This is a genomic window from Streptomyces roseicoloratus (assembly GCF_004117935.1).
GTDB lineage: Bacteria > Actinomycetota > Actinomycetes > Streptomycetales > Streptomycetaceae > Streptomyces > Streptomyces roseicoloratus.
Genome location: NZ_SDOY01000118.1, coordinates 113371 through 170067, shown reverse-complemented (window position 1 = coordinate 170067; position 56697 = coordinate 113371). Strand labels below are relative to the sequence as shown.

Genomic DNA, 56697 nt, shown 5'->3' with positions numbered 1-56697 from the left:
TGCTCGCCGACGTCGGCTGAACCGTTCCCGCGCATCCGCCCTCCGCGCGGCGCCGTACGCGCGACAGGGCCGGGCCGCCGTGGGACAGACGGCTGCCCGGCCCTCCGGAGGAGACCTCCACGGAACCCCCTGCCCGTGACGGCTGCTCCTCGCCCCCGCTACGGGGCGTCCGGGACCTCGGGACTCCCCTACGGGTTGCTCACAGGCCCTACGGGTTGCTCAGGCCCTACGGGTTGCTCAGGCCCAGCGTGTAGGCGCCCGAGCCGCTGTAGGCGTGGACCACGTAGCGGTAGTAGCCCGCGGTGCCGTTGTAGGTGAGGTCCTCGTCGGCGCTCGCCGTGCCGCCGACCGCCACGTCCGTCCAGCCGTAGCCGTTCCACTTCTGCAGGTAGAGGTCGAAGTCGGTGCCGGCCGGGCCGCGGAGGCAGCCCACGTGGGTGCCGGGGGCCGCCGAGTAGTAGTACGAGCCGTCCGGCTGGACCGCGGTCCGGCCGCTGGCCAGCGAACCCCGGTACGTGTGCTCGCTGTTGTCGCAGCCGGTGGGCGGCGGGGTGTCCTTGCCGACCGTCAGCTGGTAGGTGACCGTGTGCGTGGCGGAGCCGGTGCCGGTGACGGTGATCGGGTAGGTGCCGGTCGCCGCTCCGGTTCCGACCTGGACGGTCATGGTCGAGGAGCCGCCGGAGGTCACCGAGGACGGGCTGAAGGAGACGGTGACGCCGCTCGGCGCGCCGCTCGCGGAGAGCTGCACGGTCTGCGCGCTGCCGCCGGTGGTGGACGTGTTCACCGTGGAGGTGACCGAGGCGCCCGGCTGGACGGAGCCCGAGGCCGGGTTCAGGGCCAGCGAGAAGTCGGGCGTGGTGGTGCCGCCGCAGTCGGTCTCGCCGGACTGGGCGGGGACGCCGATCGCGTTCCAGGCGGCCTTCACCGCGTTGCACTCGGCGCTGCCGTAGGTGTTCTTGGCGGTGGCCAGGGTGGCCTTGCGGGCGGCGAGGTGGTTCCAGGAGGAGGTCTTCATCAGCAGCGCGCCCATGAAGATCTTGCCGGCCTTCTGCACGCCGATGCCGGTCACGGAGGACGGACCGCCGGAACATATGGGGCTCGACGGCTTGCCGCCGCCCGGGTTGGAGCCCTCGGCGAGCAGGTAGAACCAGTGGTTCTGCGGGCCGGCCGCGGCGTGCACCTCGGTGCCGGAGTTCAGCTGCGGGTAGCAGTTGGGGTCGCCGGCGAGCGAGGGGTTGTACATGTAGCGGATCGGCTTGTTGTCGCCGAGGAAGTTCAGCTTCTCGCCGACCGTGTAGTCCGGGGTGTCGTGGGGGTTGTTCGCGAAGTGTTCGGTGAGCGCGCCGAAGATGTCGCCGGTGGACTCGTTCATCCCGCCGTTCTCGTTGGACGAGCCGGCGCTGCCCGGGGTGCGGTCGAAGATCTCGTGCCCGTACTCGTGGGCGACGACGTCGATGCCGGTGAGCTGGTTGGTGCCGTTCTGGTTGCGGCCGAACGTGGTCTTGGTGCCGTCGTAGTAGGCGTTGACCTGGCTGAGTCCCGCGCGGGCCGGGACCATGCCGCCCTGGCCGTTGATGCCGTTGTAGCCGAACCACTGCTTCAGCATGTCGGACTCGCGCTGGGCGGCGTACATGATGTCGACGCAGGCGGTCACGAGGTCGTTGGCGGTGCCGTTGCCCCAGGGCGGCGTGCCGGTGTAGGCGCTGCCGTTCTGGCCGCCGCACCGGAAGCCGGAGCGGTTGGGGTCGGTCATCGCGTTCGCGGCGGTGTCGATGGTGACGTTGCCGTTGTGGTAGCCGCGGCCCTCGGCGTGCCGGACCTTCTCGGTGGCCTGGGTGACCTTGCCGGTGCGGGCGTCGACGTAGGTGTCGAGGGAGCTCGGCAGGCCCTTGGCGGTGCTGCCGACGACCAGGGTGTGCCAGGCGAGGACGGGCTTGTTCCCCTTGAGCAGCACGGTCAGTTCGGGCGTGCTCGCGCTCTCGACGTGTCCGAGCTGGGCGCGGGCGGTGGCGAGGGCGGCGGCCCCGCCGACGGCGGCCCGGGTGGACAGGCTCAGGGCCGGCGCGGGGGCGGCGGCGACGTGGCGGACCGTGCCGGCGCTGTCGGAGAGGACGACGGCGTCGCCGCCGCCGGCGACCGGGAGGCCCTTGTAGGTGCGCTGGTAGGCGGCGTAGTAGAGGCCGCCGGCCCACGGGGTGACGGCGGTGCGGACGAGTTCCTCGTCGGTGCCGTGGCGCAGCCCGTCGAGTCCGCTGTCGGCGGCCCGGTCGGCGGCGGCGAGCGCGAGGGACCTGCCGTGCCCGGGCGGTACGGGCTGCGACGGTCCTCCGGCGGCCGCGGTGGCCGCGGTGGCGGAGCCCGCGAGGGTGCCCGCGAGGCCTGCCGTCAGCGCGAGCGCCGCGAGGGCCGCGGTGAGTCTGGTGGGGTGCACGTCTGCTCCGTTCGGGTGGGGGGAGACGGTGGGACGCGCCGAGTATGTGCGTGGACATGGCAAGACGGGGACATCCCACCCGGCATAAGACCCGCGTTATGCCCAACGCGGCCCGCCGGCCCGAACCGCTGCTTACCCTGCTGCAATGCAGCTGGAGTTGAGACATCTCGAAGCCGTCTGCCGGATAGCGGAGGCGGGCAGCCTGGGCCGTGCGGCGGCCCGGCTCGGCGTGTCCCAGCCGGCCCTGTCCGCGCAGTTGCGACGGATCGAACGGGTCGCGGGCGGCGAGCTGTTCGTCCGCGGCAGGCACGGCGTCGAACCGACGCCGCTGGGCGAGTTCGTGCTGTCGAAGGCGCGCCGCGTGCTCGGCGAGATGGACGCCCTGGCGGCCGGCACCCGCGCCGCCGCGCCCCATCCGACGCTACGGCTCGGCTGCATCCTGCTGGTCCTGATGGACCGGCTGATCGACCGGCTCGAGGACGAACTCGCGGGCCTGGAGCTGGAGATCGGCATCGAGCACTCGGTGACCACGCTCAGCCGGATGCTCGGCGCCGGACAGTACGACGCGATCGTGTACGGGGAGGTCGGCGACCACGAGGTGTCGCTGCCCGAGGGCGTGGCGGCCCGCACCCTCGTCCCGAAGGAACCGTTCTGCGTCCGCATGTCGGCGGCGCATCCGCTGGCCGGGCGCCAGCGGATCGACCTCGCGGAGCTCGCGGGCGAGACCTGGATGACCATGGTGGAGGACGACGACGGCGGCCCGGAGGCGCTGGTCGGCGCCTGCCGCAAGGCCGGGTTCACGCCGACGCTGCGCTACCGGATCGCCGACCGGAAGATGCACTACGACCTGATCGCGGCGGGCCGGGCGATCTCGGTGAGCCAGCCGACGGCGCCGCCCGCCGAGGGCACCGTGCTGCGCCCGCTGGCGGGCGACCCGCTGACCGGCCGCATCCGGCTCGCGTGGAACCGGGCCGCGGTCTCCGGGCGCCGGGCCGGGCAGCTGTACCGGGCGGCGGCGCTGGCGTACCTGGACAACGTGCCGAACAACGCCTTCCACCACACGTGGTGGGAGGCCCGCCCGGAGCTGCATCCGGTGCTGGACTGACGGCGGAGGGCGGGGCGGGTCAGCCCTGGGGCCAGGCCTGGGGCTGCGCCTGGACGGGAGTGTGGCCGACGACGGGGCCGTAGGCCTGGACGGGGCCGTGGCCCTGGACGGGGCCGTGGCCCTGAGCGGGCGTGTGGCCCTGCACGGGCGCGTGGCCCTGGGCGGGGGCGTGGCCCTGGGCGGGGGCGTGGCCCTGGGCGGGGGCCCGGTGGTCCTGCTCGTTCGCCTCGTCGTCCCGGTCGGCGGTCTCGCCGTTGAGTTCGCGGGCCATCAGCGTGGCGCCGGCGACCGCGCCCGGCATCAGCAGGACGGCGACGAAGGGGATGAGGAAGACGAGGGTGAGCGGGACGCCGAAGCCGAGGGCGGCCATGCGGCGGCCGCGCAGCAGGGCGAGCCGCTGCTTGAACTCGACGCCGCGGCGCTGGAGCGCCACCGCCGTGAGCTCCTCGGCGAGGAAGAAGCCGGAGACGCCGAAGCCGATGGCGGGGACGACGGTCTGGCCGACGACGGGGATGAAGCCGGCCGCGAAGAGCAGGATGCCGTAGAACGCGACCCGCAGCAGGACCCGGAGGCTGTCACGGGCGGAGATCCACAGCTCGCGCCAGAGCGGCAGCCCGGACTCGGGCGCCTCGCCGCTCTCGCTGCGGTCGACCGCCTCGGACAGCGACTCGTAGAAGGGCTGCCCGACGAGGAGCGTGACGGCGGTGAAGGTGATCACGGCGAGGAACAGTCCGAGCGCGAAGACCAGGAAGGTCAGCGTGCCGCGGAGCAGGCCCTGCCAGGGCGAACCCCAGTCGTCGGCGAACGGCGTCGCCCATGAGGTCAGGTCATCGGCGCCGTAGAAGAGACCGACGAGCGCACCCATGTAGAGGACGAAGGTGACGAGACCGGGCAGCAGTCCGAAACCGAACCAGCGCCCGTGGCCGGCGACCCACTTCTGGCCGCGCAGCAGATAACCGAAGCCCACCCCGAAATCACGCATGGCGCTCACCCTAGTGGGGACGGGAGGGAGGGCCGCACCCTGGTCGGTCAGGGTGCGGTCCTCGGTCCCAGTCTGCGTCCGGGAGGCTCAGACGGCCAGCTCGACCGTGATGTTGCCCCGGGTCGCCTTGGAGTACGGGCAGACCTGGTGGGCCTTCTCGATGAGGCCCTTGGCGGTCTCGGCGTCCACGTTCGGGATGGTCGCCGAGATCTTCACGATGATGCCGAAGCCCTCGTCGTTCTTGCCGATGCCGACCTCGGCGGTGACCGTCGAGCCGGAGATGTCGGCGTTCTCGTTGCGGGCCACGACGCCGAGCGCGCCCTGGAAGCAGGCGCTGTAGCCGGCGGCGAAGAGCTGCTCGGGGTTGGTGCCGGAGCCGGAGCCGCCCATGGCCTTGGGCGGGTTCACGACGACGTCCAGCTGGCCGTCGTCGGTGGCGACCCGGCCGTCGCGACCGTTCTGGGCGGTGGCGACGGCGGTGTACAGGACGTCGGACTGCGTGATCGACATGCTGTTGTCTTCCTTCTGCGGTTCGCCGCGACTCGCGCCCACGATCGCGACGGCTGAGGGAAGACTAGCGGGTCGCGGAAACGATCATCTTCCCGGTGTTGTCACCGCGGAGCAGACCGAGGAAGGCGTCCACGCCGTTCTCTATGCCCTCGACGTGGGTCTCGCCGTACTTCAGCTCGCCGGAGCGCAGCCAGCCGCCGACCTCCTGGACGAACTGCTGCTGCAGCCCGTAGTGGTCGCCGACGAGGATGCCCTGGAGGCGCAGCCGCTTGCCGATGATCATGGCCATGTTGCGCGGGCCGGGCACCGGCTCCGTGTCGTTGTACTGGGCGATCATGCCGCAGATGGTGGCGCGGCCGTGCACGTTGAGCGAGGAGATGGCGGCTTCGAGGTGGTCGCCGCCGACGTTGTCGAAGTAGACGTCGATGCCGTCCGGGGCGGCCTCCCGCAGCTGCTCCTTGACCGGGCCGTTCTTGTAGTTGAAGGCGGCGTCGAAGCCGAGCTCCTCGACGAGCCACTTCACCTTCTCGTCGGAGCCGGCGGAGCCGATGACCCGGGAGGCGCCCTTGAGCCGGGCCATCTGGCCCACCTGGCTGCCGACGGCACCGGCCGCGCCGGAGACGAACACGGCGTCGCCCTCCTTGAAGGAGGCGACCTCGAAGAGGCCGGCGTAGGCGGTGAGGCCGGGCATGCCGAGCACGCCGAGGTAGGTGGAGAGCGGGGCGAGCTCCGGGTCGACCTTGGTGGCGTGCTGGGCGGGCACGTCCGCGTACTCGCGCCAGCCGAGGCCGTGCAGCACGTGGTCGCCGACGGCGAAGCCCTCGGCGTTCGAGGCGACGACCTCGCCGACCGCGCCGCCGTCCATGGGGTGGTCCAGCTGGAAGGGCGGGATGTAGGACTTGACGTCGTTCATCCGGCCGCGCATGTACGGGTCGACCGAGAAGTGCAGGTTGCGCACGAGGATGCGGCCCTCGGCGGGCTCGGTGACGGGCTTCTCGCGGAGCGCGAAGTCCGCGGGGACGGGCCAGCCGTGCGGGCGGGTTACGAGGTGCCACTCACGGCTGGTCGCGGGGAGTACGGACATCGGGTTCCTCCTGAGAATGTTTCACCAACTGAAACAACCATGCGCCTACATATTTCATGTTGTCAAGCATCGGGGTACGATGGTTCCCATGCCCACCTCACGCACGGACCCCCTGACCCGCGAGGTCGTGGAACTCATCGGCTCGGTCGTGGCCCGCTACCACGAGGAGTACGAGGAGGCCGCGGCCGCGCACGCCCTCACCGGGGCGCAGGCCCGCGTCCTCGGGCTGCTCGCCCTGGAGCCCACGCCCATGCGGAAGATCGCCGAACAGCTCAAGTGCGAGCCGTCGAACGTGACCGGGATCATCGACCGCCTGGAGACCCGCGGCCTGGTCGAGCGCCGCCCCGACCCGGCCGACCGCCGCGTCAAGGTGGCCGCGCCCACCGACGAGGGCCGCGAGACGGCCCGCCGCCTGCGCGACTCCCTGCATTTCGCCCGGGAGCCGCTGGGCGAGCTCACCGAGGTCGAGCGCACCCTGCTGCGCGACCTGCTCAAGCGCATGCTGGGCGTGCCGGCGGAACCGACGGGCGCGTAGGAGCCGGGACGCAGGGGGCGGGCGCACGGGCCCGGGCCTGCGGCCCTCGCCGGCCGCCCTCGGCCGGGCCCCGTCAGGGGCACGCCCCTACACGCACCACCAGAGGAACCAGTTGCACGTCGGTTCCGGGCTCGGGGTGACGCTCGGCGTCGGCGTGCCGGAGGACGGGCCGGGCGTCGGGTCGCTCGCCGTGGGCGTGGCGGTGCCACTGGGCGTACGGGTGGGAGCCGTAAGGCCGCCGGTCGTCGCCCTCGGCGAGGGCCCCGATCCGTCGCCCGGCCCGTTCCCGGAGCCCGGGCCCGTACCCGTATCCGAGCCCGTTCCCGTGCCCGTACCGGAGCCCTTCCCCGTACCCGTGCCGTCGCCCGCGCCGTCCTCGCGGCCGGAGCCGCCGGACGGGTGCGCCGTGCTCGTCGGGCGCGCCGTGCCGGACTCCACCGGTCCCGGGCCGTCGGGGCGGCCGCTGTCGGACGGCGCCGGCTGCTCCGGGTCGAGGGTCTCCTCGACGGCGTCCTCCTGCTCGACGGCCGTGGCGGGGCCGCCGTCGCCCGGCGGTTCGAGGGCCAGCTTGGCCATGCTCAGCGAACCGGCCGCGAGCACGAGACCAAGCGTGGTGAACAGGACCGTACGGCCACGCCGCGAGCGGGCCCGGCGCCCGTTCCGGCCCGCGCCCCGGGCACCGGCGGCACCGCCCTTGGCGCGGCGGCGCGCGGCGGCGCGCCCCTCGGCCGGGCGGGGCGGTTCGAGCGGGTCCAGTTCGTAACGGAACTCCGGACCGAGGTCCGGACCGAGGTCCGGACCGGGCTCCGGCGTGAAGGACGACGGGGCGACCGCCGGTTCCGGTGCCGGTGCCGTCGCCGCCGCGGGCGGTGGGAAGGACGTGGGGGGAGCGAAGTACCGCAGCTCTTCGGCGGAGGTCCCGCAGCCCGCACAGGCCAGGGCGCCGTTGAGATGCCGTCGGCACTGGTGGCAGTAGTCCATGGCGCCCGCAGGCTATGCGGCCCGGCGACGTCGCTGATAGCCGCGAACGTGAGGATCCTGTGAGGAAACCGCAGGTCGTCGGCGCGCCGCCACGATTCTCCCCCTTCGGGCAGGATGGGCGCATGACCCCTGCCGCCCGTATTTCCACCCCCTTCGGGCCGTACGAGTTCCAGCTCGTCCTGCTCCGCCGGATGGCGGACCATCAGGCCGGGCTCGTCGACGAGGCGCTGCACCAACTCGGTGCCGGGCACACCGAGATGCGCGCGGCCAACAAGCGCTGGCAGGCGTGGGCGCACGCGCGGCGCGGGGCCGGTGAGCTCGACCGCTACCGGCAGGTCCTCGGCGAGCCGGAGGCCCGGCACGCGGTGCGCGGCGGCCCCGCGGACGGCGGGAGCGAGGCGTGGCTGTGGCCGGTGCCACTCTGGCCGGAGCTGCGGTTCACCGCACTGGTCGGCCCGGGCCGGGCCGTCTGGACCCGCACCCTGACCCGCGCACCCGGCGCACCCGCGCCGCGACTGCGCACCGCCGGGGACCTGCGCCCCTGGCAGTGCACGATCGACGAGGTCTGGCGCGCGTTCCGCGACGTCGCACCGCGCGAAGGCGTGGGGCCGGCGCTCGCGCGGCTCGACTTCACCCTGCCCGACGGCGAGCGCACGGCGGCGGAGTTCGCCTGGGGCCTCCTCCAGCGCACCGCTCCCCCGTTGCCCACGCGGGGTGACGGGGGCGCGCCGCGGACGCCTTGACCGGATGCCGCCGGTCGGCTTGCCGACTGCCCGCGCCGGACCAGCCACTCACCGCCCGCCCGCCCCGCCCGGCCCCGGATCCCCGGCCCCCGGCCCCCGGCCCCCGGCCCCCGGCCCGACGGAACAGCCGGACAGCGGCCCGGCAGGCCCCGCGGAACCGCCCCGTACCCGCCCGTCCGGGCTCAACCCCGCGCCCCCCGTAGCCGCCCGTCCGGGCTCAACCCCGCGCCCCCGTACCCGCCCGTCCCGGGCTCGCCACGCACCCCCGTCCCGCCCGAAGCCCTGCCCCGGACCTGACGCTCCGCCAGTGACCGCTCGCCCCCGGGCGGCTCAGCTCAGCGCGCGCCGCGTGCGGCGCGGCAGGACGATGCCATAAGGACCGCGCTCCGCGCGCCGCCTCGCCCGTGCCAGCACCGCACTCCGGAGGACCGCCGTGACCGTCAGCCTTGAGCAGCTGCGCCGCTGCCATGTCGCCGTCGACCTGGGCGCCGCCCGCACCCGTGTCTTCGTCAAGGGCGCCGGACTCGTCGTCGACGAGCCGTCCGTCGCCGCCGTCAACACCCGCACCGGCGCGCTCATCGCCGTCGGCGCGCTCGCCGAGAAGATGACGGGCCGCACCCCCGACTACATCCGGGTCGTCCGCCCGGTGTCCGGCGGCACCGTCGTCGACATCGAGATGGCCCAGCGGATGCTCCGTCACCTCCTCGGCGACAAGCTCCGCCGCCAGCTGCGCCGCAAGCCCCGGCTGCGCGCCGCCGCCTGCACCCCGCACGACAGCGACCCACTCGCCCAGCGTGCCGCCGTCGAGACCCTCGTCGGCCTCGGCGCCCGCCGGGTGGAGCTCGTCGACACCCTGATCGCGGCGGCCGTGGGCTGCGGACTCCCGGTCGAGCAGCCGACCGCCACCATGATCATGGTGTGCGGCGCGGCCACCACCCAGGTCGCGGTCCTCTCGCTCGGCGCGATCGTCACCGCCGAGCGCATGCCCGTCGGCGGCGACGCCATCGACCACGCCGTCATCCAGCACCTGCGCCACCAGCACGAGCTGATGCTGCCCAGCCAGTCCGTCCGGCCGCTGCAAGTGGCCCTCCACGGCAACGGCCTGACGGCCCAGGGCCCCACGTTCACCGAGATCCACGGCCGTGACGTGGCCACCGGCCTCGCCCGCTCGGTGACCGTCGACACCGCCGCCGTGCGCGAGGCCATCCAGACCCCGCTCACCTCCGTCCTCGACGGCATCGGCAAGGTGCTCCGCGACTGCCCGCCCGACCTCGTGGCCGACCTCGCCGACCGCGGCATCATGATGGTCGGCGGCAGCGCGCTGCTCCCCGGCCTCGACCAGATGCTGCGCGAGGCGACCGGCATGCCCGTGCACATCGCCGAGCGACCCGACGTCTGCGCCGTGCTCGGCCTCGGCGCGATGCTGGAGGGCCGCATCCAGCCGCTCGTCCTCGACCCGCTGGCCGAGGACGCGCCGGACGCCGGGTAGCCGTCACCGGGAAACCGAAACCGGGCGTTTCATACGACAATGAACCCATGTCGATCATGGACGCAGACAGGGACGACGGCACGGACGACAGCACGGACAACGGCAATCCCGAAGGCGCGGACCGCGGAACGGGCCACAGGACGGACCACAGACCCGACCACGGAACGGACCGCGGCACCGCCGCGCCCCCGGCCGCGCACCCCGCCCGCAACCCCGCCGACGACACCGCCGCAGGCGCCGACGAAGCCTCCCGCCTGCCCCCGCTGCTCGACGCCGTCCTCGGCGTCGGCAGCGAGCTCGAACTGCGGCCCACCCTCCAGCACATCGTGGAGACCGCCACCGCGCTGACCGGCGCCCGCCTCGGAGCGCTCGGGGTGGTCGACCCCGAGCGCCGCCGGATCACCGAGTTGTTCACCTCCGGCATGACCGAGGAGCAGCGGCGGCGGATCGGCCGGCTGCCCGACGGTCACACCGGGCTCCTCGGCGTCCTCGTCCAGGACCCGCAGCCGCTGCGGCTGGACGACGCGGCCGCCGACCCGCGCTCCGCCGGCGTGCCCGAGGGCCACCCCGAGGTGCGTTCCTTCCTCGGCGTGCCCATCCGCGTCCACACCGAGGTGTTCGGCAACCTCTACCTCACCGACAAGAGCACCGGCCCCTTCACCGAGGAGGACCTGGCGCTCCTGCGGGTCCTCGCCTCCCAGGCGGGCATCGCCATCGGCAACGCCCGCCTGTACGAGACGGCCCGTCAGCGCGAGCGGTGGATCGAGGGGGCGGCGGCCGTCACCACCGCGCTGCTCGCCGGGAAGCCCGCCGAGGACGCCCTGACGACGGTCGCCGAGCGGGCGCGGCTGCTCGCCGGCGCCTCCGCCGGGGTCGTGCTGCAGCCGACGGAGGAGGGCGGCATGGAGATCGTCGCCGCGTCCACGCCCGACGACCCGGGCGACCTCGTCGGCACCACGATCGCGCCCGGCTCGCCCGTCCTGGTCCAGCTGCTCGGCGGCGAGCCCGTGTTCGTCGAGGACTCGGCCACCGATCCCCGGATGACCACCCACGTCCGCAGCCGCTTCGGGCCGTCGATGATGCTGCCGCTGCAGAGCGGCGGGAAGCTCATCGGCACCCTCGCGCTGCCCCGTCGGCGCGGCGACCGCCCGTACACGGCGGTGGACCGGCTGCTCGCCTCCCAGTTCGCCTCGCAGGCCGCGCTCGCCCTGGTCCTCGCCGACGCCCAGCACGACCGCGAGCAGCTCGCCGTCTACGAGGACCGCGACCGGATCGCCCGCGACCTGCACGACCTGGTCGTCCAGCGCCTCTTCGCCACCGAGATGATGCTGGAGTCGACCCGGCGCCGGGCGGGCGGGCACGAGGTCGACGCGCTGCTGGGACGGGCCGTCGACGAGCTGGACTCCACGATCCAGGAGGTCCGTACGACCATCTTCGCGCTCCAGCAGCCGCCCGCCGACGCCCCGGCGTCCTTCCGCGGCCGGGTGCTGCGCGAGACCGGCGGTGCGGCGGCGCTGCTCGGCTTCCAGCCGTCCGTGCACTTCTCCGGCGCGGTCGACACCCTCGCCGACGAGGCCTCGGCCGACCGGCTGCTCGCCGCCCTGCGCGGCGCGCTCGCCGCCGCCCACCGCCGCCCCGGGACCGGCGCGGTGACGGTGGACGTGACCGCCGACCAGACCGGCCTGCGGCTGCGCGTCGAGGACGACGGCACCCCGCCGACGACGGTGACCTGGCCCTGAACCACCACGGCTCGCCGTCCTCGGCGGTTCGCCCCACGGCTGCCCGTACGGAGTAGTCCCGCGCGCACGCCCACCGCCACCGATCTTGACTGAGGACGTGGACACCGAAGCGAAGCCCGCCGCCCCCGCGGCGCAGATCCCCGCGGCCGCCTACCGGAACCTCCTGACGGCCACCGTCGGCTTCACCCTCACCTTCTGGGCGTGGGACCTGATCGCCCCGCTCGGCAGCTGGTACGGGGACCGGCTCGCGCTCAGCTCGTTCCAGCAGTCGCTGCTCGTCGCCGTCCCGGTGCTCGTCGGCTCGCTCGGCCGCATCCCGGCCGGCGCGCTCACCGACCGGTACGGCGCCAAGCTGATGTTCCCGCTGGTGTCGGCCCTCACCATCGTGCCCGTCCTGCTCCTGATCGTCGTCAAGGACAGCTACGGCCTGATGCTCCTCGTGGCGTTCCTGCTCGGCCTGGGCGGCACGACGTTCGCCATCGGCGTCCCGCTGGTCAACTCCTGGTTCCCGCCCGACAAGCGGGGCTTCGCGCTCGGCGTCTTCGGCATGGGCATGGGCGGTGTGGCGCTGTCCGGCTACTTCACCCCGCGCATCGCCGAGCACGGCGAGAACCTGCCGTTCGTCGTGGTGGCGATCGCGCTCGCCGCGTACGCGGTGCTGGCCGCGCTGCTCATCAGCGACCGCCCCGACCGGCCCGTGCCGTCCGCTTCCCTCGCCCACCGCCTCGGCCGGGCCGGGCGGCTCCGGGTCACCTGGGAGCTGTCCGCGCTGTACGCGATCGGCTTCGGCGGCATCGTCGCCTTCGGCGTCTACCTGCCGACGTATCTGAAGACCTGGTACGAGCTCGACCCGACCGACGCGGGCACCAAGGCCGCCGGGTTCGCCCTGGTGACCGTCGTCTTCCGGCCGGTCGGCGGCTGGCTCTCCGACCGGATCCACCCGGCCCTGGTGACCGCCGTCGCGCTCGGCGTCGTCGCGCTGTTCGCCATCGTCCAGGCCTTCGACCCGCCGCTGGACCCGGGCGGCACGCTCGCCCTGCTCGTCATGGCCGCAGGTCTGGGCACCGCGAGCGGCTCGGTCTTCGCGCTCGTCTCCCAGGTCACGCCGCAGCCCCAGGTCGGCAGCGTCACCGGCATCGTCGGCGCGATGGGCGGCCTCGGCGGCTTCGTCCCGCCGCTGGTCATGGGCGCTATCTACAGCGCCAAGGACTCGTACTCGATCGGCTTCATGCTGCTGTCCGACCTCGCGCTCGCGGGCTGCGTCTACGCGTACGGCCGGATGCGGAACGCCCGCCCGGACGGCGACACGCCGGTCCCCGACGTGAGCAAGGTCGCAGTACGCCGTCCCTGACGGCTGGGCAGAATGCGCCCATGAGCGCCCTGTTCCCGGCCTTGAAGGCCCGATCCGACCGGCCCGCCCTGCGCTTCGGCGCCGACACCCTGACGTACGGGGAACTGGCGCGCGCCGCCGGCGCCCTGGCCTCCCGGCTGCGGGACGCCGGGCGGGTCGCCGTCTGGGCCACGCCCACGGCGGAGACCGCCGTCGGCGTCCTGGCCGCGCTGCTCGCCGGCGTGCCGGCCGTCCCCCTCAACCCCCGGACCGGCGCACGCGAACTGGCGCACATCCTCGGCGACAGCGAGCCCGGCGTGGTCCTCGCGGGCGCCGGCGACGAGCTGCCGGCGGGGCTCGCCGCGCTGCCGCGGATCGACGTGGACGTGCGCGCGGCCGGACCGCTCGCGGAGGAGCCGGACGACCTCGGGGCCGCCGCCCTGATCGTCTACACCTCCGGGACGACCGGCCCGCCCAAGGGCGTCGTCCTGTCCCGGCGCGCGCTCGCCGCCTCCCTGGACGCGCTCGCGGACGCCTGGGCCTGGACGGGCGAGGACGTGCTCGTGCACGGGCTGCCGCTGTTCCACGTCCACGGACTGGTCCTGGGCGTCCTCGGGCCGCTGCGGCGCGGCGGCGAGCTGCGGCACCTGGGCGGATTCTCCGTCGAGGGGGTCGCGAAGGAGCTCGGGGGCGGCGGCGGCACCATGCTGTTCGGCGTGCCGACCATGTACCACCGGATCGCGGAGGCACTCCCCCACGACCCCGCCCTGGCCCGGTCCCTGGCGGAGGCCCGGCTGCTCGTCTCCGGCTCGGCGGCGCTGCCCGTGCACGACCACGAGCGGATCACGGCGGCCACCGGGCGGACGGTGATCGAGCGGTACGGCATGACCGAGACGCTCATGAACACCTCCGTGCCGGTGGGATCGGGCCCGCGGCCCGGCTCGGTCGGACTGCCCCTCGGCGGCGTCGGGCTGCGGCTGGCGGAGGAGGACGGTTCCGTGCTGGACGCGTACGACGGCGAGACGGTCGGCGAGATCCAGGTGCGCGGCCCGAACCTGTTCACCGGGTACCTCAACCGCCCGGACGCGACGGCCGCCGCCTTCACCGGGGACGGCTGGTTCCGCACCGGCGACATGGCGGTACGGGAACCCGACGGCTACGTCCGGATCGTGGGCCGCAAGGCGACCGACCTCATCAAGAGCGGCGGCTACAAGATCGGCGCCGGCGAGATCGAGAACGCGCTGCTCGACCACCCCGGCGTCCGCGAGGCCGCCGTCACCGGCGCGCCCGACCCCGACCTGGGCGAGCGGATCGTCGCCTGGGTGGTCCCGGCGGACCCGGCCCGCCCGCCGGAGCCGGCGGAACTCGCGGACCACGTCGCCTCGCTCCTCGCCCCGCACAAGCGCCCCCGCGAGGTCCGCTACCTGGCGGAGCTGCCCCGCAACGACATGGGAAAGATCCTGAAGAAGGCGCTGCCGGAGGCCGGCCGTGGCTGAGCGGCTCACCGCCCGGGAGGCGGTCGCCCTGGTGACGGACGACTTCGCCCCGGTCGCCGTGCCCGCGGGCCGGCCCGACCCGCTCGGCTGGCCCGGCTACGACGCCTCCCGCGCCCGGGCCGCCGAACGCACCGGCGAGGACGAGTCGGTCCTGTACGGGACGGCGACGGTCGGCGGACGGCCGTGCGTCCTCGCCGTCTTCGAGTTCGGCTTCCTCGGCGGCTCGCTGGGCCGCTCGGCGGGCGACCGGCTGGTCGACGCGTTCGCGGAGGCCGGTGCGCGGCGGCTGCCGCTGGTGTCGCTGGTCGCCACCGGCGGCAGCCGCATGCAGGAAGGCATGATCGCCCTCACCCAGCTCCAGCGCGTCGCCGCCGCCGCGGTGCGCCTGCGCGCGGCGGGCGTGCCGCACGTGACGGTGCTCCGCGACCCGTCCACGGGCGGCGGCTGGGCCACGGTCGGCGCCGGCGCGGACGTCGTCCTCGCCCTTCCGGGCGCGCAGGTCGCCTTCGCGGGATCCCGGGTGCGCCCGGCGCGGGCGGACCCGGCCGCGTACACGGCGGAGGACCAGTTCCGGCACGGTCACGTCGACGCGATCGTCCCGCCGGACGGTCTGCGCGGCACGCTCGCGCTGTGGCTGCGCCTGCTCACCCCCGGCGACCCGTCCGACCGCCCCGCTCCCCCGCCCCGTGCCCTCGGCGGGCGCTCGCTGCCCGGCAGCGGCTGGGACGCCGTACGGCAGGCGCGGGACGAGCGGCGGCCGCGCGCCGGGGCCTATCTGGACGCGTACTTCGACGTGCGGGCGACGGTCGGCGGGGACCGGGCCGGCGGCGCGGACGCCGGGGTGGAGTGCGGGTTCGGCGTGCACGACGGGCGGGTGGTGGCGTACGCCGCGCAGCTCGGCGGGGCGACCCGGCCCGCCGGGTTCCGGACCGTGGCGCGTCTGGTGCGGCTCGCGGACCGGCTCGGGACCCCGGTCCTGACGCTGATCGACACGCCCGGTGCGGCCAACGACGCCGAGGCCGAACGCGCGGGTGCGGGGCCGGCCATCGCGGAGGCCTTCACGGCCATCGCCGAGGCCCGCACCCCGGTCACCTCGCTGCTGGTCGGCGAGGGCGGCTCGGGCGGCGCCCTCGCCCTCGCCGCGCCGGGCAACACCTGGGTGACGCCGGACGCCTACTTCTCCGTCATCGCGCCCGAACTCGCCGCCCAGATCCTCAAACGCCCGCCCTCGGAGGTCCCGTCCACGGCCGACGGGCTCCGGCTGCGGCCCCAGGACCTGGTGGACCTGGGGGTGGTGCGGGGGATCGTCGGACACGGGGAAGCCCCCTCGGTCCGATGACCGAGGGGGCTTCCCCGCCGTGCCCCGGAAGGAGGGCGCGGCGGCCGGCTCAGTCCTCGCCCTGGCAGAAGCTGAAGTCGCCGCAGACGACGACCGTGTTCTCCGACTCCACCACGGTCACGTTCGGTTCGTCGCTGCCGTATCCGTCCCAGCCGTGGGCGAGCGCCGTGCCGGAGCCGGTGAGGACGACGGCGGCGGCCAGGGCCGCCGTGGCGATGAGCTTGCGCATGAAAACCTCCTGACGAGCGGGGTTGCTCATGTCGGAGCCTGTCTTCGGCATGGGACAGCAGCAAGTGCGCGCGCGCTGGCGGGAGTCAGGTTGACCCGTTCGGCGGGAGCGTCCGTCAGTTCACGCCCACCGCTCGGATGATCTCCTGCGTGACGGCTCCGCCCCGGTCGTCGCTCGCGCCGGCCCGCAGCGAGACGGACGCCGCGCCGCGCGGGACCCGCAGCTCGCCGCGCCACCGGGAGTCCAGCGCCACCCGCTGCCAGGTCGTGCCCTCGTCGTACGAGACCTCCAGGGTGCCGTGCCCGATGGTGCCGGTGCCGGCGGCGCCCCGCACGTACTCGGCGAAGATCCGTACGGGCACCCGGCCGCCGGACCGGACGTCACCGGAGAGGTCGGCGTCGAGGTCGAAGCCGAGGTTGATCAGCGGCAGACGGGTGATCCGGTCGGACGGGGTCTCGGCGGAGCGGAAGGTCCACTCGGCGTGGCCCCTGGTGCCGAGCCGCCAGCGGGCCGGGTCGAGCGTGGTGTCGGTGACGACCTTGTAGGTCGCCTCCTCGGCCGGCGCGTCCCAGGCGTAGGCGCCGGAGCTCGTCTTGCGGTCGACCAGGGTGCCGTTCACGTACACCTCGGTGAACTGGGTCATCGAGTCGTCGCCCCACACGTTGCCGAAGCCGGTGTGGTCGGGGCCGGAGTCGCCCCAGCCGGGGGTGTTGAACCGCAGGTCGTTGCCGACGCGCTCCTGGCCCCAGCCGAGGCCGGTGCCGAGCCACGGGTGCCAGACCGGCTCGAACCAGTCCTTCCGGACCTGGCTGCCGCCCCGGTACACGGACCGGCCGCCGCGCTGCTCCAGGGAGTCGCCGAGGTCGACGGACTCGTGCCACTGCTGGCCGGTGCCGGTGGAGACGTACTCGGTGCGCTCCGCGGGGAAGGCGATCCGCTCCTTGAAGCCGAAGCCGATCCGGAAGGTGTCGGTGATCGAGTAGCGGAATTCGCCGCCGAGTTCCTTGCGGGCGGTCGGCATGTGGTACGCGGCGCGGACCGTGGCGAGTTCGTCGTCGCCGGGCCGGTAGACGAGTCCGCGGTCCGGGACGGCGCCGGGGTGGCCCTCGGAGAGGTCGTACACGTAGGACGGGTACGCCCGGCCGGTCAGGTCGACGCGCTGGCCGCGCGCGGCGGCCGAGGCCAGTCGGGCGCCGTCGGCCGCGTCGACGGTGGCGACCGGCAGCGGCCGGTCCTCGTAGCCGGCGGTGCCGAACCAGGTGTTCAGCCGGCCCGGGGTGTCGTCGGTGACGAACAGGACCGCGGCGCCCGCGTCCTGGGCGTTCTGCGCGATCTCGACCGGCGTCAGCGCCCCGGCCCTGACCAGGACCGCCTTGCCCTTCACGTCCTTGCCGGCGTATTCGGCCGCGGTTCCGGTGCCGGCGTCGACGAGGGCGGGCCGCGAGCGGCCCTCCGGCGTGCCCGAGCCGGGCTGGCGGACGGCCTCGGAAAGCCGGGCGCCGCCGGCGCGCACCTCCAGGCCCGGCTCGCCGAGACGCCACACGGTGCGGTACTCGAAGGTGCCGGTGGCGGGCTCGCGGGTCGGGGCGGCGAACACGGAGTCGTACTTCACGGGGACCTGGACGGCGCCGCCGTAGGAGGCCCCGTTGGCCTTGCGGTCGAACTCCATCAGGAGCTGGCGGGTCTCGGTGCGCCGGTCGACCTCGGCGCGGACCTCCCGGAGCCGCCGTCCGTCGAGGGTGATCTCGCGGTCGCGGTCGAGGACGATCTCGGGATCGGTGAGGAAGCCGAGGCCGAGCGAGTCCTCGCCGTGCGAGCCGCGCACGTCGAGGAAGGTGTCGACGGTGTACGTGCCGGGCTTCAGGCGCAGCCGGAGCGTGCCGGACTCGCCGACGGCGGCCGGGAAGGGGTCCTCGCCGGCGGCCAGCTTCTGCACGCCGAGGAAGGCGGGTGCCGGGGCGCCGTCGCGGTCCCTGACGTGGACGGTGAGGGTGTGGCGCTCCTCCTCCTTGACCAGGCCGAGCGCGGTGTGCGCGACCGGCGTGCCGCCCGCGGTGGCGGTGATCCGGCCGGAGCTGGTGCCGACGGGCGCCTTCGTGCCGTCGCCGGTGACGGTGGTGCTCGCGGTGCCGTGGGCGGGGACGGTGAGGGTGTCGGCGGCGAGGGTGGCGGTGCCGTCGGGCATGCCCTCGACGGCCAGGCGCAGTTCGACGGGCGCGTCGGTGGCGTTGGCGTAGGTGACGGTCCTGGTGACCGGCTTGTTCTCCTCGTACGGCCAGGAGTGGAAGCCGAGGTCGGCGGAGCCGGTGGCGGTGACGTCCGCGGTGATCGCGGCGGCCACGTCGACCCGGCCGGCGCCGAGGTCGTAGGCCGGGTCGGGGAGCGTCTTGGCGGAGGACATCAGCGCGTTCTTGAGCTGGGCGCCGGTCCAGTCGGGGTGTTTCTCGGCGAGCAGCGCGGCGACGCCGGCGACGTGCGGGGTCGCCATCGACGTGCCGCTCATGGAGGTGTAGAGGCCGCTGCCGGAGGCGAGTTGCGAGCGGGCGGCGAGGATGGCGACGCCCGGCGCGGAGAGGTCGGGCTTGAGGGCCTGGTCGCCGTGGCGGGGGCCCTTGCTGGTGAAGTAGGCGGCCTGGTCGGCGGAGTCGACGGCGCCGACGGTCAGCGCGGCGTCGGCGGCGCCGGGCGAGCCGATGGAGCCGGGGGTACCGGAGTTGCCGGCGGCGATGACGAAGAGGGCGCCGGTCTCGGCGGACAGCGCGTTCACGGCCTGGGCCATGGGATCGGTGCCGTCGCTGGGCTCCCGTGAGCCGAGGCTCATCGAGACGATCCTGGCGTCGATGTCGCGGGCGGCCCACTCCATGCCGGCGATGATCTGCGACTCGGTGCCGGAGCCCTCGTCGCTGAGGACCTTGCCGACGGCGAGGGTGGCGCCGGGGGCGACGCCCTTCTCCAGACCGTCCGAACCGGCGCCGCTGCCGCCGACGGTGGAGGTGACGTGGGTGCCGTGGCCGTCGCGGTCGGCGACCTCCTGGCCCTCGATGAAGGACTTCGACTCGGCGACCCGGCCGGCGAGGTCGGGGTGGCCGAGGTCGGCCCCGGTGTCGAGGACGGCGACCTTCACGCCCTTGCCGGTGAGCCCGGCCTCCCACGCCTTGGCGGTGCCGATCTGGGCGTTGGACTGGGCCATGGCGGCCTCGACCCGGCCGTCGAGCCAGACCTTGCCGCCCGCGGAGCGGGTGGCGGGCGAGGTGAACGACCGCCAGAACGCGGCCGGGTCGGTCGCCTCCACCGCCGCGCCGCCGATGCTGGGCAGGGCGCGGACGGTCCGGGTGCCGCGCGGGGCGGCGGCGTGCGGCGTGGCGGCGCGGGCGCCGCCGCCGTACGTGACGATGAGCGGCAGTTCGCCGGTGAGGCCCTGTTCGATGAGGCCGGTGACGTCGAAGAGCCGCTCGTCGAGGGCGCCGGACGCCAGGTAGGGCCGGGCCTCGTCGGGTATGACGGTGATCCGGTCTCCGGACAGTTCGCTGCGTACGGCCCCGGTGGCGCCCGCGGGCCGGTCGACGGTGACGGTCCTCCGGCCGCCGTCGAGTCCGGTGACGGTGACCCGGTCGCCCGTGACGAGGGTGACGGTGGCGCTCTGCGGTCCGGCGGCCTTGAAGGTGGCCGGTACGGCGGTGGCGGCGGTGCCTCCGGCAGCGGCGGTCTGCCCTGCCGAGAGCAGCACCAGGGAGATGCCCGCGGCGAGCAGCCCGGCCCTTCCTCCCATGGAAGGTCTGATCATCGACGCACTCCTCGGCACCCGGGGGAAGGGGTGGGTCCGGGTGTCGCGAGGAGTCTGTTCCGTACGGCGGTGGTTGAGAACGCGACGGCCTGGCGGCTATGTGCCGTGGCGGCCAACCGCCAGATCAGGCCGTGGGGTTGAGCGCGTCGTACCGGCGGAAACCCTTCCCGTACAGGGCGAGCAGGCCGATCGCGAGGACGCAGGCGAGTCCGCCGCCGGTGACGGCGACGGTCGGCGAGGTGAGGTCGGCCACCGAGCCGGCCAGGAAGTCGCCGAGCCGCGGGCCGCCCGCGACGACCACGATGAACACCCCCTGGAGCCGGCCGCGCATGTCGTCCGGGGCCGCGACCTGCATCATCGTGTTCCGGAAGATCATCGAGACGGTGTCGGAGTAGCCGGCGAGGGCGAGCAGCAGCAGGCCGAGCCAGAGGTTCCTGGTGAGACCGAAGAGGGCGATCGCGGTGCCCCAGGCGGCGACGGAGAGCAGGATCGCCTGCCCGTGGTGGCGGATCCGGCCCTGCCAGCCGGACAGCACCCCGCCGAGCAGCGCGCCGAACGCCGGTGCGGCGACCAGGAGTCCGGTGGTCTTGGCGTCGCCGCCGAACCAGAGCACGGCGACGGCCGGGAACAGCGCCCGCGGATGGGCCAGGATCATCGCGCAGAAGTCGGAGAAGAACGTCATGCGCAGGTTGGGGCGGGTGGCGAGGAAGCGCAGCCCGTCGAGGACGGAGGCGCGCTTGGTGCCGGTGCGCTCGGGCAGCATCGAGGGCAGCCGCCACATCGCGTAGAGGGAGGCGGAGAAGGCGATCGCGTCGATGAGGTACGCGGTCTGGTAGCCGGCCAGGCCCACGACGACACCGCCGAGGCTGGGCCCGACGAGGGTGCCGAAGGTGGTGGTCATGGAGTTGAGCGCGTTGGCGGCGCGCAGCTGCTCGGCGGGCAGCAGGCGCGGGATCATCGAGCTTCGGGCGGGCGCGTTGAGCGCGGCGCAGACCGCCTGCAGGGAGACGATGCCGTAGAGGAACCAGACCCGGTGGAAGCCGGCGAACGCGGCGACGGCGAGGGCGGCGGACAGCACGGCGAGGCCGGTGGCGCTGACCAGGCCGAGCTTGCGCCGGTCGACGGTGTCGGCGATGGCCCCGCCGTACAGGCCGAAGACGACCAGCGGGACGAGCGTGAAGAGGCCGACGAGCCCGACGGCGAACGGCGAGCGGGTGATGTCGTAGACCTGGAGGGAGATGGCCAGGGTCGTCATGCCCTGCCCGATCCAGGTGACGGTGTTGCCGAACCAGAGGCGGCGGTAGTCGGCGGAGGTACGGAGCGGGGTCAGGTCGGCGAACAGCCGATGCTTCTCGGGCTCCGGGGCGGGGGCATCGGGGCCGGCGGGGGCGTCGGGGCCTGCGGGGGCTCCGGGCGCGGCGGGGCCTGCGGGCGTGGCGGGGCCTGCGGGCGTGGCGGGGGTGCTCACGCGGCGTCGGCCGTCAGGTCGTAGCGCAGCTCCGGGCGGGCCCAGTGGATGTGCCCGGTGGGCCGGACGGTCCCGGTGCGCCGTGCGCCGGTGCGGAGGTAGAACTCCTCGGCGGGCGGATGGGCGACGACCCGTATCGAGTCGAGACCGGCGGCGCGGCCCTCGCCGATCATGTGCTCGATGAGCATCCGGCCGATGCCGAGACCCTGGGCGCGGTCGGCGACGAAGGCGAGGTCGAGCTCGGCCTCGTCGAGCAGGAGCGCGTAGAAACCGAGCACGCGGCCGTCGGCGTTGACGGCGACGTGGACGGGGTGGTGCTCGATGTACGAACCGCCGACCTGGTAGCCGTCGACCATGGCCGCGTACTCGCCCGCGTAGGCGGAGGACGTCCGGACGAGCTGGGTGAGCCGCTTGGAGTCGGCGGCGGTGGCACGCCGCAGGGTGATGTCGGGCATGAGGCGAGTATAGGAGCGCCTGAGTGGATGGCTCCTTACCTTTTCGGCTCGGGGCGAGCCGAGGGAGTGGGCGCCGGTATGCGCTCGGGGCGAGCCGAGGGAGTGGGCGTCGGTATGCGCTCGGGGCGAGCCGAGGGAGGCGCCGGCGTGCGCTTGGGGCGAACCCCGGGCCGAGGTCGGTCAGGAGCCGGGCGGGACTCGGGTGGGTCGGGCGGGCCGGGAAGCGGGCGGGGCGGGCTCGGGATCGGCTCGGGATGAGCCCGGGGTCGGCTCGGGGAGCGCCAGGGATGGGCTCGGGGTCGGCTCCGGATGAGCTCGGGAAGAACGTCCGATTATCGATCCCCTCCGGAACACCCGCCGCCCTCCCGCGAGTTCGCGTGGAGGGGCGGCCCGGCACGGCTCGTCCCCGCCCCGCCGACCTCGCAAGGAGACACCGTGCGCGCACTCTTCACCGGACCGGCCTCGGCCGGCCACCTCTTCCCGATGATCCCGACGGCGCAGGCCCTCCGCGCCGCCGGCCACGAGGTGCTCTTCGCGAGCTCGCAGCCGCTGGACCGGCTCCGCGAGTCCGGTTTCCCGATCGTCGAGATCGGCGACGGCCGTGACATCCGGGAGGTCTTCGCGGAGGCCACCAACGGCGAGGTGCGCTACGTCGCTCCCGAGCTCACGCCGGAGCAGATCCTGGACCGGGCGGCGTACGCGTTCGCGGCGGTCTCCCGCCCGACGGTCGACGACCTGCTCGAAACCGCCGACGGCTGGGGCGCGGACCTGCTGGTGCACGACTCCTTCCAGGCCGCCGCCCCGCTGGTCGCGGCCAAGCTCAAGATCCCCTCCGTGATCCAGAACTTCGGCGTCACCTCCGGCCTCCACATGGTGCGCCGGCTCGCCGACCACTTCACCGAGGCGTACGAGACGTACGGCGTGGCCGGCCCCGCCGAGGCCACGGCGCTCGACATCATCCCCGCCTCGCTCGGCGGCGACGAGGGATCCGTGCGGATGCGCTACGTCCCGTACAACGGCGGTGGCACCATCCCCGCCGAGCTGTTCCGCCGCGGCACCCGGCCGCGGATCGTGGTGACCCTGGGCACCGTGCTCACCGAGATGGACGGCGTCAACGCGATCGTGCGCCTGACGGAGGCGGCGGCGTCCGTGGACGCCGACTTCCTGCTGGCCGTCGGCGACGCGGACCTCGGTCCGCTGGGCACGCTTCCGGACAACGTCCGGCCGCTGCCGTGGGTCCCGCTGGCCGAGCTGCTCACGGCCTCCGACGCGCTGATCCACCACGGCGGGTCGGGCACGATGCTCACCGCGCTCCAGGCCGGGCTGCCCCAGCTGGTCCTGCCGCAGGGCGCCGACCACTTCACCAACGCCGACGCCCTCACCGCGACCGGCGCCGCCCTGCGCTCCACCGCCGAGGGCGTCGACGCGGAGCTCCTGACCCGCCTGGTCACCGACCGGACCCTGGCCGATGCCGCCACGCGCCTGCGGGCGGAGAACGACGCGCTGCCGACCCCGGCGGAAACGGTCCCGGCCCTGGAGGCCCTGGCCGCCCGCTAGGGATTGCCGGACACCCCCTACCAGGTCGGGACCCCGGCAAGGTCGGTGACGGAAGAGGGCCGATTCCGGCCACTTTCCGCCACCGACCAACGGGGAGAGCGGCCACGGGTCCCGGGCACGGGTCATCACGGATCACGGGTCCCGGATCACGGGTCCCGGGCCACGGGCCACGGGCCACTGGGCCACTGGGCCCCTGATCGTGGATCACGGGTCACCGGTCACGGATCACGGGTCACGGCTCACGGCTCACGGCTCACCCGCAGCCGAGCGCGCCCGCGTCCACGGCGTCCAGGCGGGCCGCGAGCGCGTGCAGCCGGTCGCGCAGCTCCTGGATCTCCTCCAGCTCGAGCCCGGTCGCGGCGGCGATCGCGCGCGGCACGCCGAGCGCCTTCCGGCGCAGCGCGGCGCCCTCCTCCGTGACCCGTACGGTGACGGAGCGCTCGTCCTCGGGGCTGCGCCGGCGCTCGACGTATCCGGCCGCCTCCAGGCGCTTGAGCAGCGGCGACAGGGTGCCGGAGTCGAGCTTGAGCCGCTCGCCGATGCCCTTGACGGGCAGCTCGCCGTGCTCCCAGAGCACGAGCATCACCAGGTACTGCGGATAGGTGAGGCCGAGCTCCTTGAGCGCGCCGCGGTAGACGCCGTTGAAGGCGCGGGTGGCGGCGTGCAGGGAGAAGCAGATCTGGTTGTCCAGCCGGAGGTAGTCCTCGCCGGTGCCGGTGGGTCGGTCCATGACTCCAGCGTACGGGAGAGGTGCATCACACTCAATTAAGTTGTGCACAATCTAATGGCGCGCTATAAATGAAGGGCACCCCAGCACAGGGCGGGGAAGAGGACGGAAGAGGAATCCATGGACGCCATCTACACCGCAGTCGCCACCGCCAACGGCCGTGAGGGCCGCGCCGTCAGCTCGGACGGCCACATCGACCTCCCCCTCGCCCACCCGGTGGCCCTCGGCGGCAACGGTCAGGGCACCAACCCGGAGCAGCTCTTCGCCGCCGGCTACGCGGCCTGCTTCGCGAGCGCCATGGGCGTCGTGGCCCGTCAGGAGAAGATCGACGTCTCCGAGGCCTCCGTCACCGCCGAGGTCTCCATCGGCAAGGACGCGGCCGACGGCGGCTTCGGTCTCGCGGTCGTGATGCGCGCCGAGTTCCCGGACCACCTCCAGGGCGAGGCCGGCCACGCCCTCCTGGAGAAGACCCACGCGTTCTGCCCGTACTCGAAGGCGACGCGCGGCAACATCCGGGTCGAGCTCGTCGTCGAGTAGCCGGACCGACACCCCCACACACCGGGGACGTGCACGGACATCTCCCGACATGCGAACGCCCCTCACCGGCAGGATCCGGCGAGGGGCGTTCGCTTGTGATCATTCACGTTCGGCCATGGTGGATTTTCACGTTCGAGTACGGGGGATTCGCTTCGTGTACGACGGGCAGTCATGGGACGGCCGCCGGGCGGAAGTTCGCGGGCGCTCTCCTTGGAGCGCCCCGTCACCGACGGCGTCCCGTACCCCTGCTCTCCGATCCCCCACCCCGGAGGAAGCTCCCCATGGCCGACCTCAATCGCCGCCGGTTCCTGCAACTCGCCGGCGGTACCGCCGCGTTCGGCATGCTGTCGAACAGCATCGCCCGCGCCGCCTCCATACCGGCGCAGGGCACGACCGGCACGATCCAGGACATCGAGCACATCGTGGTCCTGATGCAGGAGAACCGTTCCTTTGACCACTACTTCGGCGCGCTGAAGGGCGTACGGGGCTTCGGCGACCCGCGCCCGGTGACGCTGCCCAGCGGGAAATCGGTCTGGAACCAGGCGGACGGCGCCGGCAGGGTCACCCTGCCCTTCCGTCCGACCAGCGACAAGCTCGGCATGGAGTACCTCCAGGGGCTCAACCACGACTGGCAGGGCGGCCAGAGCGCCTTCGACAAGGGCCGGTACGACAACTGGATCCCGGCCAAGACCAAGGCCACCATGGCGTACCTCACCCGCGAGGACATCCCGTTCCACTACGCCCTCGCCGACGCCTTCACCATCTGCGACGCGTACCACTGCTCGTTCATCGGCGCGACCGACCCCAACCGCTACTACCTGTGGACCGGCCACACCGGCAACGACGGCATGGGCGGCGGCCCCGTCCTCAACAACGCCGAGGCGGGCTACGGCTGGACGACCTACCCCGAACGTCTGGAGGCGGCCGGGATCTCGTGGAGGATCTACCAGGACGTCGGAGACGGCCTGAACGCCGCCGGCCACTGGGGCTGGATCAACGACGCCTTCCGCGGCAACTACGGCGACAACTCGCTCCTCTACTTCGACAACTACCGCAACGCCCAGCCCGGCAACCCGCTCTACGACAAGGCCCGCACGGGCACGGACAGCAAGAACGGCGAGGGCTACTTCGACCGGCTGCGCGCGGACGTGCAGGCGGGCACCCTGCCGCAGATCTCCTGGATCGCCGCGCCGGAGGCCTTCTCCGAGCACGCCAACTGGCCCTCCAACTACGGCGCCTGGTACATCGCGCAGGTCCTGGACGCGCTGACCTCGAACCCCGACGTGTGGGCCCGTACCGCCCTGTTCGTCACGTACGACGAGAACGACGGCTTCTTCGACCACGTCGTCCCGCCGTACGCCCCGGGATCGGCCGCCCAGGGCCTGTCGACGACCCCGACCACGCTCGATTGGTTCCCGGGCAGGACCGGCTACGCGGCCGGCCCGTACGGGCTGGGCCCGCGCGTCCCCATGATCGTCGTCTCTCCCTGGTCGACCGGCGGCTACACCTGCTCGGAGACCTTCGACCACACGTCGATCATCCGCTTCATGGAGACCCGCTTCGGCGTGCGCGAGCCGCAGATCTCGCCGTGGCGGCGGGCCGTGTGCGGCGACCTGACCTCGGCCTTCGACTTCTCACGCTCGCAGACCGCGCCGGCCGCGCTGCCCCCGACGGAGGGCTACTACCCGCCGGACCGCAACCGTCACCCCGACTTCATGGCCACGGCCCCGGCCGTCGGCACGATGCCCCGCCAGGAGCCGGGGGCGAAGCCCACCCGCCCGCTGCGCTACGCCCCCTACGTCGACGGCGCCGCGGACGTCACGGCCGGCACCTTCCGCCTCACCCTCAGCGGCGGCCCGTCGGCCGGCGCGCAGTTCTACATCACCTCGGCGAACCGTACGGACGTCCCGTGGACGTACACGACCGAACCGGGCACGTCCCTCTCGGATACCTGGAACACCAGGTACAGCAAGGGCCTCACCGACCTCACGGTCCACGGCCCCAACGGCTTCCTCCGCCGCTTCCGCTCCCCCGGCAAGACGCCGGTCCCGGAGGTGAGGGCCCGCCACAACGCGACGACCGGTGCCCTGGACCTCACCTTCACCAACCCGGGCCCCTCCACCACCGTCACGATCACCAACGCCTACGAGGGCACCCCGAAGACCCTGACGGTCCCCCAGAACGCGACGACCACCCACACGCTCGCCCTCACGGCCTCCGCCCGCTGGTACGACGTGACGATCACGTCCGCGTCGACCCCGGACTACCTCCGCCGCCTGGCGGGCCACGTGGAAACGGGCGCGCCGGGGGTGACGGACCCGGCGATCATCACGTACTAGGCAGGTGAGGAGGGGCGGATGAGTACGCGTGCTCATCCGCCCCTCCCGGGGCCTGCGCTTAGCTGCCACCATGCAGCAGCCGAACACCCCCGAACCCCCCTCCGAACCCACGGAGGCACCCGAGGCGACCCGGCCGACGGAGCCGACCGAGGCGCGCGAGCCGGCCGAGGTGACCGAGCCGACCGAGACGACCGGGCCAACCGAGCCGACCGGGCTCGCCCAGGCAACCGGAACCCCCGCCGAACCGGACGCGCGGACGACGGGCGGCGGCTGGGTCGCCCCGCTCGTCTCCACGGTGATCACCCTCCCCGCGGGCTTCCTGGCCCTGATCAACGCGATGCTCTCCCCGATGGCCTGCGACCCGTGCGGCCCGGCGGAGAGCCGCCGCTTCACCGAGAGCTTCCTGCCCGCCTTCTGGGTCTTCGCCGGGGGCCTGGTCCTCTCCCTGGCGTTCCTGACGACGTCCTGGTTCCTGCCCCGCCGCGTCCGCCACACCGCCCGCCGCATGGGCTTCGCGGCGGCGGCCCCGCTCACGGTTCTCGTGAGCGTCGTGATCTTCAACGCGATGGTCGACTGGCCTCGCTGATGGAGCACACGACCTGGTGGCAGGCCCCTCTCACGGCGACGCTGATCGGTCTGCCCCTGCTGGTGGGCGAGATCCTGATGTCCGGCGGGATCGGCGGCAGCACGAGCGTCGCCGAGAAGCTGCTCTACCTCGCCGTGGTCCTGCTCGCCGTGGCGTGGCTCCTTCCACGCCGCCGCGCGTGGCGCGTACCACGCTTCGTGGCGGCGGGATCGGTCCTCGCGATCACCGCCCTGCCGATTGTCACCGCCGTGCTGATGGGCCTGGCCATGACCTCGTAAGGTGCACCTCGTCGATCGGACGAAGGGGAGGGTGGCAGCGCCATGACATCGAGTACGGGAGCCTGGCGGATGAGCGACCAGGAGGGCGGCGTGCTCGCGGCCCGCTGGTGGCAGTGGGCTCTGTCGGCCCCGGACGACCGCAGCCCGGTCGCCGACCGGACCGGCGAGCACGCGGACTGGCGGCAGCCCGACGACGTGTGGTTCCTCGCCGGCACGTACGGCGGCCAGGTGGTCCGCCGCTGCGAGATCCCCTCCGACCGGCCGGTGTTCTTCCCGGTCCTCAACATCCACCACACCAAGCAGCACTCGCGCGTCCCGCTCAAGCTCGACGTGACGAACGCCGACGCCCACCTCAACGGCGTCCCGCTCCCCCTCCGCGAGTTCACCGCGCCGCTCTTCCGCGTGGACCTCCGCATGCACCTCGCCTGGGGCGTCTGGGCGGGCATCGCACCGCTGACACCGGGCCAGTACGTCCTGGAGATCAAGGGCAGCACGTCGGGCGGCTTCTGGATCGACACGACGTACCACCTGACGGCCACGGACCAGGCAGGCTCTTCCGGGCGATGACCGAGCCGGCTTGCGCCACCCTCCGTACGGCCCATGCCGAACGGTTCGGCCGCGGGAGGAGTCCCTTCCTCGCGTCTACCGGCCGGGGCGCCGGGTCGGGTCGGGTCGGGTCGGGTCGGGTCGGGTCGGGGAATGATCGCCCCGTGGGTGTGATGTACGGCTACGTCTCCGCGACGTCGGCTGGCCGGGACGGGTTTCCACGTCGTGGCCTCCAAGGGGTTCGACGCGACGACTGATCTCGAAGCGATCGAGGGGAGCGGAACTGACTGCCGTGGCGCAGCACCGGGTCGAGGACCAGGGGTCCGGCGAGGCCGACAGGATTGCCTGCCTGCTGCACGAGCGGGCGGAACTCGTTCCCCTCCCGCCTCCCTGCAGCAAGGAGAGCGTCCCTCGGACTGCGGCCCGCCGCACTCCCCCCTCTCCTACCGGCTCCGGCTCACAAGGCGAGCACGGGCCGGGTGGAGAAGTCCTGGCAGAGACCCTCGCCGTCGGGGCCGTACACGAACTCGGCCATGGAGGGATTGCGGTTGGCGGTGGCGAGGGGGAGCCAGGCCAGGAAACTGCCGTACCCACCGCACACCGACTCACCACCGTCGCCGCCGTGTACCGCGGTCACATCGCTTGTCAGCTCCGCGTCGTACGTGTCGTGTGCGATGCGCAGACCGAAGGCATTGAGCTGGTTCTGTGGTCCGGTGCGATCCCCAGAGGGACAGCGGTCGAGGGGGCATTCGTCACCCCAACGGAACAGGGTGCCCGCCGTGGCACCGCAGGCGTGCTCCCACTCGTCGGAGCTCGGCATGCGCAGACCGCGGGCCGCCAGGACGGCCGGCATCTCGGCGGGCGGCTCGGTCAGCCTCTCGGCCTCGACGGCCATGAGAACGGCGGCCAGGGTGACGTTCCGGCGCGGACTGAGCTCCCGCGCCAGGTGAGCCCTCAGATCAGCGCCGCGGCCGAAACCCTGCTCGACGCTCTCGGCGTAGTCGGCGACCTGTTCGGGTGTGGGTTGCCACGCGTCGAGGTCGAATCCGACAGCCACCGTGCCGCCGGGTACGAGAGCGAACTCCTGCCCCCTCCACTCGATCCGGACGCGGTGCAGCGGTGCACCGAGGTGCTCCGTGGTCTCGACAGAGACCACCTGGCCGCTCACCGTGTCAGCGGCCGCCTGGGCGACACGGCGTGCGGTGGGCAGGTCGACAGACCGCCACTGGTCGAAGGCGAGATCGGCGAGGGACATGGACCGAAGTGTCGCACCCACGTACGACACAGGCCGTCCCCGACTTTGGGCTCTGGGCTCTGGGCAGAACGCCGAGGGTTGCCCTCCCCGTCGCCCCAGGTGGACAGCTGTCCGGTTCGAGCGGTTCATCCGGCATGGAGGGGGGCCGACCTTCGGTCGTCTCCCAGTGACCGAGGCAGCGATTGCCGCTGTGCCCGGAAGCAGCGGGCGCGGCGAATTCCGCGGCGTGCACCGCGCCCACGTGCATGCAACTGACGGTGAAACGGATGGGGTGACGATCCAGCGCGGGGAGCGCCGGGACTTCACCACGTCATGTGACACATACCCAGAAGCGGTTGTCCCTGATGCCGTTGACACCGATGATCTCGGTGGCGGCGCCACCAGCGATCTCGAGGAAGTCATCGGCGTTGCCGGCCTTCACCAGCGGCTTGGCGGTGGTCTTCACGCCGCCGAGCGCCTTGATCCCCTTGAAGCCCGTGACTCCCGGCACGAAGACCGCCGCGACGTAGGCGACACTTGGTGTACTTCCAGGCCGCGCCCCAGCCGCCGGCCGCCATCATGGGACCGTCAGCCGACGCGGCACGCCGGTTCGCCCGGGGACCGGCAGGACCCGCCCGCCGTTCAGTACCGCAAGCACCGTCCGCTGGGCGGCCGGGTCACCGGGATGCATCGCCTCCAGGACCTGCTCGCACCAGACCGGAGTCCCGAGTTCGGGCGCAAAACCGGCGAGCGCCCCATACCGCTCCCCATCACCACCAGCTCCGCGTCGACGCGCTCAAGGGGGACGACCGCCGGAATCAGCCTGACAAGATCATCGACAGTCGGTCGCGGCCTGAAATCGTCACTCACACCCCGCGCTTCAATGACCACCGCTGACACGCCGGCTTCATCCCGGCCACCAGCAGTCGGCTCGTCAGCGCGCGCCGGTCTCCGGTTCGGGTCGGGGCAGCTCGTCCAGGTCGAGAGTGAAGGTGCGGCCGTCGGCCAGATCGATGGGGAGCTTGCCGGTGCCGTACTTGTGCGTGTGCGCCGCGATGTAGCCGGTTCCGGTGGGCTGCGTGTGGACGACGACCTCCGCGGCGTACGGGTCTACCACCAGGTAGACGGGGATGCCGTAGCGGCCGTACTTGGCGGTACAGTCGTCGTAGTCCTTGCGCGCCGAGGAGACGGACACCACCTCCGCGATCAGCAGGACGTCCTCGAAGCTATAGCGCTTGCCCACCCTCTGGGAGTCCTCGCGCAGGATCGCGAGATCGGGAGCGGAGTTCTCGTCCGCCGGGAAGTCGAGATAGACGTCCGAGACAGTCTTCGCGTGGCGCCCGAGCGACACGATCGTGTCGTACTGCAACGACTTGATCGTGCTGGAGTGCTCCAAGCTCTGCGGAGTCATGATCACCTTCCCGTCGGCACCGAAGAAGACCGTGTATCCCTCGGGGAACTCGGTGTGCATGATCGCCTCGACGCTCATCAACGGCTCCTTCCCGTTGTCCCCAGAATACGGTCGGCGCGCGCCGTAGCCGCGATCCCAGGCGTCCTGCATGGGTACCGACGGGCTTGAGGTGGCCGGCGCCAGGCCGGCGACACGGTCGCCGACCGTCCAGGGCGCACCGACGACGTCGAGGTGCCGGCGAGGCGCAGCCTGCGCGGCCCGGCACGACGGACGGTCACTCTACGTGACCAAGTCGCCGTAGTCTTTACGCACCGAGGAGACGGATCGAAGCGGGCGGTCCGAGACTGCTGAGCAGCATTTCCCGGGACTGATCAGCGGCGACAAAGGCACGGACGTTCCGCGCGATGTGCGGCGTGTCATATCCAGGAGCCGTGGGATCGTCGTGGGATCATCGATGCGGCCATCACCCCACGCTCCACCTGAAACCGCAGGTCGAGAAGGTACGGCCCTTACGAGGCAAGCCGCGGGCACCCGTTTCGCTGCACCACTGGGAGGCGACCGCTGCACGCGAAAACACCCCTTCAGGGCGTTTTCACAGGTCAGAACGTTTTTCTTGGTGGGGCGGGTGGGACTCGAACCCACGGCCGACGGATTATGAGTCCGCTGCTCTAACCGGCTGAGCTACCGCCCCGTACACCACGGCACGTACAAGTGTGCGCGCCGTCTGCCGCAGCATAGCCGCTCATACGATCTCCTGCTCCGGATGGGCGGCCCTGCCGATCTGGAAGACTGCCCAGGCGGGCCGGTGGTTCCACCGGGAACGAAAAAGGACCCCGAAGGGTCCTCTTCCGTGTGGCTCCCCCGGCTGGACTCGAACCAGCAACCCTCCGGTTAACAGCCGAATGCTCTGCCAATTGAGCTACAGGGGATCGCGCTCCCCCGACTGGACTCGAACCAGTAACCTGCCGGTTAACAGCCGGCTGCTCTGCCAATTGAGCTACAGGGGATTGCTGCGTTGCGACGAACGGTCCCACCTCCGGCCTTGCCCGGGGGGCGGGCGCTCGCTGCGAGACATAGATTAGCGCAAGCAGGGGGGTGCTCCGCCAATCGGTATCCCCAGGACGCTCCAGGGAAGGATCGCAGCGTGCGGTACAAGCTGGTGTTCGTCGCCGGACTGGGCCTCGGTTTCCTGATCGGGACCCGGGCCGGACGCGAGGTGTACGAGCGGATGAAGAAGTCGGCCAAGCAGGTCGCCGAGAACCCCGCGGTGCGCAACGCGGCCGAGTCCGCCGCGCAGACCGGGCGGCAGGCGGCCGGGAAGGCGTTCCACGCCGCCGGGGAGCAGGCGCAGAGGATCCGGGCGCGGCGCAGCCACAACGGCCAGGTCGCGCAGTACGAGGACGACGACTGGGGCACCAGCAACACCTGACGTACGGCAGAATCATGTGCCATGGGGATAGTCGCCGGTCTGGACAGTTCTTCCGATTCCACGCGCATCGTCGTCTGTGACAGCGAGACGGGTGCCGTGCTGCGTCACGGCCATGCCCCGCACCCCCTGGAGCCCAAGGCCGTGGACGTCGATCCGCAGGCCTGGCTGCTGTCCCTCGGCGAGGCCGCGACCGGCGGGCTGCTCGAAGGCGTGCAGGCCATCGGTGTCTCCGCGCAGGGCCACGGGCTCGTGCCGCTCGACGCGCAGGGCGGGCTCGTCCGGCCCGCCCTGGTCGGCAACGACAAGCGGGCGCAGGTCGCCGCCGCCGATCTCGTCGAGGGCCTCGGCGGGCGGCAGGCGTGGACCGAGGCCGTCGGGAACGTGCCGGCCTCCGGGCTTCCCGTCGCCAAGCTGCGCTGGCTCGCCCGCACCGAACCCGAGCACGCCCAGCGCGTCGCGATGATCCTCCAGCCGCACGACTGGCTGGTCTGGCAGCTGCTCGGCCGCCCCGCGCGCCGCACCACCGACCGCGGCGCCGCCTCCGGCACCGGCTACTGGTCCGCCCGCAACGGCGCCTACCGGCCCGACCTCGTCGAGCTCGCCCTGGGCCATCAGGCCGCGCTGCCCGAGGTGCTCGGGCCCGCCGAGGCCGCCGGGACCACGCCCGAGGGCCTGCTGATCTCCGCCGGGACCGGCGAGACGATGGCCGCCGCCCTCGGCCTCGGGCTCGGCGTCGGCGACGCCGTCGTCTCGCTGGGCGCCTCGGGCTCCGTCATGGCCGTCCACCACGAGGCCCTGACCGACCCCCACGGCATGATCACCTCCTTCGCCGACGCCGCCGGCATGCACCTGCCGGTCGTGCACACCTCGAACGCCGTACGGGCGCTGCGCGGCACCGCCGAGCTGCTCGGAGTCGAGTCGCTGGAGGAGCTCTCCGCGCTCGCGCTCACCTCGACGCCCGGTGCCTCCGGGCTCGTCCTGCTGCCCTACCTGGAGGGCGAGCGCACCCCGCACCTGCCGCACACCGCCGGCACCCTCGCCGGACTGCGCCGCGAGTCGATGAAGCCCGAACACCTCGCCCGGGCCTCCTTCGAGGGCATGCTCTGCTCGCTCGCCGACGCCATGGACGTGCTGCGCGGGCGGGGCGTCGAGGTGCGCCGGGTGTTCCTGCTCGGCGCCGCCGCCGGGCTGCCCGCCGTGCAGGCCATGGCGCCCGCGCTGTTCGGCGCGCAGGTCGTCGTGCCGCAGCCGGCCGAGTACGCGGCCCTCGGCGCCGCCCGGCAGGCCGCGTGGGCCCTCGGCGTCTCGCAGGGCGCGCTCTCCCCGACCGCCCCGCCGGCCTGGCAGGGCGCGGCGGCGCAGGTCTTCGAGGCGGGCGAGGAGCTCACGGTCGGGCAGGCCGTACGGCAGCAGTACACGGCGACGCGGGAGCAGATCCACCCCGGCGCGTTCAGCGCCTGAGGCCCGGCCGCCCCTGCGTCTCCCGCGCCTGCGGCGTCCGGGAGGCACCTGACGCGCGCCCGTCCCTGCGTCGCCCGCGCCTGCGGCGTCCGGGAGGCGCCTGACGCGCAGCCACACCTCGGCGCCTCCCGGACCTGAAGCCTGGTCACCCCCGCGCCTTCCGTACCCGCGGCGTCCGGGAAGCGCCCGACGCCCGGCCACACCTCGGCGCCTCCGACGCCCGGCCGCCGCCGCGCCTCCAGCGCCCGACACCCGGCCGCGCCCCGCGCCTCCGGTGCGCCGGCCGTCCGCCGATCCGCTCTCGTCCCATTACGGACCGGCACCGTTTCGTAAAGACTTCGCAAGGCTCGCCGCCGAGGCCTCGACGAGTCGTAACGCCGTGAGGGCGCGGGCGATAGTAGGACCCGTGCTCATAAGACTTCTCCGTACCTTCCTCCGGCCGTACGGCAAACCCATCGCCGTGCTGGTCCTGCTGCAGCTGCTGCAGACCAGCGCGACGCTCTATCTGCCCACCCTGAACGCGGACATCATCGACAACGGTGTCGTCCACGGGGACACCGGCTACATCCTGCGGTTCGGCGCGCTGATGGTCGGCGTGTCCCTCGTGCAGGTCGTCTGCAACATCGCGGCCGTCTACTACGGCGCGCGGACCGCGGCCGCGCTCGGGCGGGACGTGCGGGCCGCGGTCTTCGACCGGGTGCAGTCCTTCTCCGCCCGGGAGGTCGGGCACTTCGGCGCGCCGTCGCTGATCACCCGGACGACCAACGACGTGCAGCAGGTCCAGATGCTGACGCTGATGGCGTTCACCCTGATGGTCTCCGCGCCGATCATGTGCGTCGGCGGCATCGTGATGGCACTCGGCCAGGACGTGCCGCTGTCGGCGGTGCTGATCGCGGTGGTGCCGGTGCTGGGCATCGCGGTCTCGCTGATCGTCCGGAGCATGCGGCCGCTGTTCCGCACCATGCAGGAGCGGCTCGACACGGTGAACCGGGTGCTGCGCGAGCAGATCACCGGCAACCGGGTGATCCGGGCCTTCGTGCGCGACGGCTACGAGCGCGAGCGGTTCAAGGGCTCCAACGTCGAGCTGACCGACGTGTCGATGTCCACCGGCCGGCTGATGGCGCTGATGTTCCCGACCGTGATGACGGTCGTGAACGTGTCGTCGATCGCCGTCGTCTGGTTCGGCGCGCACCGCATCGACAGCGGCGCCATGGAGATCGGCGCGCTCACGGCCTTCCTCGCGTATCTGATGCAGATCGTGATGGCCGTGATGATGGCCACCTTCATGTTCATGATGGTGCCGCGCGCCGAGGTGTGCGCCGAGCGCATCGAGGAGGTCCTGGCCACCGAGTCCAGCGTGGTGCCGCCGACCGAGCCGGTGCGGACCCTGGACCGGCGTGGTCATCTGGAGGTCAGGAGCGCGGACTTCCGGTACCCGGGCGCGGAGGAGTCGGTGCTGCGGGACGTCGAGCTGGTCGCCCGGCCGGGCGAGACCACCGCGATCATCGGTTCGACGGGCTCCGGCAAGTCGACGCTGCTCGGTCTGGTGCCGCGGCTGTTCGACGTGACCGGCGGAGAGGTCCTGGTGGACGGCGTGGACGTGCGGACGCTCGACCCGGAGCTCATGGCGCGCACGGTCGGCCTCGTGCCGCAGAAGCCGTACCTGTTCTCCGGGACGGTGGCGACGAACCTGCGGTACGGCAAGCCGGACGCGACGGACGAGGAGCTGTGGCACGCCCTGGAGGTGGCCCAGGCCAAGGACTTCGTCAGCAAGCTGGAGGGCGGGCTGAACGCGCCCATCGCCCAGGGCGGCACGAACGTGTCCGGCGGTCAGCGGCAGCGTCTGGCGATCGCCAGGACGCTGGTGCAGAAGCCGGAGATCTATCTCTTCGACGACTCCTTCTCCGCGCTCGACTACGAGACGGACGCCCTGCTGCGGGCCGCGCTCGCCGAGGAGACGGCCGACGCGACCGTGGTGATCGTCGCCCAGCGGGTGTCGACGATCAGGGACGCCGACCGGATCGTGGTCCTCGACGAGGGCCGGGTGGTCGGCGCGGGCCGGCACCACGAGCTGATGGCGGAGAACGAGACGTACCGGGAGATCGTGCTCTCCCAGCTGACCGAGGCGGAGGCTGCCTGATGGCCGGTCCTGGCGGACGAATGATGGCCGGCGGCGGGCCGGACTCGAGGTCGATGGACTTCAAGGGCTCGGGCAAGCGGCTGCTGAGGCAGCTGGCGCCGGAGCGGGGCACGCTGTGGCTGATGCTGGTCGCCGGCGTGCTGTCGGTGGCGGCCTCCGTGGTCGGGCCGAAGATCCTGGGCCGGGCGACCGACCTGGTCTTCGCGGGTGTGGTCGGGCGGCAGATGCCCGCGGGCACCACGAAGGCGCAGGCGCTGGAGGCGCTGCGCGCCAAGGGCGACGGCGGGATGGCGGACATGCTGTCCGGGGTGGACTTCACCCCGGGCCGGGGCATCGACTTCTCCGCGGTCGGCGAGGTGCTGGGCCTGGCGCTCGGCGTGTACGTGCTGGCGGGCCTGCTGATGCTGGTCTCGACCCGCATGTCGATCAAGGTGATCAACCGCACGGTCTACCGGATGCGCGAGGACATCCAGGCGAAGCTGGCGCGGCTGCCGCTGTCGTACTTCGACCAGGCCAAGCGGGGCGAGGTGCTGTCGCGGGCGACCAACGACATCGACAACGTCTCGCAGACCCTCCAGCAGTCGATGGGCCAGCTGATCAACTCGCTGCTCACGATCGTCGGCGTGCTCGCGATGATGTTCTGGATCTCGCCGCTGCTCGCGCTGGTGGCGCTCGTCACGGTGCCGCTGTCGGTGGTCGTGGCGACGCGGATCGGCAAGCGCTCGCAGCCGCACTTCGTGCAGCAGTGGAAGTCCACGGGCAAGCTGAACGCGCACATCGAGGAGATGTACACCGGTCACACGCTGGTGAAGGTCTTCGGGCGGCAGCGGGAGTCCGCGGAGGACTTCCACGAGCAGAACGACGCGCTGTACGAGGCCGGGTTCAAGGCCCAGTTCAACAGCGGGGTCATGCAGCCGGTGATGCTGTTCGTCTCGAACCTCAACTACGTGCTGGTGGCCGTGGTCGGCGGTCTGCGGGTGGCGAGCGGCAGCCTGTCCATCGGTGACGTGCAGGCCTTCATCCAGTACTCGCGGCAGTTCTCGATGCCGCTGACGCAGGTCGCGTCGATGGCGAACCTGGTGCAGTCGGGCGTGGCCTCCGCCGAGCGGATCTTCGAGCTGCTCGACGCGGAGGAGCAGGAGCCGGACGCGCCGGTGAGCGAGAAGCCGACCGAGCTGAAGGGCCGGGTGGCGCTGGAGGGGGTCTCCTTCCGCTACGAGGAGGACAAGCCGCTGATCGAGGACCTGTCGCTTGCGGTGGAGCCGGGGCAGACGGTCGCGATCGTCGGCCCGACCGGCGCCGGCAAGACCACGCTGGTCAACCTGCTCATGCGGTTCTACGAGGTGACCGGCGGCCGGATCACCCTCGACGGCGTCGACGTCGCGAGGATGACCCGCGAGGACCTGCGGGCGGGCATCGGCATGGTGCTCCAGGACACCTGGCTGTTCGGCGGCACCATCGCCGAGAACATCGCCTACGGCGCCACCCGCCAGGTCACCCGCGAGGAGATCGAGCGGGCCGCGAAGGCGGCGCACGCCGACCGCTTCATCCGCACCCTGCCCGAGGGCTACGACACCGTCATCGACGACGACGGTGCGGGGGTCAGCGCCGGTGAGAAGCAGCTGATCACCATCGCGCGGGCGTTCCTGTCCGACCCGGTGATCCTGGTCCTCGACGAGGCGACCAGCTCGGTCGACACCCGTACCGAGGTGCTGATCCAGAAGGCGATGGCCCGCCTCGCGCACGGCCGTACGTCGTTCGTGATCGCGCACCGGCTCTCCACCATCCGGGACGCCGACGTGATCCTGGTGATGGAGAACGGCTCGATCGTCGAACAGGGCACGCACGAGGAGCTGTTGTCCTCGGGCGGGGCGTACGCCCGGCTGTACGCGGCGCAGTTCGCGCAGGCGGTCGCCGAGGTGGACTGAACCGCCGGTCCCGGAGCGGCGGTTCAGTCCAGGTAGCCGCGCAGCTGGTCCGCGTAGGCGTGGTCCCGCAGCTTGCCGAGGGTCTTGGACTCGATCTGGCGGATGCGTTCGCGTGTCACGCCGAAGAGCTGTCCGATCTCCTCCAGGGTGCGGGGCCTGCCGTCGTCGAGGCCGTAGCGCAGCTGGACGACCTTGCGTTCGCGCTCGCCGAGGGTGGAGAGCACGGCCTCCAGGTGCTGGCGCAGCAGCAGGAAGGCGGCGGACTCGACGGGGGACGCGGCGTCGCCGTCCTCGATGAGGTCGCCGAGGGCGACGTCATCCTCCTCGCCGACGGGTGCGTGCAGCGAGACCGGTTCCTGGGCGAGCCGCAGCACCTCGCCGACCCGTTCGGGGGCCAGGTCGAGCTGGGCGGCGACCTCCTCGGCGGTGGGTTCGTAGCCGCGTTCCTGGAGCATCCGCCGCTGGACGCGGACGACGCGGTTGATGAGTTCGACGACGTGGACGGGGACGCGGATGGTCCGGGCCTGGTCGGCGAGGGCCCGGGACATCGCCTGGCGGATCCACCAGGTCGCGTACGTGGAGAACTTGTAGCCGCGCGCGTAGTCGAACTTCTCCACGGCCCTGATGAGGCCGAGGTTGCCCTCCTGGACCAGGTCGAGCATGGTCAGGCCGCGGCCCACGTAGCGTTTGGCGACGGAGACGACGAGGCGCAGGTTGGCCTCGATGAGTCGGCGTTTGGCGATCCGGCCGAGGACCACGAGCCGGTCCAGGTCGTGGGCGAGCCGGGAGTCGAGGTCGGGGGTGTTGGCGAGTTTCTCCTCGGCGAACAGCCCGGCCTCGACGCGGCGGGCGAGCTCGACCTCCTCCTCCGCGGTGAGCAGCGGCACGCGGCCTATCTCGCGCAGGTACTGCCGGAAGAGGTCGGAGGAGGGCCCGTTCCCGCCGAGGTCGACGCGGCGGCGCTGGGCCGGCACCGCCGGCTCCGCTTCGGGTCCGGCCTCCGTCTCCTGCTCCACGGCCACCAGCTCCACCGGAGAGGGCTCGGACACGGCGGGGGTCTGGGTCTGGGTCTGCACGGGGGGCGACCTCCAGGGGGTGGGTGATCGCTGCCGGTTCGGGGGGCGTACGCGGTCGTACGGGCAGCGGGACGGCACCGTGACCCAGTGTGGGGTACGACACATCGCTGCCACGAGGGGCGTGCGGTGACTTTTTGAGTTCGACAGGTGACCGAACGTCAGAGTGCGGCGGCGCCGTGGGTGCGCAGCGACTGCCCGTACTGGGTGAGCACCCACAGCTCGTTCTGGACGGCGGCGAGCCGTGCGGGGTCGCCGTGGGCGCCGAGCCGGGCGAGGGCGCCCTGGACGTCGCGGATGCGCCGGTCGACGGCGCGCAGCCGGACCTGGACGAGCTGGGCTCCGGCGTAGACCTCGTCGATGGTCTTCGCGAAGATCGTCTCGACGGCGAGTTCGGTGACGAGGGCACGGACGGTGTCGTCGGGTGCCGCCTCGCGGACCGCGTCGAGGTAGTCGGCGGGTGCGCCGGTGGCGCCGCCGGCGTCCTGGATGCACTGGCGGACGGCGGCGTAGGGCGGGGCGGTGAACTCGTCGACGCCGTACGCGTCGAAGGCCGGGGAGACGAGTTCGGGGCGCTGGAGGGCGAGTTTGAGCAGCTCGCGCTCGGTGCGGTGGGCGGGGCTGCGCAGGTGGAGTGCGGGTCCGGCCTGGGCGGCGGGCGCCTGGACGTCCGCGTAGCCGCGCTGCGGCCGGGCACCGCCGCGCGCGGGGCCCTGGCCCGGTCCGGGGCCCTGGTCCCGGCCGCCTCGGTCGCGCTGCCAGCGGGCGATCTGGGCGACCCGGCGGACCACGAACTGGGTGTCGAGGATGCCGAGCATGCCGGCGAGCTGGACGGCGACCTCGTGCTGCGAGGCGATGTTCTTGATGCGGGCGACGACGGGCGCGGCCTCGTCGAGCGCGGCGGCCCGGCCGGAGGGGATCTCCAGGTCGTAGCGGCCGACAATCTGGCGCAGCGCGAACTCGAAGAGCGGGGTGCGGGGCTGGACCAGGTCGGCGACGGCCTCGTCGCCCTTGGCGAGGCGCAGCTCGCAGGGGTCCATGCCGTCGGGCGCGATGGCGATGTAGGTCTCGGCGGCGAACTTCTGGTCGTCCTCGAAGGCGCGCAGGGCGGCCTTCTGGCCGGCGGCGTCGCCGTCGAAGGTGAAGATGACCCGGGCCGAGCCGTTGTCCATGAGGAGGCGGCGCAGGATCTTGATGTGCTCGCCGCCGAAGGCGGTGCCGCAGGTGGCGATGGCGGTGGTGACGCCGGCCAGGTGGCAGGCCATGACGTCGGTGTAGCCCTCGACGACGACGGCGCGGCTGACCTTGGCGATGTCCTTCTTGGCGAGGTCGATGCCGTAGAGCACCTGGGACTTCTTGTAGATCGGCGTCTCGGGCGTGTTGAGGTACTTGGGCCCGTTGTCGTCCTCGCGGAGCTTGCGGGCGCCGAAGCCGACGACGTCGCCGCCGACGTCCTTGATCGGCCACATCAGCCGGCCGCGGAAGCGGTCGATGGGGCCGCGGCGGCCGTCCTGGGAGAGGCCGGAGAGGATCAGCTCGCGGTCGGTGAAGCCCTTGCCGCGCAGGAAGCGGGTGAGGTGGTCCCAGCCGGCCGGGGAGTAGCCGACGCCGAAGTGCTCGGCGGCGGCCTGGTCGAAGCCGCGCTCGGCGAGGAACTTCCGGCCGATCTCGGCCTCGGCGGAGCCGAGTTGGTCGGCGTAGTACTGGGCGGCGATCGTGTGGGCCTCGACCAGGCGGGTGCGTTCGCCGCGCTGGTGGCCGGGGTTGTAGCCGCCTTCCTCGTAGCGCAGGGTGATGCCCGCCTTGGCGGCGAGGCGCTCGACCGTCTCCGAGAAGGAGAGGTGGTCGATCTTCATCACGAAGGCGATGGTGTCGCCGCCCTCCTGGCAGCCGAAGCAGTGGAACAGTCCCTTGCTGGGGCTGACCTGGAAGGAGGGCGACTTCTCGTCGTGGAAGGGGCAGAGTCCCTTGAGGTTCCCGCCGCCGGCGTTGCGGAGCTGGAGGTACTCGGACACGACGGCGTCGATCGGGACCGCGTCCCGTACCGCCTTCACGTCGTCATCGTTGATCCTGCCTGCCACGTAGAGATTCTACGGGGGTCCGGGGGGCGTCCCACGGACGGTGCGGGCTACGGGACGAGGCTGTCCAGGGGGACGGACGGGTTCGCCAGGGCCTCGGTGTCCACCTGGGTACGGGAGCGGATGAGGCTCTGGATCGGATCTGTGACGTCCCACACATTCACGTTCATGCCGGCGATCACCCGGCCCTCCTTGATCCAGAAGGCGATGAACTCGCGCTTCCCGGTGTCGCCGCGCACCACGACCTGGTCGTACGAGCCGGGCGGTGCCCAGCCGGAGTACTCCATGCCGAGGTCGTACTGGTCGGAGAAGAAGTACGGGACGCGGTCGTAGGAGACGGGCCTGCCGAGCATGGCGCGGGCGGCGGCGGGGCCGCCGTTGAGGGCGTTGGCCCAGTGCTCGACGCGGATGCGGTGGTGGAGGAGGGGGTGGTCGAAGGCGGCGACGTCCCCGGCCGCGTAGATGTCGGGGTCGGAGGAGCACAGCGACTCGTCGACGGCGACGCCGCCGCCGTCGGCGCGGTCGACGAGCGCGAGCCCGGCGTTCTCGGCGAGGGCGGTGCGCGGGGCGGCGCCGATGGCGATGAGGACGGCGTGGGCCGGGTGCTCCTCGCCGTCGTCGGTGCGGACCGCGAGGACCATGCCGTCCTGGCCGGTGATCTCGGTGAGCCGGGCGCCGAAGTGGAAGCGGACGCCGTGCTCGGTGTGCAGGTCGGCGAAGAGCTGGCCGAGTTCGGGGCCGAGGACCCGGTGCAGCGGGGTGGGGTCGGTCTCGATGACGGTGACCTCGGCGCCGTACGTACGGGCCGCGGCGGCCACCTCCAGGCCGATCCAGCCGGCGCCCGCGATGACCAGGTGGCCGTTGTCGCGGCCGAGGGCCCGCAGCTCGTCGCGGAGCCGCTCGGAGTGGGCGAGCCGGCGCAGGTGGTGGACGCCGGCGAGGGTGGTGCCGGGCACGTCGAGGCGGCGGGGCTCGGCGCCGGTGGCGAGGAGCAGCTTGTCGAAGCGGATGACGGTGCCGTCGCCGAGGCGGACCGTGCGGGCGTCGCGGTCGATGGCGGTGACCGTCTGGCCGAGGTGCAGCTCGACGTCGTGCCGGGCGTACCAGGCGGGCTCGTGGACGAAGACGGAGTCGCGGGAGTCCTTGTCGAGGAGGTAGCCCTTGGACAGCGGGGGACGTTCGTAGGGGTGGTCGCGTTCGTCGCCGATGAGGATCACCCGGCCCTTGAACCCCTCCGCGCGCAGTGTCTCCGCCGCCTTGGCCCCGGCCAGGCCACCGCCGACGATGACAAAGGTCTGATCTGCGTCGACCACGTTGATTCCTCCTCGTTGCGACCGGTTCCCTACGCTACGCCCCCGCCGGCCCGGGCCGGGCCCTTCCGCCTCGGGGCGCCTCCGGGACGTGCATGCGAGGGTCCCGCACCCGCCCGGCCCGCGGAAGAGGGCGAACGGCCCTCAGCCACGGGGGTTGCGGAGGCGGGCGTGGAGGGCGCGGGCGGAGGCGTCGGTGAGGGAGGCGATCTGGTCCACGATCACCCGCTTGCGGGAACGGTCGTCGCGCGCGCTGACGAACATGGCCCTGAACTGGGGTTCGAGACCTTCGGGCGCGCGGGCGACGAGCGCCTCGGCCAGCTCGGCGACGACGATCCGCTGGTCGGCGCGCAGGGCCTCCTGCTCGGCGCGCTGCATGACGTAGCGGTCGGCGACGGCCTTGAGGACGGCGCACTCGTTGCGGGTCTCGCGCGGGACGACCAGCTCGGCGCCGTAGCGGGTGAGGCGGCCGGAGCCCCATGCCTGTCGGGTGGCGGCCTCCGCGGCCAGGCAGAAGCGGCCGATGAGCTGGCTGGTGGCGTCCTTCAACCGGGCCTGGGCGACGGCCGAGCCGTCGTAGCCGTGCGGCCACCAGTCCTGGTCGAGGAGCCGGTCGAGGGCGTCGGAGAGCTCCTGCGGGTCGGTGTCCTCCGGTACGTAGCGGCCGAGGGCGACCGCCCAGATGTCGGCGCGCTCGGGCTCGGCGAGCAGCAGGTTGGGGTCGATGTGGCCGGCGTGCAGGCCGTCCTCGACGTCGTGCACCGAGTACGCCACGTCGTCGGACCAGTCCATGACCTGGGCCTCGAAGCACTTGCGCCGGTCGGGCGCGCCGGCCCTGATCCACTCGAAGACGGGCAGGTCGTCCTCGTAGACGCCGAACTTGTTCGACCCGGGGTCGGTGGGGTGGCCGCCACGGGTCCACGGGTACTTGACGGCGGCGTCGAGGGAGGCCCGGGTGAGGTTGAGGCCGACGCTGAGCGGCTCGCCGGTGACGGGGTCGGCGATGAACCGCTTGGGCTCGATCCGGGTGAGCAGCCGCAGCGACTGGGCGTTGCCCTCGAAGCCGCCGCAGTCCTTGGCGACGTCGTTGAGCGCCTGCTCGCCGTTGTGCCCGAACGGCGGGTGGCCCATGTCGTGGGCGAGGCAGGCCGCTTCGACGAGGTCGGGGTCGCAGCCGAGTGCGGCGCCGAGCTCGCGGCCGACCTGGGCGCACTCGAGGGAGTGGGTGAGCCGGGTGCGGGGACTGGCGTCCCAGGCGTGGCTGCGGGTGCCGGGTGTGACGACCTGGGTCTTCCCGGCGAGCCTGCGCAGCGCGGCGGAGTGCAGGACGCGCGCCCGGTCGCGCTGGAAGGCGGTCCGCCCGGGCCGTTTGTCGGGCTCGGCGGCCCAGCGCTCGGTGGCGGCGGAGTCGTAGCCGGGAGTGTCGGTGTCGGTGGCGGTGGCGCCGTGGCCGTCGCGGCGGTGCGCGTGGCTGTCGCGGTCGGTGCTGTCGCGGTCGGTGCTGTCGCGGTCGGTGCTGTCGCTGATGCCGTTGTCCTTGGGATCCGTGATGCCTTCCATGCACCGAAGGTAACGGGCGGGACGGACAAACGGGACCGGGACGCGAGAGGGATGCGGCTTCGGGGCCGCAACTCGGAGGAAGGCGGGCCGCGTTGCCGGCCGGGCGGGGTCAGCGGGCGGCGAGGAGCTCCCGGTGCGGGGCGCGGGCGAGGGCCTGGTCGTAGCGGTGCAACACCAGCCGGGCCAGGGCCGGGTGGGCGCCGAGCGGGGCGGCGGCGAGCCAGGGCGCCGCGTCGGCGGCGCGGGCCGCGAAGAGGCCGGGTGCGGTGAAGCAGGAGGCGACGGCGACGCGGTGGCGGCCCCGCGCGGCGAGGGCGCGGACCGCCTCGGGGACGGTGGGTGCGGCGGCGGAGGCGTAGGCGGGAACCACCGGCACTCCCCCGAGGCGCCCGGCGAGCCGGGCGGCGATGCGGCGGACGGTGTCGGCGGACTCGGGGTCGCGGGAGCCGGCGGCGGCGAGGACCACGCCGGTGGCGGGCGAGGCACCGTCCTCGGACGTCCAGCCGGCCTCGGCGAGCCGGTCGGCCAGGGCCTCGACGAGCAGCGGGTGCGGGCCGAGGGGTTCGGCGATCCGGCCGCGCACGGCGGGCGCCGCGGCGAGCGCGGCGGGCAGGTCGTGCTTGACGTGGTGGCCGGGCGCGAAGAGGAGGGGCACGAGGACGGCGTCCCGGCCGGCGAGCCCGGCGAGCTCCGCGAGCGTGTCCGTGAGCAGCGGCGCGTTCAGCTCGATGTGCGCGAGCCGCACCTCGAGCCCGGGCCGCAGTTCGCGCACCCGGTCGAGGAGCAGCCGGAGCGTGGCGGCGGCACGGGGATCGCGGCTGCCGTGCCCGACGGCCACGAGGGTGGGGGCGGCGGACCGGGCGGCGAAGGGCCCCACCCGCCCGAGCCGGTCGCCGACCCGGCTGCCGATGCGCCCGAGCAGGTCGGCGGCGCCGCTGTCGCAGAGGGGTTCCGGCTCGTACGTCGTCATGCGCCGATCCTGCCGGTGCCAGATTGCCTGGCCGTTTCGCACGGGTCACGGGTGTTTGCCGCGGCCTCACGGCGGAGCGGGCGGGGCCGTCAGGCCGTCCACCCCCAGGGCCCCGCCCCCTCCGCCCCCGTCCGCCCCCGCCCCCCGCCCCCTCCGCCCCCGTCGGCTCCCAGGCCCCGCGCTGGCACTCCCAGGCCGCGTACACCTCGTGCGGCTCGTGCGGCTCGTGCGCCTGCTGCCGCCTGCCCTTGCTGCCCGTACTGCCCGTACCTGCCCTGCCGCCGCTCCTCCCCCTCTTGTCCCTCCTGTCCCTCCTACGCGTCCAGCCACACCCGCAGCGGGCCCAGCGGCGTGAAGCCCTCCGCCAGGGCCGCGGTCAGGTCGTCGCCCGACTCGTAGCCGACGACCGGGAGGCCGGGGGCGGCCGCGGCGAGGGCTCCGGCCCAGGCGTAGGAGGCGGGAACCTCGTCGGCGTCGGCCGTGAAGAGGTTGGAGACGCCGGTGACGCCGGCGGATTCGGTGAGGACGGCGCCGCCGAGGATCCGTCCGTCGGCGGCGCGGCCGGCGACGATCGTGGTCGCCGGGTCGTCGAGGAGCGCGGGGCGGAAGAGCGCCGCCTCGTCCGCGTCGCCGCCGCTCCAGGCGAGCGCCCAGGCAGCGAGCTCGCCGGGCGTGCGGACGGTCTGCCAGTCGCCGGTGACGGCCGGGGACGGGAGGCCGGCGGGGCGGTGGATCCAGCTCGCCTCGAAGAGCAGCCGGAAGCCCTCGGCGGCGAGGTCGAGGCGGGCGTGGCTGTCCTTGACCGAGGCGCCGGGAGCGCTGCGGTCGATCCCGGCGAGGACGTCGTCCGCCGTGGCGTCCGCGGTGAGGGTGACGGCGTCCGGGTAGTAGAGCGGGCTGCGGCGCGGACTGGTCCAGGCACGCGGGCCGAAGGCACCGGTCAGGCCGTGGGCGCGGCACATGGTGTCGCACCAGTCGGCGTTGTTGCGGACGGCGGCGCCGAGAAGGCCGACGGCGTCAGCACCGTCGGCGGCGGTGCCGGAGGCGTCGACGGTGCCGGAGCCCTCGGCAGGTGCGGAAGCGCCGGCGGTGCCGTGCGCGTCGGAGGCATCGATGATCACCAGCGGATCGTACGGATGTCCCGCTCCTACCCTCCCCTCTTTTTTCGTTCCGAATCACGGAATATCTTTTCCACTATGAGAATGTCCCCCGCGTCGCTCCCCCGGCGCGCCCTCGCCGAGTTCACCGGCACCGCCGCACTCGTCGCCGTCGTCGTCGGTTCCGGCATCCGCGCCGACTCCCTCAGCCAGGACGTCGGGGTCCGGCTGCTCGCCAACGCGCTCGCCTCCGCCATCGGCCTCGGGCTGCTCATCGCCCTCATCGGCCCGCTCTCCGGTGCCCACTTCAACCCCGTCGTCACCCTCTCCGAGTGGTGGTCGCGGCGCCGCGAGGACAGCGGAGCCGGCGGGGACGGCGGGGACGGCGGAGCGGCCAGGGACGGCGGCCGCGAGGCCCTCGCGTACATCGCCGCCCAGCTCGCCGGCGCCGTCTCGGGCGCGCTGCTCGCCGAGGCGATGTTCGGGCGGGCGCCGGGCGCCGCCCTGGCCACCGAACCGCGTGCCCAGGTCCACCTCCTGCTCGGCGAGGCGGTCGCCACCGCCGGGCTCGTGCTCGTCGTCCAGGGCCTGCGCCGCCTCGGCCGGCTCTCGCTCGCCCCGGTCGCCGTCGCCGGCTACATCGGCGCGGCCATCTGGTTCACCTCGTCCGGTTCCTTCGCCAACCCGGCGGCCACCGTCGGCCGGGCCTTCTCCGACTCGTTCACGGGCATCGCGCCCGGCTCCGTGCCCGCCTTCGCCGTCGCGCAGCTGCTCGGCATGGTGATCGGGATGGGTCTGTCCGTCCTTCTGTACGGACATCCCGTCCAGGGACATCCTCCGCACGGACATCCCCTCCCCGGACATCCTCCGCACGGACATCCCCTCCCCGGACATCCTCCGCACGGACATCCCCTCCACGGACATCCTCCGCACGGAGATCCCCTCCACGGCACACCCCCGTACGGAAACGATCGGGCCGCGGGCGAACCGCGACCGGTCGAACGGCGTCGGACGGAGTGACGACCACTCCTTCCCGACCCCGGAGGTCCACCCCATGCGCGGCGTCCGCCTGCCCCGGCTCCCCCGCACCACCCGGGGGCGCCGCCGCGCCGTCCAGGCCCTGATGGCCGGCGCGGTGCTCGCGCTCGCCCCGGCCACCTGGATGCACCTCACCGCCCAGGACCGGCTCGGCACCACCGCCGACGTGCCCGCGCAGGACGTCGCCGTCGTCTTCGGCGCCGGGCTGTGGAAGGGCCGGCCCACCCCGTACCTCGCGCACCGGCTCGACACCGCCGCCGAGCTCTACCGCACCGGCAAGGTCAGGGTCCTCCTCGTCACCGGCGACAACAGCCGCACCGAGTACGACGAGCCCGGCGCCATGCGCGCCTACCTCGCCGCACGCGGGGTCCCGGACGACAAGGTCGTCAGCGACTACGCGGGCTTCGACACCTGGGACTCCTGCGTCCGTGCCAAGAAGATCTTCGGCGTCGACCGGGCCGTCCTGGTCACCCAGGACTTCCACATCAAGCGGGCCGTCGCCCTGTGCGGCGCGGCGGGCGTCGAGTCGTACGGCGTCGGCGTCGCCGAACCGCACGACGCCACCTGGTACTACGGCACCACCCGGGAGCTCGCCGCCGCGGGGAAGGCCGCCCTGGACGCGGCACTGCGGCCCGACCCGCACTTCCTCGGCGAACGCGAGGACGGCGTGACGAAGGCCCTGGCCTCACCCGCGACGGCCCGCTGACCTGAGCGCATGGCACCGTGCCCGTAATCCGGAGCGACCTCGCCCGTAACACGGGCGACGCATCATCGGGTCATGTCAGAGGTCACCGCCCCCACCGCCGCGCCCGTTCCCACGCACTGTCCCTACTGCGCGCTGCAGTGCGGCATGAACCTGCGGCCCGCGGCCTCGGAAGAGCTGCCGGCCGAGGTGGTCGACCGCACCGACTTCCCCGTCAACCGGGGCGCGCTCTGCGGCAAGGGCCGCACCGCCCCCGCCGTGCTCTCCTCCCGGGTCAGGCTCACCGAGCCCCTGGTCCGATGCCCTGACACAGGGGCTCTGAAGCCCGCCACCTGGGAGGAGGCCCTGTCCGCCGTCGCCGAAGGACTGCACCGCACCCGCGCCGACCACGGCTCCGACGCCGTGGGGGTCTTCGGCGGCGGCGGCCTCACCAACGAGAAGGCGTACGCGCTGGGCAAGTTCGCCCGGCTCGTCCTCGGCACCTCGCAGATCGACTACAACGGCCGCTTCTGCATGTCGTCCGCCGCGGCCGCCCACCAGCGGGCCTTCGGTCTCGACCGGGGCCTTCCCTTCCCGCTGGAGGACGTTCCGAAGACCGGCTGCGTGATCCTCGTCGGCTCCAACCTCGCCGAGACCATGCCGCCCGCACTGCGCTACCTCACCGAGCTGAAGGAGAACGGCGGCAGGCTGATCGTCGTCGACCCGCGCCGCACCCGCACCGCCGAGCAGGCCGACCTCCACCTGGCGCCGCGCCCCGGCACCGACCTCGCGCTCGCCCTCGGCATGCTGCACCTGGTCGTCGCCGAGGGCCGGGTCGACGAGGAGTTCGTCGCGGCCCGCACCGAGGGCTGGGAGGCGGCCCGGGCCGGCGCCATGTCGCACTGGCCCGAGCACGTGGAGCGGATCACCGGCGTCCCGGTGCCGCAACTGCGCGAGGCGGTACGGATGTTCAGCGAGGCGGACAGCGGGATGGTGCTCACCGCGCGCGGGCCCGAGCAGCAGTCCAAGGGCACCGACACCGTCGGCGCCTGGATCAACCTGTGCCTGGCCACCGGCAAGGCCGGCCGGCCGCTCAGCGGTTACGGCTGCCTCACCGGCCAGGGCAACGGGCAGGGCGGCCGCGAGCACGGCCAGAAGGCCGACCAGCTGCCCGGCTACCGCAAGCTCGACGACCCGGCCGCCCGCGCGCACGTCGCCGGGGTGTGGGGCGTCGACCCCGACGTGCTGCCGGGACCCGGGCGCAGCGCGTACGAACTCCTCGACGCCCTCGGCGGCGACGTGAAGGCCCTGCTGCTCATGGGCTCCAACCCGGTCGTCTCCGCGCCGCGCGCCGCGCACGTCGAGGAGCGGATCCGGTCCCTGGACTTCCTGGCCGTCGCCGACGTCGTGCTGTCCGAGACCGCCGAACTCGCCGACGTGGTGCTGCCGGTGACCCAGTGGGCCGAGGAGACCGGCACCACCACCAACCTGGAGGGCAGGGTGCTGCTGCGCCGCCGCGCCCTCACCCCGCCGCCGGGCGTCCGCAGCGACCTGGAGGTGCTGCACGGGCTCGCGGCGCTGCTGGGCTGGGAGAAGGGCTTCCCGGCCGACCCCGAGGAGGTCTTCGGGGAGCTGCGGCGCGCCTCGGCGGGCGGGCCCGCCGACTACTCGGGCATCAGCTACCGCCGGATCGAGGAGGAGCAGGGCGTGTTCTGGCCCTGCCCGGAGACCGGAGAGGGCGAGGCGGACCACGCCGGCACCCCGCGGCTCTTCCTCGACCGCTTCGCCACGCCCGACGGGCGTGCCCGGTTCGTGCCGGTCGTGCACCGCGCGGCGGCGGAGGAGACCGACGCCGAGTACCCGGTGGTGCTGACGACCGGACGGGTCGTCTCCCAGTACCAGTCGGGCGCCCAGACCCGCCGGGTCGCCGAGCTGAACGCCGCCGCTCCCGGCGCGTTCGTGGAGCTGCACCCGCGGCTCGCCGAACGGATCGGGGTCGCGGAGGGCGAGCCGGTCGCGGTGTTCTCGCGGCGCGGGAAGGCGGTCGCGCCGGCTCGGATCACCACCGCGATCCGCCCGGACACCGTCTTCATGCCGTTCCACTGGGCCGGCGAGGGCCGCGCCAACACCCTCACCAACCCGGCGCTCGACCCGGTGTCGCGGATGCCGGAGTTCAAGGTGTGCGCGGTCCGCCTGGAACGCGCCTGAACCAGTCGCCGGACGCGATGCGCGGGCCGAGCGGCGCGCCGGGCGCGGCCACGTACACCCAGGCGCGTACGGCCGCCCCGTCCCGCGTCCGCAGCGCCTCGCGCGCGGTCCGCTCGTAGCCGGCGGGCAGCTCCATCGCGTCGAGCACGCCGAGGAGTTCGCCGTACGAGCCGGGCGCGGCGGTCACCAGGCTGCCGGCGACCCGGCCCTCACCGGGGACGACATACGGGTACCCGGGCCCGTCGCGCAGCACGGCGCCGGGCAGGACGGCGTCGTCCTCGGTGCCGGTGCGGCCGAGGAGGTAGCGGTCGTGGTTGTACGCGCCGGGGCGCAGCGTGCCGTACACGAAGAACGGCAGCTCCTCGGTCGTCGACGGCGCCCCGCCGGGCGTCACGGGCGGCTCTTCGGTCCTCATGCTCCGGCTCTCATGCTCCGGGCCTCATGCTTCGGGCCTCATGCTCTGGTCCACATGTTTCGGTCCACATGTTTCGGTCCACATGCTCCGGTCCTCATGGCGCGGGCGTCGTCTCCTGCTCGACCCAGGCCGCGTAGTCCGCGCTCGCCCGGGCGACGGGGCTCGCGAGGATCTCCGGGGTGTCGTAGTCGTGGGCGGCGAGGAGATGGGCTTCGAGGGCCGGGTAGCGGGCCTCGGTGGTCTTGAACACCACCTGCCACTCCTCGGCGGTCTCGACCGCGCCCTGCCAGCGGTAGACGGAGGTGACCGGACCGCCGATCTGCGCGCAGGCGGCGACCCGGGCCTCGACGGCCCCGCGCGCCAGGGCCTCGGCCTTGGCGCGGGCGTCGGTGGTGGTGAGGACGGTGAGGAGGGCTGGGGACGTCACCGGCCCACCGTACGACAGGGCGGGGCGGGCCCGCTCAGCCGGCGTACGGGCGGACGGCCTTGGCGTCCTTGAGGGCGCGGGCCCACCAGGCGAGCTGGTCGAGCAGGGTCTTGGCGGCGCCTTCCGGTCCGGTCGGGTCCACGGGCTCGCCGTCCTCGTCGAAGCGGCTGTGGACGAAGGGGAAGGAGACGGTGTCCCGGACGGTGACGGCGTGCATCTCGGCGTAGACCTGGCGGAGTTGCTCGACGGCGCGCAGGCCGCCGGAGATGCCGCCGTAGGAGACGAAGCCGACCGGCTTGGCCTGCCATTCGGCGCGGTGCCAGTCGATGAGGGACTTCAGGGCGGCGGGGAAGGAGTGGTTGTACTCGGGGGTGACGACCACGAAGGCGTCGGCGGCGTCGAGTACCGGGCTCACCTTGGCGAGCTCGGCACGGACGGCGTCGTCGGGGCGGCTGGAGAGGGCGGTGGGCAGGTCGACGTCGGCGAGGTCGAGGACGTGGGTGGTGAAGTCGTCGCGCTCGGCGACCCGCGCGGCGAACCAGTCGGTGACGACGGGGGCGAAGCGGCCCTCGCGGTTGCTGGCGACGATGACGGCGAGGTTCAGGGGCGGGGGCGCCGCCGGGGAACCGGCGGCAGGGGTGGCGGTGGCGGAGTTCGTGATGTCCATGTCGAGGATCTTGAAACCTCATGTGCGGTTGAGGTCAAGCCCCGATTTCCGGCCCGCCCCGCGGGTCGCTGGTCACCCGTTCGGCACGGCCCGTCAGCTGACGCCACGAAACCCGCTCCGACCTGCGAAAACGCAGGGAATCCAGGCGGCGCGCCGCACCGGACGGCCCGCTTCTGATTCCCCCTCAGCAGGCGCCGGGCGCGTACACGCATTTACCTCGGTCCTACGGAAGCCCCTTTCCGCAGATCGTCCGCGCGCCACGGAGGCCCTCAATGCGCCGCACCCCTGTCCCCCTTCTCACCGGTACCGCGCTGGCCGTCGTCGCCCTCGGCGCGCTCGCCGCGCCCACGGCGTACGCGAACGGCGACCCCCAGGGCGACTCCCGCAAGGAGTCGCACCAGGGCTCGCACTCGCTGGAGGTCTTCCCCTCCTCCGCCGACCCGGGCACCACCGTCACCGTGAACACCCTCGCCTGCGGCAAGCACGGCCACGGCGTGGGCGACGCGAACTCGCTCGGCGCGGGCGAGTTCCAGCTCAACCCCAGCACGCACAAGGAGGTCGTGGTCGGCCAGTTCACCGTGCCGCACCACGCCAAGGCCGGCACCTACTGGATCAGCGTGGCCTGCGACAACGGCAAGACGGCCCGCGGCGAGCTCGTCGTCAAGCACAAGAACCCCAGCGGCCACGTGCGCACCGGCATCGGCGGCAGCGTGGGCCCCGACCACACCCAGATCGCGGCGGGCGCGGCGGTGCTGGCCGCAGCCGCCGTCGGCGGTACGTGGCTCCTGCGCCGCCGGGCGAGCGGCGCGCAGGACGGCTGACCGTACCGCCATCCGTCCTGCCCCCGCCGCGCGCCCGCTGACGGCCCGGCGGGGGCAGGACCACACGAGGACCGGGCACGGGGGCCCGCCCCGCGTCCGCGGACCGCCCACGAAGCCCGCACACGGACCCCAGGACACGACAGCGACCGCACCGGAGGGATGCACGCCCGTGAGCAACAGCAGCAAGGGCTGGGGCATAGCCGTCGCCGCCTGCGTGGGCCTGTGGATGATCCAGAACGGCTCGGGCGAGATCACCCCGCCCGTGCCCTCGGCGGCGCAGGCCTTCGCCGCCGGGCCGAGCGTCCACACCGACGCCGCCGCCGACCCGCTGCCGCCCTCCCCGCCCGTACGGCTCCGCATCCCCGAGATCGACGTGGACACGCCGATGACGGGCCTCGGACTCGACGGGTCCGGCGCGCTGGAGGTGCCGCCTGCGGAGGACCGCAACCTGGCCGGCTGGTACGAGAACGGCACGAAGCCCGGCGCCAAGGGCACCGCGATCGTCGCCGGACACGTCGACAACGCGCAGGGGCCGGCCGTCTTCTACGCGCTCGGCGCGCTGAAGAAGGGCCACCGCATCGAGGTGGACCGGCAGGACGGCCGCACCGCGGTGTTCACCATCGACGCGATCGAGGTCTACGAGAAGGACCGCTTCCCCGACGCCAAGGTGTACGGGGAGGCGGACCGGGCCGAGATCCGGGTGATCACCTGCGGCGGCGGCTTCTCCCGGAAGTCCGGCGGCTACCAGGGCAACGTGGTCGCCTTCGGCCACCTCATCGGCGTGCGCTGAACCCCGGGCCCATCAGGGCCGGGCTCCACCCACCGCCCGGACCCGCCGGCCCTGCCGGGCCCGCCGACCCCACCGGGCCCGGCAGGGCCGGGCCGGTTCAGGCCCACTGGTCGAACGCGAGCTTCGCGACCAGTGAGAACACCACCACGAGCAGCACGCCGCGCACGAACTCGGCGCCCTTGCTCAGCGCCATGCGCGCGCCGACCATGCCGCCCGTGAGGTTGAACACCGCCATGATCGCCGCCAGCAGCCACAGCACGTGGCCCTGGTAGGCGAACATGGCGAGCGCGCCCGCGTTGGTGCAGACGTTGACGATCTTGGCGGTGGCGGAGGCGGTCACCAGGTCCAGGTGGAGCACCGCGGTCAGCGCGAGCACCAGGAAGGTGCCGGTGCCGGGCCCGATGAGACCGTCGTAGAAGCCGATCCCGCCGCCGACCAGCACGATCGCGGTGACGATCCTGGCGCGGCTCAGCGCCGCCCGCCCGGCCTCGTCCGTACGGGTGCCGAAGGACGGCCGGAACATCACGAAGGCGGCCACGCCGAGCAGCACCACCATGATCACCGGACGCAGCACCTCGCTGCTGATCCCGGCCGCGAAGAACGCGCCGCCCATCGACCCCGCGAGCGCGGCGAGCCCGATCCGCACCGCCGTCCACACCGGCACCGGCGTCTTGCGGACGTAGGTGACGGCCGCGCCGGTGGTGCCGACGATGGCCACGGCCTTGTTGGTGCCGAGGATCTGCGCGACCGGCACGTGCGGCATGCCGAGCAGCGCCGCGGGCAGCAGGAGCAGCCCGCCGCCCCCGACCACCGCGTCGATCCAGCCGGCCAGCAGCGCCGCCAGGCAGAGCAGGGCAAGCGTGGTCAGGGATATGTCAGGCATGACCGTGAGCCTAGGACCTGTCCGACGGCCGCCGCACACGTGACGCGTGCCCCCGTCACCTCGGCCGACGCCGACGTCGGTGCCGGTGCCGGTGCCGGTGCCGGTGCCCCGTCGCCTCGGCCGGCGTCCGCGCTTCCGCGGCCGCCTCACGGCCCGCCGGCCCTCACAGTGCGGCCCGGCCGCCGTGAGATCAGCGTTCCGTGCGGGAAACAGCCGGGATGCCGTCGGGTAACACCCGCCCCGCACTCTTCCGGGTATGAGTACACGGATCGTGGTGGTCGGAGGCGGAACGGCGGGCGCCCGGCTGGCCCAGCGCCTGCCGGTCACGCTCCTCGGCGAGGAGCCGTACACGCCGTACAACCGGCTCCTGCTCGCGGACGTCCTCGCCGGCCGCTACGGCCCCGAGGTGATCGCCCTGCCCGAACCGCGCGAGCCCTCCCGGCTCGGCGTCCGGGCGGTGCGGATCGACCGCGCGGCCCGCGCCGTGGAGTGCGCGGACGGCTCGCTCGTCCCGTACGACCGGCTGGTCCTGGCGACCGGCTCGGCCCCGGTGCTGCCCCCGCTGCGGGGCCTGCGCGGCGCGGAGCTGCCGTCCGGCGTCCACCCGTTCCGCACCCTCGACGACTGCCTCGCGCTGCGCGGCCTGGTCCGGCCGGGCGTGCGGGCGGTGGTGATCGGCGGCGGTCTGCTCGGCGTCTCCGCGGCCCGCGCGCTCGCCGCGCTCGGCGCCGACGTGACGCTCACCCAGCAGGGCGAGCGCCTCATGGAGCGCCAGCTGGACGAGCACTCCTCGGCCCTCCTCCGCACCCACATGGAGGAACTGGGCGTCGAGGTGCACACCGAGTGCCGGGTGAGCGGTCTGCGGCAGCGGGACGGCGCGGTCACCGCGGCGGTCCTCGCCGACGGCTTCGTCCTGGACGCGCAGGTGGTGGTCCTGGCCTGCGGCGTCCGGCCGCGTGTGGCCCTTGCCCGCGAGGCCGGCCTGGACGTCCGTACGGGCGTCGTGGTCGACGACGAGCTGCGCACCTCCGACCCGTACATCCACGCGATCGGCGACTGCGCCGAGCACGACGGCAGGGTCTACGGCCTGGCCGGCCCGGCGCTCGACCAGGCGGACGTGCTGGCGGAGGTGCTCGCGCCCGTCGTCGCCGGCGACGGCGCGGACCCGCTCGGCGTGACCTCCGCGACCGGCGCCGACGGCACCGACGGCGCCGCGACCGCACCCGGCGGCCCCCGCTACACCGGCACCCGTGCCCTCACCCGCCTCACCCTCGGCGGCGCCGTCGACGGGCTGGACCTCGCGGCGTTCGGCGAGACCACCCCCGCCCCCGGCGACGACGTCGTGCAGCTCACGGACGCCACCCGCCGGGCCTACCGGAAGGTCGTCGTCCGTGGCGACCGGCTCGTCGGCGGCGTGCTCCTCGGCGACCTCGCCGCGGTGGGCACGCTCGCCCGGGCCTGGGAGGGCGACGAGGCCCTGCCCGACGCCCCCCTGCTTCACCTGCTCACCCACGACGGAGGCTCCTGACATGACGACCTCGACCACCCCCACCATCGTCCTGGTCGGCCACGGCATGGTCGGCCAGCGGTTCCTGGAGGCGCTCGCGGAGCGGGGCGTCACCGACCGGGCCCGCGTCGTGGTGCTCTGCGAGGAGCCCCGCCCCGCCTACGACCGCGTCCAGCTGACCTCGTACTTCTCCGGGAAGACGCCCGACGACCTGTCGATGGTCGAGGACGGCTTCATGGAGAGGCACGGCATCGAGCTGTACACGGACGACCCGGCCGTCACGATCGACCGGGAGGCCCGCGAGGTGACCGCCCGCTCCGGGCGGGTCTTCGCGTACGACACCCTCGTCCTCGCCACCGGCTCGTACCCGTTCGTGCCGCCCGTGCCCGGCAAGGACGCCCGCGGCTGTTTCGTCTACCGGACCATCGAGGACCTGCTGGCGATCGAGGAGTACGCGAAGGACAAGACCGTCGGCGCGGTCGTCGGCGGCGGTCTGCTCGGCCTGGAGGCGGCCGGCGCCCTGAAGGGCCTCGGACTCGACACCCACATCGTGGAGTTCGCGCCGCGCCTGATGCCGGTGCAGGTCGACGAGGGCGGCGGCGCGGCCCTGCTGCGCACCATCGAGCAGATGGGCCTGACCGTCCACACCGGGACGGGCACCCAGGAGATCGTCACCGAGGACGGCTCGGTCACGGCCATGCGCCTGTCGGACGGCTCCGAACTGGCCACGGAGATGGTGGTGTTCTCGGCGGGCGTCCGCCCCCGCGACCAGCTGGCCCGTGACTGCGGCCTGGACGTGGGCGAGCGCGGCGGCATCGCCGTCGACGAGCTGTGCCGGACCTCCGACCCGGCGGTGTTCGCGATCGGCGAGTGCGCGCTGGCCTCGGACGGCCGGGTGTACGGCCTGGTGGCGCCGGGCTACGAGATGGCGCAGACGGCGGCGGCCGTGATCGCCGGGCCCGGGGACGAGGACACGAAGGGCTTCACCGGTGCCGACCTGTCCACCAAGCTGAAGCTGCTCGGCGTGGACGTGGCGTCCTTCGGCGACGCCCACGGCGCCGCCGAGGGCAGCCTGGACGTCGTCTACTCCGACTCGCGCTCCGGGATCTACAAGAAGCTCGTCGTCGACGGCGAGGGCACGCTGCTCGGCGGCGTCCTGGTCGGCGACGCCGAGTCGTACGGCATGCTGCGCCCGCTCACCGGCAGCAGGCCGCCCGTCTCCCCGGAGCAGCTGGTGCTCCCGGCCGGCGTGGGCGCGCCGGTCGCGCTCGGCCCGTCCGCGCTGCCGGACGACGCGG

The 56697-nt window shown here is 73.3% G+C and carries 48 protein-coding genes, 3 tRNA genes and 1 pseudogene (2 of these 52 cut by a window edge); 26 read left to right on the top strand and 26 right to left on the bottom strand.

Annotation, left to right across the window (positions count from 1 at the left end):
• On the top strand, positions 1–20 hold the 3' end of the coding sequence (locus tag ESG85_RS16575; RefSeq protein ID WP_128980003.1) for a carbon-nitrogen hydrolase family protein. Its footprint begins 694 nt before the window's first position; only the last 20 of its 714 coding nucleotides appear in the window; the start codon falls outside the window, past its left edge; it ends in the stop codon at positions 18–20.
• Between the two features lie 206 nt (positions 21–226).
• On the opposite strand, the gene ESG85_RS16570 is transcribed toward ESG85_RS16575, so the two are convergent.
• Positions 227–2431 carry a M4 family metallopeptidase gene (locus ESG85_RS16570; protein WP_128980001.1) on the bottom strand — a complete coding sequence of 735 codons (2205 nt, stop codon included), beginning with the start codon at positions 2429–2431 and terminating at the stop codon, positions 227–229.
• A 145-nt stretch (positions 2432–2576) separates the two neighbouring features.
• Here ESG85_RS16570 and ESG85_RS16565 point away from each other — a divergent pair, with 145 nt between their 5' ends.
• Positions 2577–3536, top strand: a complete 960-nt coding sequence (locus ESG85_RS16565) for a LysR family transcriptional regulator (protein ID WP_128979999.1) — start codon at positions 2577–2579, stop codon at positions 3534–3536.
• Between the two features lie 19 nt (positions 3537–3555).
• Here ESG85_RS16565 and ESG85_RS16555 read toward each other — a convergent pair whose 3' ends face one another.
• The 3 genes from ESG85_RS16555 to ESG85_RS16545 form a co-directional block, all read right to left on the bottom strand.
• A complete protein-coding gene (locus ESG85_RS16555; RefSeq protein WP_246095080.1) occupies positions 3556–4518 on the bottom strand; it encodes an EI24 domain-containing protein in 963 nt (320 codons plus the stop codon).
• Positions 4519–4605: 87 nt separating this feature from the next.
• Positions 4606–5028 (bottom strand): organic hydroperoxide resistance protein, encoded by a 423-nt coding sequence (locus ESG85_RS16550; protein WP_128979997.1) that lies wholly within the window; start codon positions 5026–5028, stop codon positions 4606–4608.
• A gap of 64 nt (positions 5029–5092) precedes the next feature.
• Complete coding sequence (locus ESG85_RS16545; RefSeq protein ID WP_128979995.1) at positions 5093–6112, bottom strand: NADP-dependent oxidoreductase; 1020 nt, start codon at positions 6110–6112, stop codon at positions 5093–5095.
• Positions 6113–6200: 88 nt separating this feature from the next.
• On the opposite strand from ESG85_RS16545, the gene ESG85_RS16540 reads away from it, so the two are divergent.
• On the top strand, positions 6201–6647 hold the full coding sequence (locus tag ESG85_RS16540) for a MarR family winged helix-turn-helix transcriptional regulator (protein WP_128979993.1): 447 nt from the start codon (positions 6201–6203) through the stop codon (positions 6645–6647).
• Between the two features lie 87 nt (positions 6648–6734).
• On the opposite strand, the gene ESG85_RS16535 is transcribed toward ESG85_RS16540, so the two are convergent.
• Positions 6735–7628, bottom strand: coding sequence for an SCO2400 family protein (locus ESG85_RS16535; protein ID WP_128979991.1), 894 nt, complete (start codon positions 7626–7628; stop codon positions 6735–6737).
• A 122-nt stretch (positions 7629–7750) separates the two neighbouring features.
• On the opposite strand from ESG85_RS16535, the gene ESG85_RS16530 reads away from it, so the two are divergent.
• From ESG85_RS16530 to ESG85_RS16505, 6 genes are all read left to right on the top strand, one after another.
• Positions 7751–8371 carry a hypothetical protein gene (locus tag ESG85_RS16530; RefSeq protein ID WP_128979989.1) on the top strand — a complete coding sequence of 207 codons (621 nt, stop codon included), beginning with the start codon at positions 7751–7753 and terminating at the stop codon, positions 8369–8371.
• A 433-nt stretch (positions 8372–8804) separates the two neighbouring features.
• Entirely contained in the window at positions 8805–9860 is a 1056-nt protein-coding gene (gene mreB, locus ESG85_RS16525) for a rod shape-determining protein (RefSeq protein WP_128979987.1), read from the top strand.
• 47 nt (positions 9861–9907) lie between these two features.
• On the top strand, positions 9908–11599 hold the full coding sequence (locus ESG85_RS16520) for a GAF domain-containing protein (RefSeq protein ID WP_246095079.1): 1692 nt from the start codon (positions 9908–9910) through the stop codon (positions 11597–11599).
• 97 nt (positions 11600–11696) lie between these two features.
• The gene (locus ESG85_RS16515; RefSeq protein WP_128979985.1) at positions 11697–12950 is read left to right on the top strand and encodes an MFS transporter; all 1254 of its coding nucleotides are present in this window, start codon (positions 11697–11699) and stop codon (positions 12948–12950) included.
• Between the two features lie 20 nt (positions 12951–12970).
• Positions 12971–14425 (top strand): acyl-CoA synthetase, encoded by a 1455-nt coding sequence (locus ESG85_RS16510; RefSeq protein ID WP_128979983.1) that lies wholly within the window; start codon positions 12971–12973, stop codon positions 14423–14425.
• Entirely contained in the window at positions 14418–15764 is a 1347-nt protein-coding gene (locus tag ESG85_RS16505; protein ID WP_128979981.1) for a carboxyl transferase domain-containing protein, read from the top strand. Before ESG85_RS16510 ends, ESG85_RS16505 begins: the two co-directional genes overlap by 8 nt.
• 49 nt (positions 15765–15813) lie before the next feature.
• Here the strand turns inward: ESG85_RS16505 and ESG85_RS16500 are convergent, their stop codons facing one another.
• The 4 genes from ESG85_RS16500 to ESG85_RS16485 all read right to left on the bottom strand — a co-directional run bounded on the left by ESG85_RS16500 (position 15814) and on the right by ESG85_RS16485 (position 21700).
• Positions 15814–15993, bottom strand: coding sequence for a hypothetical protein (locus tag ESG85_RS16500; RefSeq protein WP_128979979.1), 180 nt, complete (start codon positions 15991–15993; stop codon positions 15814–15816).
• 115 nt (positions 15994–16108) lie between these two features.
• Positions 16109–19777 carry a S8 family serine peptidase gene (locus ESG85_RS16495; protein WP_128979977.1) on the bottom strand — a complete coding sequence of 1223 codons (3669 nt, stop codon included), beginning with the start codon at positions 19775–19777 and terminating at the stop codon, positions 16109–16111.
• 124 nt (positions 19778–19901) lie between these two features.
• Positions 19902–21119: an MFS transporter gene (locus ESG85_RS16490; RefSeq protein WP_128980209.1), complete on the bottom strand. Its 1218-nt coding sequence runs from the start codon at positions 21117–21119 to the stop codon at positions 19902–19904.
• A gap of 122 nt (positions 21120–21241) precedes the next feature.
• Positions 21242–21700, bottom strand: a complete 459-nt coding sequence (locus ESG85_RS16485; protein WP_128979975.1) for a GNAT family N-acetyltransferase — start codon at positions 21698–21700, stop codon at positions 21242–21244.
• A gap of 435 nt (positions 21701–22135) precedes the next feature.
• On the opposite strand from ESG85_RS16485, the gene ESG85_RS16480 reads away from it, so the two are divergent.
• Positions 22136–23257 (top strand): nucleotide disphospho-sugar-binding domain-containing protein, encoded by a 1122-nt coding sequence (locus ESG85_RS16480; RefSeq protein WP_128979973.1) that lies wholly within the window; start codon positions 22136–22138, stop codon positions 23255–23257.
• A gap of 253 nt (positions 23258–23510) precedes the next feature.
• On the opposite strand, the gene ESG85_RS16475 is transcribed toward ESG85_RS16480, so the two are convergent.
• Positions 23511–23987 (bottom strand): MarR family winged helix-turn-helix transcriptional regulator, encoded by a 477-nt coding sequence (locus tag ESG85_RS16475; RefSeq protein WP_128979971.1) that lies wholly within the window; start codon positions 23985–23987, stop codon positions 23511–23513.
• A gap of 117 nt (positions 23988–24104) precedes the next feature.
• Here ESG85_RS16475 and ESG85_RS16470 point away from each other — a divergent pair, with 117 nt between their 5' ends.
• From ESG85_RS16470 to ESG85_RS16445, 5 genes are all read left to right on the top strand, one after another.
• Positions 24105–24521 carry an organic hydroperoxide resistance protein gene (locus ESG85_RS16470; protein ID WP_128979969.1) on the top strand — a complete coding sequence of 139 codons (417 nt, stop codon included), beginning with the start codon at positions 24105–24107 and terminating at the stop codon, positions 24519–24521.
• A gap of 281 nt (positions 24522–24802) precedes the next feature.
• Entirely contained in the window at positions 24803–26860 is a 2058-nt protein-coding gene (locus ESG85_RS16465) for a phosphocholine-specific phospholipase C (protein ID WP_128979967.1), read from the top strand.
• 70 nt (positions 26861–26930) lie between these two features.
• Entirely contained in the window at positions 26931–27446 is a 516-nt protein-coding gene (locus tag ESG85_RS35910) for a hypothetical protein (RefSeq protein WP_246095078.1), read from the top strand.
• Positions 27446–27724 carry a hypothetical protein gene (locus tag ESG85_RS16450; protein ID WP_128979965.1) on the top strand — a complete coding sequence of 93 codons (279 nt, stop codon included), beginning with the start codon at positions 27446–27448 and terminating at the stop codon, positions 27722–27724. The genes ESG85_RS35910 and ESG85_RS16450 overlap by 1 nt, the downstream gene beginning before the upstream one ends.
• Positions 27725–27793: 69 nt before the next feature.
• Positions 27794–28291, top strand: a complete 498-nt coding sequence (locus ESG85_RS16445; protein ID WP_246095077.1) for a hypothetical protein — start codon at positions 27794–27796, stop codon at positions 28289–28291.
• 436 nt (positions 28292–28727) lie between these two features.
• Here ESG85_RS16445 and ESG85_RS16440 read toward each other — a convergent pair whose 3' ends face one another.
• From ESG85_RS16440 to ESG85_RS16420, 6 genes are all read right to left on the bottom strand, one after another.
• Complete coding sequence (locus ESG85_RS16440) at positions 28728–29525, bottom strand: hypothetical protein (RefSeq protein ID WP_128979961.1); 798 nt, start codon at positions 29523–29525, stop codon at positions 28728–28730.
• A 310-nt stretch (positions 29526–29835) separates the two neighbouring features.
• Positions 29836–29970: a hypothetical protein gene (locus tag ESG85_RS36625; RefSeq protein ID WP_281288049.1), complete on the bottom strand. Its 135-nt coding sequence runs from the start codon at positions 29968–29970 to the stop codon at positions 29836–29838.
• Between the two features lie 468 nt (positions 29971–30438).
• On the bottom strand, positions 30439–30993 hold the full coding sequence (locus tag ESG85_RS16435; RefSeq protein ID WP_128979959.1) for a Uma2 family endonuclease: 555 nt from the start codon (positions 30991–30993) through the stop codon (positions 30439–30441).
• Positions 30994–31529: 536 nt separating this feature from the next.
• Positions 31530–31606 (bottom strand) — tRNA-Ile (locus ESG85_RS16430).
• 162 nt (positions 31607–31768) lie between these two features.
• Positions 31769–31844 (bottom strand) — tRNA-Asn (locus ESG85_RS16425).
• Between the two features lie 5 nt (positions 31845–31849).
• A tRNA-Asn gene (locus ESG85_RS16420) sits at positions 31850–31922 on the bottom strand.
• A gap of 137 nt (positions 31923–32059) precedes the next feature.
• Here ESG85_RS16420 and ESG85_RS16415 point away from each other — a divergent pair.
• The 4 genes from ESG85_RS16415 (at position 32060) to ESG85_RS16400 (ending at position 37873) form a co-directional block, all read left to right on the top strand.
• Positions 32060–32344: a YtxH domain-containing protein gene (locus tag ESG85_RS16415; RefSeq protein WP_128979957.1), complete on the top strand. Its 285-nt coding sequence runs from the start codon at positions 32060–32062 to the stop codon at positions 32342–32344.
• Between the two features lie 21 nt (positions 32345–32365).
• Positions 32366–33805 carry an FGGY family carbohydrate kinase gene (locus tag ESG85_RS16410; RefSeq protein ID WP_128979956.1) on the top strand — a complete coding sequence of 480 codons (1440 nt, stop codon included), beginning with the start codon at positions 32366–32368 and terminating at the stop codon, positions 33803–33805.
• 406 nt (positions 33806–34211) lie between these two features.
• Positions 34212–35945 carry an ABC transporter ATP-binding protein gene (locus tag ESG85_RS16405; protein WP_128979954.1) on the top strand — a complete coding sequence of 578 codons (1734 nt, stop codon included), beginning with the start codon at positions 34212–34214 and terminating at the stop codon, positions 35943–35945.
• A complete protein-coding gene (locus ESG85_RS16400; protein ID WP_128979952.1) occupies positions 35945–37873 on the top strand; it encodes an ABC transporter ATP-binding protein in 1929 nt (642 codons plus the stop codon). The genes ESG85_RS16405 and ESG85_RS16400 overlap by 1 nt, the downstream gene beginning before the upstream one ends.
• Before the next feature lie 23 nt (positions 37874–37896).
• Here the strand turns inward: ESG85_RS16400 and ESG85_RS16395 are convergent.
• The 6 genes and pseudogenes from ESG85_RS16395 to ESG85_RS16370 all read right to left on the bottom strand — a co-directional run bounded on the left by ESG85_RS16395 (position 37897) and on the right by ESG85_RS16370 (position 45826).
• A pseudogene (locus ESG85_RS16395) lies at positions 37897–39016 on the bottom strand (sigma-70 family RNA polymerase sigma factor).
• Positions 39017–39107: 91 nt separating this feature from the next.
• Entirely contained in the window at positions 39108–41027 is a 1920-nt protein-coding gene (dnaG, locus tag ESG85_RS16390) for a DNA primase (protein WP_128979950.1), read from the bottom strand.
• A gap of 47 nt (positions 41028–41074) precedes the next feature.
• On the bottom strand, positions 41075–42337 hold the full coding sequence (locus tag ESG85_RS16385) for an NAD(P)/FAD-dependent oxidoreductase (protein WP_128979948.1): 1263 nt from the start codon (positions 42335–42337) through the stop codon (positions 41075–41077).
• A 141-nt stretch (positions 42338–42478) separates the two neighbouring features.
• Positions 42479–43894 (bottom strand): deoxyguanosinetriphosphate triphosphohydrolase, encoded by a 1416-nt coding sequence (locus ESG85_RS16380; protein ID WP_246095073.1) that lies wholly within the window; start codon positions 43892–43894, stop codon positions 42479–42481.
• A 109-nt stretch (positions 43895–44003) separates the two neighbouring features.
• Positions 44004–44864: a sirohydrochlorin chelatase gene (locus tag ESG85_RS16375; RefSeq protein WP_128979947.1), complete on the bottom strand. Its 861-nt coding sequence runs from the start codon at positions 44862–44864 to the stop codon at positions 44004–44006.
• 314 nt (positions 44865–45178) lie between these two features.
• Positions 45179–45826, bottom strand: coding sequence for a hypothetical protein (locus ESG85_RS16370; protein ID WP_128980203.1), 648 nt, complete (start codon positions 45824–45826; stop codon positions 45179–45181).
• A gap of 234 nt (positions 45827–46060) precedes the next feature.
• On the opposite strand from ESG85_RS16370, the gene ESG85_RS16365 reads away from it, so the two are divergent.
• The 3 genes from ESG85_RS16365 (at position 46061) to ESG85_RS16355 (ending at position 49889) form a co-directional block, all read left to right on the top strand.
• The gene (locus tag ESG85_RS16365) at positions 46061–46981 is read left to right on the top strand and encodes an aquaporin (RefSeq protein ID WP_246095071.1); all 921 of its coding nucleotides are present in this window, start codon (positions 46061–46063) and stop codon (positions 46979–46981) included.
• Positions 46982–47015: 34 nt separating this feature from the next.
• Entirely contained in the window at positions 47016–47705 is a 690-nt protein-coding gene (locus ESG85_RS16360) for a SanA/YdcF family protein (protein ID WP_128979945.1), read from the top strand.
• Between the two features lie 72 nt (positions 47706–47777).
• The gene (locus ESG85_RS16355; RefSeq protein ID WP_128979943.1) at positions 47778–49889 is read left to right on the top strand and encodes a molybdopterin oxidoreductase family protein; all 2112 of its coding nucleotides are present in this window, start codon (positions 47778–47780) and stop codon (positions 49887–49889) included.
• Here the strand turns inward: ESG85_RS16355 and ESG85_RS16350 are convergent.
• The 3 genes from ESG85_RS16350 to ESG85_RS16340 form a co-directional block, all read right to left on the bottom strand.
• Complete coding sequence (locus tag ESG85_RS16350; protein WP_128979941.1) at positions 49855–50304, bottom strand: gamma-glutamylcyclotransferase family protein; 450 nt, start codon at positions 50302–50304, stop codon at positions 49855–49857. The two genes, ESG85_RS16355 and ESG85_RS16350, sit on opposite strands and share 35 nt — an antisense overlap.
• 94 nt (positions 50305–50398) lie before the next feature.
• Positions 50399–50731, bottom strand: a complete 333-nt coding sequence (gene cutA, locus ESG85_RS16345; protein ID WP_128979939.1) for a divalent-cation tolerance protein CutA — start codon at positions 50729–50731, stop codon at positions 50399–50401.
• A gap of 34 nt (positions 50732–50765) precedes the next feature.
• Positions 50766–51398, bottom strand: coding sequence for an NADPH-dependent FMN reductase (locus tag ESG85_RS16340; protein ID WP_128979937.1), 633 nt, complete (start codon positions 51396–51398; stop codon positions 50766–50768).
• Positions 51399–51670: 272 nt separating this feature from the next.
• On the opposite strand from ESG85_RS16340, the gene ESG85_RS16335 reads away from it, so the two are divergent.
• Positions 51671–52219 carry a hypothetical protein gene (locus ESG85_RS16335; protein WP_128979935.1) on the top strand — a complete coding sequence of 183 codons (549 nt, stop codon included), beginning with the start codon at positions 51671–51673 and terminating at the stop codon, positions 52217–52219.
• Between the two features lie 169 nt (positions 52220–52388).
• Complete coding sequence (locus tag ESG85_RS16330) at positions 52389–53009, top strand: class F sortase (RefSeq protein WP_128979933.1); 621 nt, start codon at positions 52389–52391, stop codon at positions 53007–53009.
• Positions 53010–53106: 97 nt separating this feature from the next.
• Here the strand turns inward: ESG85_RS16330 and ESG85_RS16325 are convergent, their stop codons facing one another.
• Positions 53107–53892, bottom strand: a complete 786-nt coding sequence (locus ESG85_RS16325; protein WP_128979931.1) for a sulfite exporter TauE/SafE family protein — start codon at positions 53890–53892, stop codon at positions 53107–53109.
• A gap of 256 nt (positions 53893–54148) precedes the next feature.
• Between ESG85_RS16325 and ESG85_RS16320 the strand changes: the two genes are divergently transcribed.
• Positions 54149–55420 (top strand): NAD(P)/FAD-dependent oxidoreductase, encoded by a 1272-nt coding sequence (locus ESG85_RS16320; protein ID WP_128979929.1) that lies wholly within the window; start codon positions 54149–54151, stop codon positions 55418–55420.
• A gap of 1 nt (position 55421) precedes the next feature.
• Positions 55422–56697, top strand: partial view of a nitrite reductase large subunit NirB gene (nirB, locus tag ESG85_RS16315; protein ID WP_128979927.1) — the 5' portion only. 1259 nt of this gene lie beyond the right edge of the window; the window shows 1276 of its 2535 coding nt (coding positions 1–1276); its start codon is at positions 55422–55424; its stop codon lies beyond the right edge, outside the window.

What these genes read in the sequence shown, in the direction of transcription:
- ESG85_RS16380 (WP_246095073.1), bottom strand. Translation starts at nt 43,894, where the DNA reads ATGGAAGGCATCACGGATCCCAAGGACAACGGCATCAGCGACAGCACC.
- ESG85_RS16340 (WP_128979937.1), bottom strand. Translation starts at nt 51,398, where the DNA reads ATGGACATCACGAACTCCGCCACCGCCACCCCTGCCGCCGGTTCCCCG.
- ESG85_RS16435 (WP_128979959.1), bottom strand. Translation starts at nt 30,993, where the DNA reads ATGAGCGTCGAGGCGATCATGCACACCGAGTTCCCCGAGGGATACACG.
- ESG85_RS16540 (WP_128979993.1), top strand. Translation starts at nt 6,201, where the DNA reads ATGCCCACCTCACGCACGGACCCCCTGACCCGCGAGGTCGTGGAACTC.
- ESG85_RS16545 (WP_128979995.1), bottom strand. Translation starts at nt 6,112, where the DNA reads ATGTCCGTACTCCCCGCGACCAGCCGTGAGTGGCACCTCGTAACCCGC.
- ESG85_RS16320 (WP_128979929.1), top strand. Translation starts at nt 54,149, where the DNA reads ATGAGTACACGGATCGTGGTGGTCGGAGGCGGAACGGCGGGCGCCCGG.
- ESG85_RS16370 (WP_128980203.1), bottom strand. Translation starts at nt 45,826, where the DNA reads ATGTGCCGCGCCCACGGCCTGACCGGTGCCTTCGGCCCGCGTGCCTGG.
- ESG85_RS16375 (WP_128979947.1), bottom strand. Translation starts at nt 44,864, where the DNA reads ATGACGACGTACGAGCCGGAACCCCTCTGCGACAGCGGCGCCGCCGAC.
- ESG85_RS16530 (WP_128979989.1), top strand. Translation starts at nt 7,751, where the DNA reads ATGACCCCTGCCGCCCGTATTTCCACCCCCTTCGGGCCGTACGAGTTC.
- ESG85_RS16360 (WP_128979945.1), top strand. Translation starts at nt 47,016, where the DNA reads ATGCGCGGCGTCCGCCTGCCCCGGCTCCCCCGCACCACCCGGGGGCGC.
- ESG85_RS16535 (WP_128979991.1), bottom strand. Translation starts at nt 7,628, where the DNA reads ATGGACTACTGCCACCAGTGCCGACGGCATCTCAACGGCGCCCTGGCC.
- ESG85_RS16475 (WP_128979971.1), bottom strand. Translation starts at nt 23,987, where the DNA reads ATGGACCGACCCACCGGCACCGGCGAGGACTACCTCCGGCTGGACAAC.
- ESG85_RS35910 (WP_246095078.1), top strand. Translation starts at nt 26,931, where the DNA reads ATGCAGCAGCCGAACACCCCCGAACCCCCCTCCGAACCCACGGAGGCA.
- ESG85_RS16410 (WP_128979956.1), top strand. Translation starts at nt 32,366, where the DNA reads ATGGGGATAGTCGCCGGTCTGGACAGTTCTTCCGATTCCACGCGCATC.
- ESG85_RS16520 (WP_246095079.1), top strand. Translation starts at nt 9,908, where the DNA reads ATGTCGATCATGGACGCAGACAGGGACGACGGCACGGACGACAGCACG.
- ESG85_RS16365 (WP_246095071.1), top strand. Translation starts at nt 46,061, where the DNA reads ATGAGAATGTCCCCCGCGTCGCTCCCCCGGCGCGCCCTCGCCGAGTTC.
- ESG85_RS16470 (WP_128979969.1), top strand. Translation starts at nt 24,105, where the DNA reads ATGGACGCCATCTACACCGCAGTCGCCACCGCCAACGGCCGTGAGGGC.
- ESG85_RS16445 (WP_246095077.1), top strand. Translation starts at nt 27,794, where the DNA reads ATGAGCGACCAGGAGGGCGGCGTGCTCGCGGCCCGCTGGTGGCAGTGG.
- ESG85_RS16350 (WP_128979941.1), bottom strand. Translation starts at nt 50,304, where the DNA reads ATGAGGACCGAAGAGCCGCCCGTGACGCCCGGCGGGGCGCCGTCGACG.
- ESG85_RS16555 (WP_246095080.1), bottom strand. Translation starts at nt 4,518, where the DNA reads ATGCGTGATTTCGGGGTGGGCTTCGGTTATCTGCTGCGCGGCCAGAAG.
- ESG85_RS16495 (WP_128979977.1), bottom strand. Translation starts at nt 19,777, where the DNA reads ATGATCAGACCTTCCATGGGAGGAAGGGCCGGGCTGCTCGCCGCGGGC.
- ESG85_RS16510 (WP_128979983.1), top strand. Translation starts at nt 12,971, where the DNA reads ATGAGCGCCCTGTTCCCGGCCTTGAAGGCCCGATCCGACCGGCCCGCC.
- ESG85_RS16335 (WP_128979935.1), top strand. Translation starts at nt 51,671, where the DNA reads ATGCGCCGCACCCCTGTCCCCCTTCTCACCGGTACCGCGCTGGCCGTC.
- ESG85_RS16485 (WP_128979975.1), bottom strand. Translation starts at nt 21,700, where the DNA reads ATGCCCGACATCACCCTGCGGCGTGCCACCGCCGCCGACTCCAAGCGG.
- ESG85_RS16565 (WP_128979999.1), top strand. Translation starts at nt 2,577, where the DNA reads ATGCAGCTGGAGTTGAGACATCTCGAAGCCGTCTGCCGGATAGCGGAG.
- ESG85_RS16440 (WP_128979961.1), bottom strand. Translation starts at nt 29,525, where the DNA reads ATGTCCCTCGCCGATCTCGCCTTCGACCAGTGGCGGTCTGTCGACCTG.
- ESG85_RS16500 (WP_128979979.1), bottom strand. Translation starts at nt 15,993, where the DNA reads ATGCGCAAGCTCATCGCCACGGCGGCCCTGGCCGCCGCCGTCGTCCTC.
- ESG85_RS16400 (WP_128979952.1), top strand. Translation starts at nt 35,945, where the DNA reads ATGGCCGGTCCTGGCGGACGAATGATGGCCGGCGGCGGGCCGGACTCG.
- ESG85_RS16550 (WP_128979997.1), bottom strand. Translation starts at nt 5,028, where the DNA reads ATGTCGATCACGCAGTCCGACGTCCTGTACACCGCCGTCGCCACCGCC.
- ESG85_RS16355 (WP_128979943.1), top strand. Translation starts at nt 47,778, where the DNA reads ATGTCAGAGGTCACCGCCCCCACCGCCGCGCCCGTTCCCACGCACTGT.
- ESG85_RS16450 (WP_128979965.1), top strand. Translation starts at nt 27,446, where the DNA reads ATGGAGCACACGACCTGGTGGCAGGCCCCTCTCACGGCGACGCTGATC.
- ESG85_RS16465 (WP_128979967.1), top strand. Translation starts at nt 24,803, where the DNA reads ATGGCCGACCTCAATCGCCGCCGGTTCCTGCAACTCGCCGGCGGTACC.
- ESG85_RS16325 (WP_128979931.1), bottom strand. Translation starts at nt 53,892, where the DNA reads ATGCCTGACATATCCCTGACCACGCTTGCCCTGCTCTGCCTGGCGGCG.